Consider the following 43,012-nt stretch of genomic DNA (forward strand, 5'->3'; position numbering starts at 1 on the left):
ATATTATACAACCGAAAATCAGTTAATTAACTTATTTAAAGATAAATTTTATGAAATTATTGGCTTCAAATCATTTTATGAAAATTGGCTAAACCTATATGGTAAAAATTTTTAGAGAAAAACTATATATTCCCATTACCATTATAAATGACAGCAACAGAATAATTACCTGAATCTAAACCACTAATATTGAAATAAGCATGACCGTTAACTACATTAACTGTGTAATTAACACCATTAATAGTAACTATCACATCATCAGTCAAATTATTGCCATTAACATCACACAAAGTAATATTAGCTTCTAAAGTAGTATTATAAAAACCATTTTCAACATTAACACTAACTAAAGAACGTATTTTTGTTTTATAAATCAAAACATCTAATAAATTATCATAGAAATATAAATTATAATAATTTAGATTATTATTAACAGTAGTATTTCTTGAATTTGGTGCAGTGTTATTTTGTACTATAAATTCATCTAAAATAGCATTCACATTATCTCTTAAATTCACATTTATTGGAGATAATTTTCCTAAATCAAACGGGCCACTAGTATTTAATTTTAAATCTACATAATAATGTAATTCATCACCAATCGTTAAAGTGCTGTTCATTACATCACATTTTAATAATACTTGGAAAAAATTATCCATTGTATAATTATTACTAGAATTAATTAAATCTGTAAAATTAGGATTATTACATCCCCAAAAATTATAAGATAAATCTACATTACCAGAATAAATAAATACTGTGCTGTTTGTGTTATTTGCAAAATTTCTGTAAAATATTCCGTAAGAACAATTTAAATTACCATCCACAAATATTGCACCACCATATTCATTAGCTGTATTATTAATAAAATCACCTTGAATAACCATATTCCCAGAATTATACAAAGCACCACCATATTTAAAAGCAGTATTATTAATAAAATCACCTTGAATAACCATATTCCCAGAATTATACAAAGCACCACCATAATCAGCAATATTATTAGTAAAATTACCTACAATACTACAATTCCCAGCATTAAACAAAGCACCACCATAATCAGCAATATTATTAGTAAAATTACCTACAATACTACAATTCCCAGCATTAAACAAAGCACCACCATAATCAGCAATATTATTAGTAAAATTACCTTTAACATTTATATAACCTTTATTAGCAATACCAAACCGTTCCGCTGTATTATTCATAAAATTACCAATAATTGTTGTATTACTTCCAATTTCATTAATAAACAGACTAAACATCATTCCAGCTGTATTATTAATAAAATCACCTATCATAGTAGCATTAGTTTTAGAAATATAGCCAACACCACCATTCCATGTTACATTGTTTCTTATAAAATTACCTTTAATTGACAAATTACATCTTTCAATATAAATTGCCCCATAATGTCCAGCAACATTACCTATAAAATCACCAATAACATTCACATTACAACTATCGGCACATATAGCGCCAACAGAATTAGTAATTGCAGTGTTATTAATAAAATCACCATTGATAGTAATATAACCTCCATTACTATAGATTGCACCATAACTATAAAAAGCAGTGTTATTAATAAAATCACCGTCAATAGTAATATTACCTCCATCATTATAGATTGCACCAGCAAAATTGTCTACATAATTATTGATAAAATCACCATTTACATAAACAATACCAGAGTTATAAATAGCTCCACCATCATGAGCATGTCCATTTTTTAATATAACATTATTTAAAACAAGATTTCCAGTATTGGTTACATTAAATATTCTTGATTTATCATTTCCATCTAAAAAACCATTAGATATATTAATATTTTTTTTAATAATAATCCCATTTTTTAAACTAGAATCCGTAGCATTATTATATTTAACAGTAGCTCCACCTAAATCGACAGAATCGTTCAAATCTATTTGGTTTTTCAACCATGTAAAATCATGTTCATTTCTATTATCCATGATTTTTTCACTAGAATTCAAATCTAAAGCTGAAACAGCACTTATTGATATGAATAAGCAAATGAATACTATGAAAAAGATACTAATATATTTTATTTTCATAACTTACCTCCTTTAAGTTATAATTAATATTAAGATTTATAGAATATATATAATTTGTCTCCCATTTTTAATAGAATTGTATCAATTAAATAAACAAAAAATATTATAATAAGCAAAATACTATAAATTATTTAAATAAATAATTATAAAATTAGAAAAAATAATGAAAAGTATAAATTTTATTATTAATTTAAAACAACATGACATATAAAACAATAAAATTTATAATATTTTATAATTTTTATTATAAAAAATGATGTAAATTGCATCAACAATAATACTTAAAACTATTCCATGAGTAGCACCATTTTCATAGTTATCATTTATTATTCCAATCAAAATCATGATTAAATAGTTAATATCTAGAATAAACAAATGAATAAATTATAATAATATTTATATTAAAATGTTTTCACTAGAATTAGTTTTTTTATAAAAAATTATTTATTCTTTTAGGATTGTCCCAATGTTTTTATATAACTAATATAAACTTTTGACATATCTTGAACATTTAAAAAAAAATCATTTAATTGTATAAAATGATTATTAAAACAGAACAAAGGTATTTAATCGAAATTAATACCTGTTATTCTTAATCCACCATAATGGGATTTATATTTAATATTTAATCCAATTAGCAATGGAGTAATTTTTTCAATAATTCTAGCTTTTTCTAAAATACCACAATCAATTGTTTTAACACCAGGTATTTTATTAATAATATCAGTAGCTACTTTTTTAGAGTCTACATCATCACCTGCAATTAAACAATCACAATCAATTTCCTCTGGAATATTTGATAAGTGAGAGTTTGAAATATTACAAAATGCACAAATTACTTTTGCTCCAGTTCCTTCCAATATCTTTGCAGTTCTCTCAGCAGCAGATCCTTCCATTAAATCAATGAATCTAAAAGGTTTCCCACCAACAGCTGTTTCAAGAGGAACAGTTGCATCCATTACTATTTTATCTTTACAGAACTCTTTAATTCCTTCTAATGTTGGCTTTTGTGCGGTTAATGGTACTGTAATAATCAATACATCACCTTCACGAGCTGCATCCTCATTTGCCATTCCACACATATTAGACAAATCATAGTCAGCTAATTCTTCTTTTGCTTTAGCAACAATATCTAAAGCTTTTTTTTCTTTTCTTGAGCCTATAATAACATCTACACCAGCAATAGCTAAACGTTCACCAATTCCAAGACCTTGTGGTCCGGTCCCACCAATTACACTTACAATCATTTTAAAACACCTACTTTATTTTTTTATATAAAATTCCACCAACAAAAAACATATACTGTGGTAATTTACCATTTTCAGCATATACTACCTTAGAATCAAAGAAATCTTCAATGGTTCTATCTATATTCGCTCCTAATGACTCAGGAGAATATCTCATTTTAACGGGCATTTTACATGGCATGCCAAATTCTCTTGTACACCTCATACATAAATTACAACGTCCTAAATATAATCCAATTGAATCTTCATCTTCTTGGGAATAAATATCATTCATTAATCTTCCTTTAATACGCTCAATTCTAGTTAAAACCAAATCTAATTGAGGCGGAGTGAAAGTTTGTGACAACTCTTCTTCATCAAATTCAACTTTAAAAGCAATAATTTTAAATCTTTCATAAGTTTTCCAATATTCCTCAATATCGAAATCAAATGGGGGACAACTCCAATTTAGCTCATAATTTTCACATTCTTCGCAGAGTTTATGAAATTTACCAATATCCACATATTCATCAAAATATTCATTAACGTCAACATCAGCCATGAGTTTAGTTATCCCTTTCATGTTTATAAATTTATTATGAAACTTTATAAAATTTTCTAAATCAAAGAACAATATTTATTTAATTAAAATAAGCCCTATTTCTTTTGAGATAATAATTAATAAAAAGAAATGCAAATAGTGAGCTTAATGTCATTCCAACAACTAAATCAGAATAAATTCCATATCTAACCATTTAAGAATAAAACCAGATAGTATTGCAAAGAAAATTTCTGCAATAAAAAATCTAATTATTGTAAATGCAAGTAAACTTATACATTTTTCCATTCCTAGAATTATTATTAAACATCATAAACAAACTACTTATGATAACTGGAACTGATAAATACTCAAATTACTTTTAGGATGATTTACAATTAAATCAATGACTTCATTCATTTAAGATCTCATGATTTTTTGATTAGGATTTAAAAATTCATCTAAAAAGATTAAAAATTTCAAATCAAAATTTAATTCTTCTAAGTTCATAATTTCATAAGTTTCAACAATGCTTTTAGTAAGGTTTTTACCTACTTTTATTAATGAAATATGATTTTTTGTAAAGACATAGTCAATAAATCCAATAGCTGTTTTAAACTCCCGTTCAATGTTTAAAACTAAAAAATCATCTTTAGTATAACATTTATCAACACCATACTTCTTTATAAAATTTTCACATGCTTTTTTATAAAATATTTTAGGTCCATAATGGATTTTAACATTATTTAATTGACTAACAAGCATTTCAAAAATTAATATTGCATAAGTCTTTTCATCAGTAAAATAATCAGCCTTAAATACTAAAAATTCCTCTCTATTTAATTTTTCTGCTAAGGAGTCTGTTGTTTTTTTAAGTTGAGGATGTAAAGTATCAAGAGGAATCTCAGGAATTTCAAACTTAATAGCTATTATTTGTGAATTTCTGCTTTTAAATTCATCTAAAACAGATTGTTTTGAAATATTTTTAACATATGGATAAAAATAATCTTTTTTATTATCTGAAGCTAAATAATTACGTGCAGACTGAATAAATTCTGCCATTTTATCTAATCTTAAAGCTGCTCCGACATTACGATTCATATCTGTTGGATCTATTACAATTAATGGATCGTTAAATAAATTAGAAGTATTATAATTTTTCAAATCAATTACATGCCCAAATTTCCACATACTTGCTTTTTTTAAGCATTCCTCAAAAGTTCCATATTTAATGATCAATAATTCACATAAGTAGCCTGCAAATCCTCCTACTTTAAATTCTGACCCATAAGTTCCAGTCATGTCCATGAATCTCTTTAAGAGTAGAACTTCATCTTTTTGACTTTCAGATAAATTATTTTTAACAAATTTAGTATGTAAAATAGTTCTATCTACTGCTGTTTTTAATTGGCTTCCATCATCAATTTCATAACATGGGACAAAATCAACTTCATAACCATCAATAGCACAGGTAACATAAGGATGAGATGCATAGTGTTCAATAGCTACTCCATTAAAGTAATCATTACATTTATGGCCTAAGTAAAGACCTGTTTTTTTAAGATATGCTTCATCAGTACCTAATGGAAAAGATATAAAAATATCAATATCAGATTTTCCCCTAAGGTAAGTTCCTTTAGCTAGAGAACCAACTAATGTTGTTTTAGCGTTAATATTTTCTTTTAAACAACATTCATCAATAAAATTGCTTAGTTTTGAATAGATTGCATTAACTGCATCGTTTTCCTCTTTAGTAGGCCTAATATTATCTAAAATAAAATTATAATCCATAGAATCACAAAATAAATTCTTTTATATCTTCATAAATCGGACCTTTAGGGGTTAATGTGCTTTTTTTGAGGGTGATTTTTTTTACAGACATAGAAGCAATTTCAACATCATTTAACGATTCTATTGTTGATTTGACTATTGATTTTTCTTTAGCTGATTTCATACGCCCAATTGTTAAATGGGATGAGAATTTTTTGTCTCTATCAAAGCCCAATTTTGCAAATTCATCATCTAGTCGGTCATGTAATTCTTTAATAACTTTATCGTCTTCAATTCCTACCCAAATAACATTAATATGATTGATATTTGGAAAAGCACCACATCCTTTAATATTAATATTAAAAGGTGAAAAATCCTCTAAAGCACTAGTTATTTTCTCAGTTAAAGGGCTAATTCCATCTAAATCAATGTCCCCAAAGAATTTTAAGGTTAAATGCATATTAAGTAAATCTACAAACTTGATATTTGCATCTATTTTTTTAAATTCTTTTAATATTTCATTTAATTTAGGTTTTATTTTGTCATCTATATCAATAGCTAAAAAAGCTCTAATTTCAGGCATCAAATCACTCATTGTTCAATAATTGTCTCATCAATAGCTATCCCAAAATGACGTGCATTGCTTTCAATATATACTTTAACTTTATCACCTATTTTCACATTAGCTACTGATAATGGGTTATTATTTGCATCAACTATTCTAATTGTTTCTGCGTTTTGAAGGATAGTTCTAATGATTGTTCCTTCATATTTTGCTTCAATTAAGATTAATGGTCTTCTCTCAATTTTGCTTCTTCCTACATATGCAGTTCTTGTTTCACCTTTTGTATTTACAATTAATACTTCATCTCCAGCAACAAGTTCTGATAAATATCTTGTTTTATTTTGAGGACACATTACATATGCTTGAACCGGACCTGCATTTACTCTAAATGGTCTTGAAGCTACATATTCGCTTTTTAATGATTCTGAATGAATTAAAAACATTGCTTTAGAATAAGAACCAACAAGCATTCCTTCACCTGACCTCATCATATCAGTTGTATCTACACATACCCTATCTCCACTTCCAAGTGATTTTACATTTGTTATGGTTGCTTCTTTTAGTTCATATTTAATTTTTGATGCTTCAATAACTTCTTGAGCTATTTTTTTAGTTTTATTAAAATCATTTGCTTCAAATATTACTCCATCAGTCCCATGTTCTAATGTTTCAAGTGCTACTTTTGCTCCATTTAAATCCAATACTTCTGCTATAATATTTACATCTTCTTTTTGTAAATCTGCAATAATATTTTCAAGAGGAATAATAGTCCAATCAGTTCCAACAAGTATTATATAATCAACAACACGACCTAATTTAACAGCTAATTGTTCATGAGCTTTATCTATAATTTTAACATAAGCACAAACAGTTTTTCCTTCACTTTTTGCTTTTTTAGCTTCAATTAAATCTTTAGATTCACTATCTTGTTTTAATTTTAAAGATCCATCTCCTTCACTATTAATACCTACAAGATATATATCTGCATCATCATTATTAGCAATTATATTAACATTACCTAATTTTCTAATTTTATCATGGTCGTTAAAATCAAGAACATAATTAATACCTGATTCTAATGCAGTGGTAATCATTTCTTTTCTATTATCCCACTCTTCATTAGGAGTTTTAATCCAAGCAAATTTGTTTTGCAAGAAATCACCTTATTTTAAAAATTCTAATGCTTCATCAACATCTAAATCATGATGAACAACTTCTGAAATTGCTCTTGTAATTTTTCCTGGATTTTCAGCTTGGAAAAGATTACGTCCAAATGCAACACCTGCACCACCAACACTTAAAGAATCTTTAACCATTTCTAATAATTCTTCATCAGTTTCTACCTTAGGACCTCCAGCAATTACAACTGGAACAAGAGCTCCTTCAACGACTTCCCTAAATGAATCTGGATCTCCAGTATAATTGGTTTTTACAATGTCGACTCCTAATTCAGAACCTACACGTGCAGCATGTTTTACAAATTCCACATCATTTTCATCATCAACCTTTTGTCCACGAGGGTACATCATAGCTAAAAGTGGAATTCCCCAGAAATCACATGTTTCTGAGATTTCACCTAATTCCTTTAACATTTGACTTTCTGTTTCACTACCTAAATTCACATGAACAGAAACAGCATCTGCACCTAATTGAATGGCTTTTTCAACAGTAGTTACAGTTACTTTATCATTTGGATCTGGTGCAAGGGAAGTACTAGCAGATAAATGCACAATAAGACCTAAATCTTCACCATATCCTCTGTGACCTTGTTGTACTATTCCCTTATGCATTAAAATTGCATCTGCTCCACCTTGAGAAATACTTTCAACAGTTTCATCCATATTTATTATTCCTTTAATAGGACCACTTGAAACACCATGATCCATAGGAGCGATTACAGTTCTACCAGTATTTCTGTTAATGATTCTTTCTAAACGAATCTTTTTTCCTATCATTATAATTATCCTCATTAAAACCTATGAATTATATTTTTCTTATTAAGAGTATATAATATTAATGTATATTGAAAAATGAATAAAAATCAGTCCGAAAATTTAAAAAAAATAAAAAACTAATAAAATTTTTAAAAAAAAATAGATAATTTTCAATTAGCTTTAATCTATTTTATCTAAGACTGCATCGACCAAAACTTCTAAATTGGATAAATACTCCTCATACCATCGACGCCTAATTTTAGATACAAAATAAGCTACTGCTCCAGCACCAATACCTACAACAGTAGTGTCAAAAGCAACAATTATCGCATTAGCTAATGTATTTACATCGCCAGCACCTAAAGCAGCCAAACCTGGACCCATTGGAATTAACGTTCCCATTAAACCTAAAGTAGGTCCAATACGAGTAACAACGTCTGTTCTTTCAATTGATTTGTTGAAAATATTTTCTTCATTTTCAATTAATTTACGAGATAATGAAATTCTTGCATTTTTAGTTAAACTGCCTGCTCTTATGACCTTCATTAAAACCATTTTTTGAGATTTAGGAATTTTAACAGTTTTTATAATATTACTTACTTCATCTAAATCTTTTGCATTTGTAATTTTAAAAACCAATTTTTCAATTAAATCCATTGAAACTTTCATGCGTGAAGTATACTCTGATATAAAGCCTCCTAAGGCCAATATTACAAATACTGCAAATATTAATAAAAATATAATTACTGGGATTTGCAAACCCTGTGAGATTGCATTTAAAGCTGAAGATAAAAATTCACTTCCTGAAATTGTCGTAACCATGATATCACCTAATATAAATGACTGTTTCTTTTTGAATAAATTAAACCTATTATTAATAACACTACAAACACAACAACAAGTACAATTAAAGTATTAATTGATGATATTGTCATTGGATCCATTGTATTTGAAAGCATTTCTGCAATATTTGGAAGAAATAGTGAAGATAATAAGAAATATATCCCTAAAAAGAACATAAAATTACCTAAAACAATTGGATAAGGTTTATTTATTAATTTTACAAAATAATTTGATGCAAAATAAGTTACAATAATCGTTATAACCAATGCTGCTGCAACATAAACACTTAAATTAATTGCTCCAAGACCAACCGTTGGAGCAACAAGTAAAATACTTATAATAATTGAACCAAAACAACATGGACACGGTGCAACAATTGCCATACAAGTTGCTGCTGAGGTATTTCTTTCATGAACTTTATATTCCCTAATTGTAAAAATACCTGCTAAAATCATTATAACCGCCATGATTAAAAAAAATTCAAAATTATGAGCATAAATAAATTCTGTAATTTCATTTGTAAAATATGAGGAAATCCAAGCTAAAACTAAAACTCCCCCTCCATAACCAACAGATACCACTGCTAAATATTTTTTAGAGAAATTAGCTAGCCCTGTTGCAAGACCTAATTTCACACCAAATATCAATACTGCAGCAAGTATTCCTAACTGCCATAATGCACTAATAACATCCATATAATTCCTCCTTTCATATAAGCTTTCAAAACAATATTTTATTTACTCTTTTCAAAGCTTAAATAAATAAAAAAAATGTTGAAACAATATTCAACATTTTTATAACTCATCAAAAATTGAATCGAAGTCAAACTCAAACTCCTCATCAGAATTTTCATTATTAGACCTTCCTCTAATATAACCAACCCCAATGATTAATACTAAGCATAAAACTCCTAATACTGCTAAAATTGATAGACCAGTTTCAGAAGCTGATTTTGAAACAACTGGATTTAGTTCACTAGCTTTTTTACCATCTTGTGACTCACTACCATCATCTCCAACACTTGCACCATTAGATGCTGCTGAATCAGATGCTACATCAACACCAACGCCTAAATTAGAATTAGATATATCACCTGAACCAGAATTTTGTTTATCACTAGAAGATGCATGATTTGATTTGTAAGTAGTTGTTGCATTAGAACCATCTTGTGGATTAGGAGTTGATGGATCCTTTGGATTATTTGTATTAGGATTTGTTGGATTTGTTGAAGCATTTAAAAATACTGGATTTTTAGTAGCTTCATAAAGTTTTGGTAGCAATTTTGCAAGCATATCAGGATTAACATAATTTATAGCCCACTGCATCATTGCAATATTACCACAACTACAATCACAACATGCAACTCCATTTTGAACAGTTGCTTGAGCCCAAGTATTTGCAATATCTCTTATTGTAGCTTCATCTGTTTTCCAATATCCTTCTGATATTGCAGTTAACATTGTTCCACTCATGGAAATAAGAGAATAAGCATTGTTTCCTGATTGCAGCCATTTTTTAACGCCTAAACCATATTTATCCTTATAGTAAGTATCATAAATCTTATTCCACAAATCATTGGGTACTGCTGAAGGTCTTGTAACTTGCCAACCAAACAAATTGGTTACAAATTTATTTGAAATATAACGAGCTCCACTATACCCTTCTTTCATCATACCTTTAATCCATTCTGGATTATCATATCTTGCGGATATTTCTTTATTCAATACATTTTCAAGTGATGCAATATAAGGATTTGAAGTATCAGCATACATCAACACGTTCATTTTAGGAGTTTTACCAGATATATTAGCTACTGTCATTGAAAGACCTCCCCAATAATCAAAGAAGTCATCATTATCTAAGACACCATATTGATTGGTGTTGCGACTAACAACAATTGTATCTGCATTAGATAGTGCTCTTAAAAATACTAAAGGATTTGTATCTCCCCAATAATTTCTAGAATACATATTACCCATTCTTCCTAAATAGAAATTAGCTAATTCATCAGTATTATTCCATGTCCATGACATAGATACTAATTTAGATATTCCAGCACCATAATCTCCATTTGGAGGTGCAAATATACGAGTAATTGCACATTCACCTGCATAGCTTTCATTATAACCTATACTTAAATAAAATAAACAATCTTCAATCCAATGTTTTGCAACATAATTATATTTTAAAGGCTCAGAAGATGCTCCTTGATAGTTGATTCCTTCCATTACATATGTTAAAGCATTTTTAAGTTTAGAACCATATTCACTATTCATTAAAGTTGAATTTTTAATAATAGATAAATATGACCTAGCTAATGTCATTCTATAAGCATTATCTAAAAGAATAGCCTGATAAGAAAACAAATCTCTAAATAAACCACTTGTAACTACAGATACATCAATCCTTCTATGTGCCCATCCAACAGGTCTTACCAAATCATTTAAAGGAACAACTTCAGGAAAAGCTTCTACTTTCATACCAGTTACATATCCCTCATCATCAACACCTGCAGATGATGAATTATGCCATTTTGGTTTCATACCAAGTAAATATAAAACAACAGATACTAAAGTACCATTATCTCTTGCAGTTTCAACACACCAGATACCCATGATTATTTTTTCTGTTTCATCATCAAGATCACTTAATGTTAATAATGCAAGAATCTTTGCATAATTATATGCGGCCATAGTTGGAAGCTCAGCAGATTGATCTTGAAACATATTATCTCCAGTTGGAAGAATACTTGGTGTAGCTATTAAATCTCCACCACCACCAACTTGAATATACTTACCATTTAAACCATTGATAAAAGAATTTAACTCACTTGAAATACTTTCATCAATTAGATTAATATAAAATTTAGCAAGATTAAGGCAAGCAAACAACTCGGCAGAATCTATATCTAACACTCGATATATAACACTGGCATCAGCATAAACTAAAGCTTTACAAATATCATGTGATTTATTTAAAATAAATTCCCTCTCTAATGGAGATAAGTCAATATAATTTTTTGAGTAATAATGATTTGAAAGAGCTTTAAAAAGATTTGTTCTTCCTGCATTATTATCCATGTCAAAATCATGTGAAATCATAGCTGAAACGGTATTTGCAACATCCTCATCATTCCAAGGTTCTCCTATTGCATGAAGACCCAATGGATGAAGAGTATTCTGTATATCCTTAAGGAATGTAATTGTACCTTTAATTACATCATCATTACTTAAATTATTAAATTTATTTAAAGATAAACCAAAAGCAGGATAATATAAGTTTTTAATAATCAAATCTCTTAAATCATTGGCTAAAACTTCTTTTAATGCCTCATTAAATGTGTTTTCATACTCATTCACAATATTTGCTGCAACAGTTAAATTGCCATATAAGTGAGTGTAGGCCATGGGTGAAGTTAAATGAGAAATCAACACTGCAAAACCTCTTCTTTTCGCCTGAAGTGCTTCTCCTAAACCATCAGTAATATAGAAATATAACTGTGGAACATCCCCAACAACAATAGAACCATAATCATTGTAAGAAAGTAAAATTTCTTTACCAGGTAACCATTCATGAGTTCCATGTCTTCCAACAAAAACCATTGCATTTGAATAATATTTTTGCATATAATAAAATGCTGCTAAGTATTGATGAGTAGGTGCAACGGCTGTACAATGATAAAGATTTTCAATATCAGCTTCCCATCCTCTTTGAGGTTCGGGGGCTACAAATATATTACCAAAAGTTAAACCTGGAATAACAAAATAGTTTTCACCATCCTTATTAACCGTCATAACATTACCTGGTGCTTCTCCCCAACCATTTAATCCTGAAATATTAAGTGATTTAAATTCATCATAATGCCCTAAAAAGACATCGTAATCCTTTTTTAGTCCACTGTTTACATATTTTTTTAAACTATCTACAATATTTTTTAAAACATTAACGCCACTTGCAGTTTTATTTTCAGGTAAAAGTGCAACTATTTGATTGTACCAGTCATCAATTGATTTTCCAATAGTTAAAGTATAATTAAGCTCAACAGCTCTTTTTGTAAGCTCTGCAATATATGCAACAGGCCCTTCAGATACTTGTAATTTAACAATGTCATCTAAAGAGTTATACCAATTTACATATTCATTAACTGGTAAAAGAGTTATGCCCGGTTGATTAGCTAGTTTTTCAAGCTCCCCTGGAGCCCAATTAGCTACATTAATACCGCATCTAATCATCATATCCTCTAATGTTGATACATTAGTTGGTAATTCCCCAACATTATAACCAGCACTTTTTAAAGTATAAAGTAAATTGTAAATACTTACTATTGAATCTAAATAACTTGAACCAATATTTTGTTTACCTGGAGGGTAATTATAGTATACAATTGATAAAACTTTCTCATCATTACTTAAATATCTTAAATCAACCCAAGAATCAATCCTGTCAGTTAATAAATCAATATTTTTCATAAATGGAAGAAAATCATTAACACATGCCCCAGTATAATTAGATATTAAATTATAAATTCCTCCAACAAATGTTGCATCAAAAATACCTTGTGTTTCGGCAATTGTTACATGCCACCATTTATCACTCATTGTTGTAGTTAGTCCAGAAGAACCTAACTCCCAATTTTCATTAGAAACATAATCTGAGTGAACTGCTCTAAAAACAGGAACGCCTGCTTTTTCAAAGAAATGTGTAGTGTTTGCAAAGAATTCACCTCCAACACCATAAGCAACCATCGACACAATTGCATCAACATAAATATCATAATTACTTGAATTTTTTAAAAATGCATTAATATTTGGGGCATTTGTAAAAGAGTCTACCATTACAGTTAATTGTTCTTTTTTACCCCCTGCAGCAAAAACTGGAATAATATTATAACCTTTAGATTCAAGTGAATCAATTATAGCATAACAAGTATTTAATTGATGAGATCTAATGTACATAGTACTTTCTAATATTCCAATTGTACGATTCTTTGATGGATCAAAAAATTTAGCAATATATTCCTCTAAAGAATACCAGTCATCACGATAAATACCATATTCACGATCATTTGTGTAATCTGGCTCTTCATAACTAATATCCACACCTAAAATATTCAATATATATAATATTTGATTTTTTAAATTATCTTTATTATGAACATCTTTATAAAGAACTAATTTATTGAATATTGGATTAAATCTTACACCATCACCATTTGTTAAGAAATCATAGATTAAATCATATGAATTTCCACGTTTAGTGATAGTAAAATAGTTAATTAATTCATTATTAGTAAAACCATCGAATATTCTTACATTAGCTATCGTATTATTTCTGATTAAACCAATAGATGTTGAAGTAGATGATATTTTACCTGAAGGAGGTTCAAGAATTAAAAATAATTCTTTTTTAGACAAATTAGGATATTTTACAAGAAGACTAGTTAAAACAGAATCAACATCCGTACTAACCCATTCCCCAATAAAAGCATCTGATTGATTAACTAATCCATATAATTCGCCTTCAGACATGATTTTAACTTGATTACCGCTCCTAACAATTAAATTAACATTATTCAAACCACTATCAATTAACTCACGAGAAGCAGCATCAAGGATATTAGTTCCTGGAGAATCACTAACTAAAAATATTGTTTTAGGTTTAGGATTATGACTACTAACTACACCAGTATTATCATTTAAAGTTAAATCACAATTAGAGTTATCACATCTTTCAATTTCAGAAATTTCAAAATCGTTCTTTGTAATATTTGTTTCATTTAAATCTTCAGCAAATGTTGTAGATATTGAAAATGATACTACAAATATCAAAAAAATCAAAAATATTGATAATTTCCTATTTTTTAATTTTCGCATTTAATTAATCTCCCAATTAATTAAGATAATAAATTCAAAAATTGAATAATATTACCTAATTACCTATTTAATTAAAATAATTAATAAATATATTTAAAGTATTACTAAACAAAAATATATTAAAAAAAAGTATTACTGTATAAAAAAATAATAGAAGTTAAATAACTTCTATTTTCTAATTTTAATTGTATTTTTAATAGTTGATTTACCATAAATGGATTTTATTATGTATTTACCAACTTTTAAGTTTTTAATTTTTAGAGTAGCTATTCCTTTATTATTGGTTTTTACTTTATAGGTTTTACCTTTGATTTTAAAAGTAATTTTTTTACCTTTAACAACTTTACCTTTAGAATTAACTAATTTAGCAGAAAACATAGTTACTTTTGATTTTTTCTTTGATATGTTTTTAGCTGTTAAGACTGGTTTTACCTTAATACTATTTTTAACACTTAATTTTTCATAAGTAGCTTTGATTTTATAGGTTCCTGGCTTTAAATCGACTTTAAACTTAGCATATCCGTTTTTATCTGTTTTAACATTTTTTGATATTTTACCAATAGTAAATTTAACAAATTTATTTGAAAGAACTTTTCCATCATCTCCAAATAGTCTTACTTGATAATATTTACCAGCACCAAAATACATTGAAATATCTTTATTGTTTGTTAATTTAGCTAGTGATTTAACAATAATATTATTTACAATACTTTGAGGATTATAATTAATTGAACCATCATAAGAAACTTCAATAATATATCTACCAACTTTAAAGTCTTTTAGATTTAATATAACTTTTCCATCACTATCAGTAGTAAAGTTTGAAGATATGCCATTAACTAAAATTGAAATAACTTTATTAACCAATGGAGTACCATTAGAATCCTTCAATGTAACAGAATATACTTTGTTTTCACCACAATTCATAGTAATATCATCAGCTATTAATGAAGTGTTTATTTTAGGAGCAATTGTTAAAACAATCATTTGTTGTAATGCTAAGATAGTGCCTCTTGTTGAAATAAAACTAACTTTGTTAGTTGAATCAATAATATCAGTCACATCCCCAATGAAACATTTAGTTGTTTTAGAGCTGCTTCCATTCCAAACATTTTCATAAAATCTGCCATTAAATTTTAAACTTCCTTTATTTTTATTTGCACAACTAGCAAATGCATACCACATTGCTTTTTCAAAATTAACATCTGCAATACTAATTACATTTGTAGAATTTACAGGTCTTTTTGCAACATTACCTATATTGTATGCAAGTAAATCAGCACCATTTCCAATTGAAATTAATTTTAAAGTATTACTATTGGTTAAGTTATAAAGTGTAATTAAAGTGGATGGATAAAATGCAGTCAAACCAGAAGATTTATTTAAAACAAGAGTATTATTACCAACATTAATCAAATCTGTAACATTATAAATAATAATACCATAACGGAATTGACCCCATACACCAAGATTTGATTGATCACGATAACGGCCAACAAAACGATCATTAATATCAACATTATTAAATGTTAAATTAAATGCTGGAAAACCATCATTGGTGTCAATTGGTGTTTTATCCCAATTATATGAAATATATAAGAATACATCAGTAATTGTGGCATTTTCAGGCAAGTGTAAATTAAATATTGTATTTCCACCCTCAGAAATACCATCAAAATAAGAACCATTAATGTTTATATTAACATCACCTGTAATCAGTTTATTAAAACTAAATTCTAAACCTCCCCCAGGATAAGCCAAGTCTTTACCTAAATACCCATTATATAAAACAGGAACTTTAATGGAACCGTAACCAATTAAAATACCATTTTCATAAATATTTACTGTATAATTGACTTTTGTATTATTAGCACCGTTAACAGTTGTCTCATTAATTGGGCGAATTGTAGGATCAACAATGGTCACACTAGACATATTACTATACAAATCAACTTCATTAGTTGCAACAACTTTACCATCAACTAATAATTCAATAGTATAACTACCATTTTTATTAACATCAATATTAGCAGTAATGGTATTATTAACACCAGCATAACAAGCTCCATCACCACCAGTATATTCGGTAGCCACTTCGGAAACAATAACACCATTATTTTTTTCAAGAGTTAACAAAGATAAAACATTTTTTAAAGATGCACCATATCCTCCAACACCTGCTTTATAAAAAACTATTGAATCTTGACCTGGAATATACATATCAGAAGCATCCCATTCATGATATTTATAATACGGCCCACTTACAACATCACCAATTAAAACTTCATTATTGAACTTATATGTTGCATCAGTACTTGAAAGAATAACATTTCTTAAAATAGCTTTATTGAATTTGTTTTCAATATTACTTGTGGCAAAAGATGTGGTTAAATTATTTTTTGTATATGTTTGGCCTGAATTAATCCAATAATGAATAACATCAGAGTCACCATCATCATAAGCAATAATTAATGCCAACCATTTAATTCTACCATCAAAATCATAATCATCAAGTTCAGAGGTGTCTAATTCAAATTTTAATGAAGTGCCATTAAAATTTTTTAACATATCAGTTAAATTATAGTACATTTCATAATCAGAGTACACCTTTGTTGTATGATTATTAATTATATAAACAGTACCATCAGTACTACCGCTATTAGAAATTAAATCTTCACTAAAAAGCAATTCACCATTGAACTTAATATCTGCATGTGCCCCATAATTAGATTGAGCACTACCCGAATAGACATTTGCATATAAATTTGCTGATACAATTTTTGCATTAGATGGAACATCATATGTAATTTCAGAGTGTTCAGTCCAGCTATGTTGGTCAATTAACACAACACCACCAGAAACCGAACCCGAATCTATGGTTTTCATATTGTTATTGTTATTACCACTTAAAATTTCAGATGAATCATCTAAATCAGACGAAAGAGTATCATTAATAGAATCATTAGCAGATACACAGCCTATTGAAAGTACAATAATGAAACTTAAACAAATTATATATATAATCGATTTATTCTTCATTTAATCATCCTTTTAATTAGTATGCCTTATTTAATTAATTTTATTCAAGAAAAATTAAATGTGTTGAATAAAAATAAGAATAATAAAACACCTAATATATAATTTATACTATAATACTAATAAACGTTTTCTTATTACTGAATAGTTAAAAAAATAGAAAAAATTATTACTTTTTATTTATTAGACAAATTTGGTGTCCATAAATCGAATTCTTTAATTTGCGGAGGTATTCCTGAATCAGCATAAGATTCTAAATAACCACTTTTTGAGTTATAATCTTCACTTGAAGTAGCTGAATTAGAAAATTCCACTAATCCTCTGTTTCTAATTAAAGTGTGTTTAGGTTTAAAAGTAGATGACCAAATATAAAATACTTTAAAAACAGTGTCCGGATGATATCCCCCACCTAAATCAATAGCTAATATATCACATTTTTGAATTATTTTAAAAACACTTTCTAAAACATCATGAAGTCGAACATCACCTTTGATGAATGTACAGTCTAAATTGTTCATTGCATTTAGTGATTCGGGAGAATTATCAAGGGCAATAACTTTAACATCCTTGAAGTTGTCTAAGATTAATTTAGTTGTATTTCCAACATGACATCCAAGTTCAACTATAACATCCTCATCTCGTGCTAATGATAATATTTGATTTCTGTACTTTAAAACATCATAACTAAGTTTAATCATAAATAATACCTTTATTGTTAAGTTTACCTACATATGTCCAGTCAATTTTAAGTTTTTCTAAATCTTCTTTGTTTTTTGAAAAAGTAAATAATGTATTTCCAAGCATCGCCATTGAAGAACCTAAAATATCACAGCTAGAATCAATATAATCAATCATGGATTTTACTTCATTTGTAATTAAATTAGTTTTTTTAGAAAATTCATATGAAAATTTTAAAAAGTTATCTAAACTAGAATCTTTTCTAAATAAATCTACATAATCTTTACCATTTTCAGATATAATTTTCTTATAATTTGGATTTGTAATGATGTTATTTGTTGATATATCTCCAAAGCTTTTACATGCTACATAAACATCTTCATTAAAACTTTTAATTTCACCAATACCCGGTGCTCCAGGCAATGTTCTTAAAACAAGTCCTTTTCCAGTTTGGGCAATAACATCTCCTAACCCGCCACCAAGGCTAATTTCTACTTTATGAGCAATCTGACCGCAGGTTTCAATTGAATAACCCAAATTTAAAAATTCGTTAAGTGCTAATGACAAACTTAAAGCAGAAGCAGCAGAAGTTCCAAAACCTGCACCAATAGGAAGCTGAATATCTTGTGTAATTCTTAAAGGAGATTTAACTTCAAATATTTTAAGTATCTCTTTAATAATTAGGTCATTACCTTGACTAATATTAATTTCTAGATGATTACAATATTCGATAGTGGTTTTAACACCCTTATTAATTAAAAAACCTGCTCCAAGAGAACCTTTTTTTAAATCAATGTAGTGATCTTCTATTGTAAAAAAGCCAGTAATGTGTGCTGGAACAAAAACAGAACTTTTCATAGTATCATTCATTAAAAACGATTACATCCATCATCATCTCTATTAACATTCTGTTAATAGGATTTTCAAATGATAATGGATGTTCTTTTTCATGTTTATTATTCAAAAGAAAAACACGTAAATTAGAAGTACATAAATCTGTTGATCTAACAGCAAAATAAGTTTTATATTTTTTATCTATTATTTTAGTAACTATCCCAATATCTTCAGTTCTAGAATGACCTGCAATTCCTTCTTCCTCATAAATTCTGAAAATTTTAGGACAAACTGAGGTTATAAGAGCATAATTTAATAAACAAGAGTAATCTTCAGTCGATTCATAATCATCATATTCATAAATTTCACTACATATTTCTTCTGGAATTTCTAAACTACTATTACAATAGGCAAGCGAGATGTAAATTCCCTCATTATCTAATGCTTTCGATAAAACATCATAATACATATTACCTAATTCAATTGTACCATATCTATTTCCCAATATCTCAGGAACACTGTGAGTAAAACCCCCTTCACCCATTACAGTACAATAAAAATGTTTTTCACCTAAATAACCAGCATCTGATGATTTTTCAATAGTTTTTTTAATGTCAATATTAGAAAATTCTATTTTTTTAGAAATCTCTAAAGCTTCATTAGTACTTATCAAACTAACACCTACTTAATATAATATAAAGCAGTAAAATATTAAAAGATTTCTATTTAAAAAAAATAAAAGCTATAATGACATATAATTTCATCACTAACTTTTTCTAGCCATTAATTATCAGTATTTATCAGGAACTTCAATAGCTATATGTGTAAATTCAAAGGATTTAGTAGCTCCATGCCAATGCTTAACATTAGCAGGAATTATAACAACACCTCCGGAGTTAATTTTCTTGCATCCTTACCAAATTCGGATACCATCCTTCACAAATGTTAAAAGTAAAATTTGACCACACTCATCAGCGTGGTGAATATGCCAGTTATTCTACAACCTGCTTCAAAAGTTACATTAGCTACTAATACTTCTCCTTGTTGTGCTAATATATTTAAATAGCTTTGACCTATAAAGAATTGTCCAAAGGGATTTTTCACCTTTTTCCAAATAACATTACTCATCAACCCACATTTCAACCCTTTGCTTAAACTCATTAACTTCAGCACCGGGGATTGAAAGTCCTTTTTTAATATTTGCTCCTTTACATAATTTTTTAAGATCTTTTTCACTTTTCCCAAAGCCAGATCCTTCGTGAGTTACAAATGCTTTTACATATTTTCCATTAAAATCTAATTGTTCTAGCTGTGTCCACATAGCCATAGGTAAGGTTCCCCACCAATTAGGAAAACCAATATAAATTGTATCATACTGAGCAATATCTTTTAATGTTTCTTTAATTTGGGGACGTACTGCAGCTTCTTGTTCTTTTTTAGCAACATCAATACACTCCATATAGCTATCTGGATATGGAATAACTGTTTCTACTTTAAATAAATCTGCATCAGTGAGTTCTTGAATATATTCTGCTATTACTTCAGTATTTCCTTTTTCAATGTTTTTTAGTACCCCACCAAAATAGTTTTCACCACTACGAGAAAAATAAATTATTAATGTATTTGACATTTTATTAACTCCTTATTTAATTTAATTAATATAAAAGAAATATATAAATGTTGTTATTTACAACAATTAAATTAAAAAAAAGAATGAATTAAATCATTCTTTAATAGAACGAGCTAATTGGGCACCTTTTTCAAATGCTTCAGTTAAAACATCCTCATCAGGAACAAAAAATATGTCTAATGAATCAGTGACATTAAATCCAGCTTCTTCTAAGTTTTTTTGGAGTTTTGCAACAGCTCCCCCACCCCAACCTTTAGATGAAAATATTAAAGCATTTTTAACACTATTGGTTACTGCAAAATTAACACAATCTAACCAATACATCATACTACCAATACGAGGGAAAGGTTTATTCATCATTGTAGGAGCACCAATAGCAATAGCTTTACTTTCTAAAATATCTGTAATAACATCATCAGGTCCATCAGTTTCCATAGAATACATAACTACTTCAACACCTTCACTCATAATACCTTCAGCTATTTGGAACGCTAACTTTTCAGTTGAATGGTGCATTGTATCAAAAATAACAGTAATTTTATCCTTACATACACCTGAAGCCCATTTAGTATATAAATCTAAAATATAACCTGGATTTTTCCAAATTTGACCGTGGCAAGGAGCAATCATTTTAATTTGCTCCACAATACCATTATCTGTTAATTCTTGCAATTTCATCCTAGCCATTGGAGAACCTAAGGTAACTAAGTTTGCATAATATTTTTGAGCCTCCCATCCTAAAATATCTAATGAATAATCTTCATCATATCTCTCAGAGTAACATACATGTTGACCAAATGCATCATTAGAGAATAAAATTCCATCTTCAACTAAAAATGTAAACATGCTGTCTGGCCAATGCAACATTGGAGCTGAAATAAAAGATAATGTTCTACCACCAATATCAATTTCATCACCAGTAGCAACAGTATTAATCTTTAAATCTGAAAAATTATGATATTGTTGTTCTAAGAACTTTGCACAATTTGCAGACGCATAGATTTCTGCTTTAGGATTATATTTTTCAATAGTTTCATGCAAATAAGTAGAATGATCCATTTCAGAATGGTTTTGAACAAATACATCGATTTGAATTTCTTTTCCTTCTTGTGCAAATGCATCTTCAATTCTTGCATATAATTGATCAGATAAATTTCTATATACATTATCAATTAATACAGTTTTTTCTTCACCAAATACTAAATAAGCATTGTAGGTAGTTCCGGGAATACTATATCCATGAAAAGTTCTTCCATTCCAATGGAGAACACCCACCCAATATACTCCTTCAGCTATTTTAAACGCCTTAGCTTTCATTTTATAACCTCAAAATTTAAACTTAATTATATAAGCTAATTAGATATTTAATTCATATGATATTTAAAATTTGTTTAAAAATTATAAAACAATGGAATAACCAATCATGACTAAAAATTAAAACATTTCAAATTTAGACTGATTAAAAATAATAAAAGAAGAAATACCTAATTAAATATTAATCTATTCTTAAATATTCTAATAAAAAATCAAAATAAAATTTTTAATATTCTAAATTATAATATTTATTATATAGAATAACTAAAAATACTTATTATTATTTAAAATGAGGTAATAAAGTGAAAAGAATTGACCTACATATGCATAGTTTATTTAGTGATGGTGAATTATTACCCTCCGAACTAGCTAGAAGAGCTTTAAAATTAGATCATGAAGTAATAGCTATTACCGATCATGTTGATTACTCAAATATTGAACAAATTCCAACTATTCAGGATGCAATAGATGATATTAACTCAAAATGGGACATTACAGTTGTTTTAGGAGTAGAAGTAACTCATGCACCTATAGAATCAATTGATGGAATCGCAAAAAGAGCTAAAGAGCTTGGAGCAAAAATTGTTGTAGTACATGGTGAAACATTAAACGAACCTGTAACTCCAGGGACTAACCTTGCAGCAGTTAAATCAAGATATGTTGATATTTTAGGACATCCTGGATTAATTACAATTGAAGAAGCTGAAATTGCAAAAGAGAATAATGTTTATTTAGAAATAAGTGCACGAAAAGGACATTGTCTTGGAAATGGACATGTAGCTAATATAGCTCGTAAAGTTGGAAATGACTTACTTGTAAATACAGATACACATTCCCCAGATAATCTAATAACCTTTGAAAAATCATTTGAAATAGCTTTAGGTGCTGGCTTAACTGAAAAAGAAGCAGAAAAAGCTATAATTGAAAATCCTCGTAAATTGCTTAAAAGTAAAGGAATATTATGAAAGCATCAAAATTACTTAAAATCATCCAAGAGGATTTAAAAAAATATCCTATTAACTATTTAAAAAATAAAGTTACAGATGAAAGGTATATTGATCCTTTAATTAAAAAATTAGCAGAATATAACTCAAATATTTATTATGAAATATATGAATGTGAGATAGAAGATGATTATGAAATAAGTAATGATGTAGTTAAAAATATTAGAAACGACATTGGCTATTATTTTGACAAATATGCACCAACAGAATTTGATGAAAAAAAATTAACAACAAATCTAACACTTTATTTAGCATTAATTGCTAAAAAACCTCTACATCCTTTTAGTGAAGATAAAAATGATGATGTTTTCTTTTTTAATGGAACTTATTATTGTAAAGGAAAAATAAAATACATAAAAGATTACAGATCACTTTGTAGATATTGCTCTTGTAAAACATTAGGTTATCAAGGGATGTTTTAAAAAACTACTTTAAAACATAATATGTTAAAATTAAGTCTTTACCTAAGTGATTAACCTCTTTTAAATCTAATTTAATAGCTTCATCCATTGTACTAAATCCTTCACCATCAAAGAATGTTTTTGCATTCACTCCTCCAACAACCATTGGGGCAATACAAATTCTTATCTCATCGATTAATCCTTCTTTAACCATAGAAAAGTTTAAAGTAGAACCTCCCTCAAGCATTAATTTTTTAACACCAATACTTTTTAAATGATTCATTAACTCTTTTAGATCAACTTTTTTAGAACCACTAAAGAAAAAATCAATTCCCCTTTTTGAAAAACTTTCATACCTATTTGAAACTATAAAGTCATATTTATAATCATTAGCGACTGCAATTAATGTGTTTGCATCTTTATTTGTAACACGAGCAGCTATTGGAGTTCTAGCTTTACTATCAACAACGATTCTTAAAGGATTATCTTTAGGATTAGCATCAATTTTATGAACTGTTAATCTTGGATCATCAGCAAGGACAGTTCCAATCCCAACCATTATTGCATCAACTTCTTTTCTAAGTTCATGAACCCTTTTTAAATCTTGTTTGCCTGATATATTTGAACTTCCTTTATGAGTAGCTATTTTACCATCAAGTGTCATGGCCGCATTTAATATTACATAAGGTTTATCCATATAATCACCTTAAATATGATAAAACATTTCTTTTATTTGTAAAAAATTCACTAAAGTTTTATTTTCAAGCATTCCCGGCATTGTTATAGCAACAATAATTCCTATTAAACCAAATAATATTCCTATTGCCCATATTATTTTAACAGCATCTTTTTCTGCGATTGGTTTTCTTAATACAAATCTGATTAATGATTTAAAACCTTGTTCTGGCCTTACCAGTTTGCCCTCATCGTTAACTTTTGTTGGACTAAATTGTTGACGTTCCATTACTCCTACGCTATAAAACTTTAAAATAGCATCAATAATATTTGGCATTAAAACAATGAATGCAATTAATTTTACACGACCAATAAATGCAATAGAAACAATTGTAGCACCAATAATTAATGTACCAGTATCTCCTGGGAAAATTTTCGCAGGATACTTATTATAATATAAAAATACAATCAAAGCTCCCAACATACTCATACTAATGATAGTAACATCATATTTTCCAAGAATTATACAAGATATTGTAAGTGAACCTAAAGCTATTATACCCAAACCTGATTCTATTCCATTAAGACCAGCTAACATATTTGTTAAGTTAGATCCGATTGAAATAGCTATTGGCATGGAAATTAAGTATAAAATTCCAACATTAGGTGGAGCTGCCCATATTAAAGGAATACCCGCTAAAAATAATAAGAATAACTTTTCTTTAGATGAAAGTACAAGTAAATCATCGACAATACCAATAATACCAACAAGTAAAATCACGACTAAAACAATGCATAATGGAAAAGTTAATAAATCATGCAGGCATATTCCAGAAAATATTCCAACAATAAAACCAAACAGAATTCCAAAACCACCCATTTCTGCAACAATTGGTTTCCATGATTTATGCAAGTCAGTACCTACAATTTCAGCATTTTCAAGCTTTTTAATAATTATGGGCATTGATATACGAGTAGTTACAAATGAAAGTAGACCGCAAATAATAGCTATAACATATAACGGAAGTTGTGGTAAAAAAATCATAATTATCTCCTTAATATAAATTATATGAGTTTTAATAATAAAATTATTTTTTGTTTAAAATATAATAAACACTACGAATAGGAATATCTAAGTTTTTTGCTATTTGTGAAGCATTTAAACCCTCTTCTTTTAAAGATTTAACTTTTTCATGATCATGCTTTTTTTTAATATTTTCAAATTTAAAATCGTTATTTACTTTTTTAACTAAATAATAAACTCTATTAAGTGAAATATCTAATTTTTCTGCAATTTCATGAGCAGACATGCCACTATTAGCTAATTTATATACATCATGCTCTAGCCCATTACTTTGACTTTTAGCTCCCCAATTATATTTTTTTGTAACTTTAATATCAAGTTGCTCTAAAGCTTGAATATAATTATTAGATGTTCTCTCATAAACACTAGGTGCACAGGTGATTTCTTCTAAATTAGGGTATTTATCTATTAATTCAACAATTTTAACAGATGTTAATGCTTCTGTAATATGAACTTTAGTAATATTTTCATCCATATTATCCCTACTTTTTAATAAGATTTAAGAATTTTTTAGATTTATCTGATTTAGGATTTTTAATATTATCAACATTTTTAATTTCTTTTTTAATCTTAGACTCATTGATATTAAACGCATTACTAATCATTTCAATATCAACATCAGAATTTAAATGTATTAAAGCTGCACCTAAAGCTACATTATTAAATTTAATATTAGAATTCTTAATTTGTTTTTCAAATTTAAATTTTTCATATAAGAGCAAGTCTTTTTCCTCAATAGGTATTATTTTAATATCACTAAATTGATTTAAAACACCAATAACCTTAGAATAATCAGTTTGAAAAATTTTACGTTGTTGGCGATCAAGTTCTACGCGAATATATGGAAAAGGTCCATTTCTAATTTTACGTGAGTTTTTAGATGTAGTTAAATAATATCTAAAAATATCCCAAAGAATTAAAGATGGAGCGAAATTTTTAAAAATACTTTGTTGAATATTTTCCTTAATTCTCAAATCCCTTTTTAGCAATCTATTTAGATTCCCAAATTTATCCATTAAATGTAAATTTCTTAAATTTTTTTCAATTTGAAGTCTTCTCCACTCCTCAATAGCATCTACATCATATTTATCAATATAATCAGGAGCTTGATTATTATATTTTAAAATAACCTCTTCATATTTAGTAATCTGCTTAAAATTAGATAATTTTCTTTTATATATTTCATCTTGAATTTCACTAATTATTGATTCTGCATATTTTACATAAGAAATAGCTAGTGCATTTCTTGCATGTTTATCATCAATGATGGCTGGTTTAGTTCTATGGAATCTTAAAGCTTCTATTCTTACATTTCGACCGTATCTTTTTCTAACTTCTTCCTCATAGTTATTAATATATTCTGAATCTAGACTTATGGATTTACGAATTAAACGTTTATTTTCATCTTTAAATTTAATAACTAATGAAATTGTTTTAACAACACCTTTACGTTCTTGTTTTAATATATTTAATACCATTTTCAATGATTCGCGACCATAATTTGATAATTGACTCATTAAAACCATGTAATTACCAGAAAGAGGTAAAAATGGAAGTATTTCTAAACGATGAACAGCTTCTTTATTTATTTTAAATGAAAATGATTCACTAGTACAACTACATTTACCAAAATTATGTTTATATTCTTCCATTGAATATTTTTTATAACAGGAATTACATTTCACATAACCATATTGATTTAAATGACCAATAGCTATTTTATGTGAATCAATAGCTGATTTCACCCTATCTAGAATATTTTTTTTAGCATTAGCTCGCATTCGAAATATTTGATTATGGCGACTATTTTCACTTACCTCTTCAACAGTAACCTCAGATAGTGATTTTGTTCCATATTTAGTTAAAGATGTAAAAGGAGTTGTATATCCTTGTGCATCCATAGCTTCTTTTAAATTTTGTAAATAGTTTAATCTGTCATCTAATTTAAAATAAAGACTTTTAAAGACTTCAAAATCATCAATATTATCCAATGTGACTTCATCTTTTGAAATCTTTTTGAGATATTTCTCAGCTTTAACTACTAGAGCAGATTCTTCCATGTTTATCTTATTTATTGAATTCTTTCGCCAATTTTAGCATTTTCATCTGGTGATAATAATGCACCACTTTCACCAGTAGCTAAAACCATACCTTCAGATAAAGTTCCAAATAGTTTAGCTGGTCGTAGGTTAGCTAAAACACATACTTTTCTATCGATCAATTCATCAGGTGAGTAAAATTTAGCAATGCCTGCTACAATTTGTCTTGTTTCATCACCAATATCAACTTGTAATTTTAATAATTTATCAGATTTTTCTATTTTTTCTGCTTCTTTTATTTGACCAACTTTTATTACAACTTCATCAAAATCATCAATACTAATTAAATCACTCATATTATCATCCTCACTTTCTTTTAATTTTTCTTTTTGATTAATAATAACCTCATCTTCTATCTTTTTAAAAAGTGGTTTAGCCTTATTAATTGAATACCCTACAGGTAAAGATACTTTTGCATCTTTCCATTCATTAAGATTTTGTATATTCATTATTTTAGCTATTTCATCGGCTTTTATTGGAAGATAAGGTTTTAAGGTGTAAGCTAAAGTTTTAGCTAATTGATTTGAAAGATATAAACAATTAGCTGCTTTTTGATAATCTTCTTTTACAGCATTCCATGGTTCTGCATCATTGAAATATTTATTTCCTTTTTTAGCTACTTTAAATATTTCAAGTAAAGCTTCTCTAAATTCAAATTGAGAGATGTATTCTCCAACTTTATCAGGTAATTCTTTAATAGCATTTTCAAATGATTCATCCTCTGCAGAAGGATTTAAATACTCAGGAACTTTTCCATCAAAATATTTTTTAGTAAAAACAAAAGTTCTGTGTAAAAAGTTTCCAATAACATCTGCTAATTCATCATTATTTCTTCTTTGAAAATCATCCCATGAAAAGTCAGAATCCTTATTTAAAGGAGCATTAATTGTTAAATAATATCTTAAAAGATCTGCGTCAAAATCACGAACAAAATCTTCAATCCATATAACCCAATTTTTACTAGTGGACATTTTTTCTCCTTCAAGAGATAAAAATTCCCCTGCATAAATCATATCTGGCATTTTACAACCATATGCTTTAAGAAGACCCGGCCAGAATATTGAATGGTGATAAATAATATCCTTTCCAATAAAGTGAACTACATAATCATTCCAATAATCTTCCCATTTAATCCCAGTTTCACTTGACCATTGGGATGCAGATGAAATATAACCTAAAAATGCTTCAATCCATACATACAATACTTTACCCTTAGCTTCCTCCAGTGGTACTGGAATACCCCAATTCATATCTCTTGTTAAAATCCAATCATTTAAACCTTCACGAAGCCAGTTTTTAGCATAATTCTTAACATTAGACGGAAGATTTTCATTATTTTCAATGTAATCTTTTAAATCATCCTCAAATTCGTTTAATTTAAAAGCATATTGATAGGTATCTTTAATAATAGGTGTGCCACCACAAGTTAAACATTTGGGTTCTTCAAGTTCAGTTGGTTCTAGTGCTCTTCCACATTTTTCACAGTGATCTCCACGAGCTTCAGATCCACAAGCAGGACATAATCCTTCGACATAACGATCAGGCAAGAATTTTTCACAATGATTACAATATAACTGCTCAATATCTTCCCTATAAATAAATCCTTTATTATATAATTCTTTAAAGAAGTTTTGAGCTATTTCATAATGAATTTCATCAGTAGTTCTTGTAAAATTATCTAAAGAAATATTCATTGACTCTACATCACGTACAATCATGTCATGATAACGTTTAGAAATTTCAATAGGTTTTTTATTTTCCTTATCTGCCTTAACTGCTATTGGAGTTCCATGTTCATCAGTAGCACAAACCATCAATACATCATTACCTACCATCCTATTATACCTTGCATAAATATCGGCAGGTAAATATGTAGAACGAATATGACCTAAATGACAAGGCCCATTTGCATAAGGAAGTGCACATGAAATAAAAATCTTAGTCATTTATTGTTCTCCTCATTTATTTTAAACATATAGTAATTATGTAATTCATCTATAATAAAGTAGTATTCTTAATAGCATTATCCTTCTAAAAAAATTTAATATTTTAAAATAAATATTACAAGAAAAAATAAGTTAATTTTTTAATATATGAAATGAAAAGTTAAAATCATGGCTGAAGTTTCTTATATAAATCCATTATCAAGTGAAGGAAGAGAAATTATTCAAAAATATGGTGACTTAAATCAAATCTTTCAGGAAGATGACATTTTAATCGACAAAGTAATCCATACTACCAATCAAAAGATTTCAGATGATGACGTGATTCCTAAATCCTATAAAGATTTGGCTATTAAACGTATCCAATGGGCTATTGAGAAAAAAAACAATAAAAACTATATACAAGGCGAATTTGAATATTTATTAAATGAAAAATTATTTGTTGAAGACGTTGTTACCTTTCATATTCTATGTCAAGCAATAGCCATTCAATTTAATATAGGTTCCCGTGAAACACGCCTTTTTATTGAATCACTTGGAAAATTAATAGAAGAAAGATTAACTAGAATACCACCTATTATAAAAACAGAAATAATAGATGAAGTTTTAAATGAAGTAAAAATTGATGGATCTATTAAATGGACTTCTCTTAAAGGTATAATATCTAGTAAAAAATTATCTCTAACTGATTTATTTATTCAGAATGGAGATATTATTCTACAAGAAGAAGACTTTCTAACCAATTATAGTTCTAAATTCAATGATCGTAATCCCCAACGTATGTATAATATTTTAATTGGAGATAGCATTAAAGAATTGATTTTATCAAGATTAATAATGCAAAAAACAGAAGAATACATTGAAAGAATTAAAGAAATGTCTGCTAAAATTGAAATCCATCCAGCTATAATCGAAATAGGAGAAGAACTAAAAGAATTTATTCCAAATGAGATTAGCAAATACAACCAATTCTATGCCGGGAGCGGAGGAGTGTATGGAACAGTTAAAGCTGGAAAATTAATAAAAGAAGCTTTCCCACCATGTATTGCAAATACTGTTGAAGGTGTATCTTCTGGAGGACGTAATGATGCTATTGTACTTTTATTAACCTCATTTGTATCCTATGCAAGACTATATCCTAGAATATTTGCAAGTGATGAAAGTGTAAAAGTATCTGATATGGATCCTAATTTAACAATTACTGAAAATGAGATATTACCACTAATTTTTGAAGCAGCAGACAATTGTACACCACCCCTATTCGAAGATCAACCCCAAGAAAAAGTTAATATCATATCAAAATTAGGTTTTGGAATGCATGATAAAGTAGATATTAATCATGAAGGAGAAACAAAATGGTATACTCCAATGAGTTGTGAGAAAATTAAAATACATTTACCTCACTTATGCAAGCCAGATAAATCTTGTAAAGGCATTAATAACCCTTTATCTTGTTATGGTCGTAAAAAATACCAACTTGACAATCAAAATAAAAATTAAATAGTTGATGGTGAAAATTTAAAAGGATTATGATTTTCATTAGTAGCTTCATAATATTTATTTAAAATCTTTGTTTCCCAAATATTATAATTAGCTCGTTCATTTTTCTCAAAATTATATGCAATCATGCCAATTTGACGTTCTGCTTCATTAATACCTTTCATTTCACAAAAATCAGAAACAATATCTGGAGCATAATCACATGGTTCATCATCTTTAAATTCTAAAAATTCTATGTATTCATTTTCAGAAAATAATTCTTCTTCATCAATAGGATATTCATTTTCTTTAATTGTAAACAATTCAATATAAATCATGTCAACTAAGGGCAATTGATTTAACTCAATTCCTAATCCATGAATTTTACCAGTTTCTAAATTCAATATAGTATGGCCTGTTTTTTGACAAGGATACCAATTATCATAAGCTGGTTTTACAATATCTTCAGGAGTTAAGCTAGAAAGAATAGTTTTTAGATGTTCAACTCCAATTAATTCAATTACTTCATCCATATTGTTATATTTAATTACATCTTTTATAAATTTATAATATTTCACAAATGCACACTTACTTAATTATTATATATTTTAAAAATTAATTATTAATTGTAAACATTAAAAATTGATATCATGTTTTCTAAAGCAACTATTAAAGAACGAAGACAATATTATCGTGAAGAATGGTCTGTAAATGATCTTCCTGAATTTATTACAAAAGATATTAAAAAAAGAGAATTTGGTTTTGACCATAATGGACGAGGACCCAACGATAGATATAAAGCTTTTAGAGGAAAAGAATCCTTAAAGAAATTTTTAAGATTCAAATCACCTTTTGCAGCTTATATTTCTATTGCATTTTATAATAATCCTAGAAGAAGAGAGGATTGGCTTAAGGCAGAATATGTTTTTGATGTTGATGCAAAAGATATTCCAATTAGAACCTGTCAATGCGATAGTGTTTGTGAAATTTGTCTTGGTGAAGCTTTAGAAATTGTTAATTCATTAATAGATACATTAAAAAGTGATTTGGGATTAAAAAATATTCATTTAATTTATTCAGGAAGAGGATATCACATTAGAATCCTTGATGAAGAAATGATGAGTGCAAATAGTGAACTTAGATCTGAAGTTTTAAAATATGTAGCAGGTGCTGAAATTCCTAAATCCCAATTTTCAAACGCTGAAATTACAAATCAAGGTTTTAACTTTGAACATTTCTCAATTCCCATTGGATATTCAAAGGTTTTTACAGATAAAGTAAAATACAATGTTCAACATCTAGTTGGAAATGAAAATATTGATGGAATAAACAAAAAACTAATGAAAGATATTATCAACTCAAGATATCATTTAGAAAATGGTGAATGGGGATTTTTTAAAAGAGATATTGGACCTAGAAGATATAAAAATTTAGTTGAAGCTATGGCACGTGTTAATCTATCAACTATTGATGCTAAGGTTTCCATTGATTTAAAGAGAATATTAAGGCTTCCTTCATCACTTCACTCCAAAGTAAGCATGAAATGTATGGAAGTTAAAAATAGAGAAAACTTTGATCCTTTTAGTAAAGCTGTCCCTAAATTTGTATATGAAAGAAAGGAATGAGTAGTATGGATGAAATTTTAAGAGAAATTTTAAGAAATAACCAATATTTTGATGAAATAAACGAAAATAGATTTGTTCCAATGTATTTAGGTTTAATTGTTAACGGAGTAGTATTATATCATGTAAACTGGATTGATATTATTGAAAAAGAAATAGTTTTTATGCATAAGAATATTCAAACTCATCCAATTGCTTCTCTTGTATTAGAAAATCTTAATTCACTAATGATTATTACAAATGATGGAATAAAAGAAGTTTTATGATTCTAAACACTTTTCTTTTATTTTTTTACTAATCACTTCTATTGAATCATCAGCTGAAATAACATTCCAATTATATGTAACTTTTTTTGACTTTTCACGAGCTTTTATTAAAGATTCTAAGTTTTCAAACATTTCAATATCTTCATTTCTAGAATTTATACGTTTTAGAGATTCTTCTGGTGAAACATCTAAGAAAAACATACAATTTGACGTTGGAAGTACGAAAGCAACGATTTTATAAACTACAACATTAATTACATTTGGAAGATAAATAACAGCAAGAATATATCTTGAAAATATTAAAACATCAATATCTTCATTACGAGAATATTTATGAACCGACCTTATTGCATCAAGTCCAAAATATATTGTAGCTTTTATATGGTTAAATTTACCTGTTTTAACTAAAGCTTCTTTAGATTTTCGGCCATATCTATTGTCATTACATGGATGAGACCTAATCACCACATTTTTTCCTTGTTTCTTATACATATCTGCAAGTAAATTAATTTGAGTATCTTTACCTGAGCCATCTAATCCATCAATAACAATAAATTTCATAATATCTAAAAAATAATTCTATTTAGAAAGAACTTCCAATGTTGAGTCAATTGGGTAAAATTCTGTGTATTTAGAATTTCTTTCAATTGGATTTCTTCCTAAATTCCTAACCATATCACTTAAAGTACTAATAGATGTTTCAATACCATCAGGAGCACCTGAAGCTTCTGATAATTCATCACCACCTAATGTACCTCCTAAATCATTTGCTCCAGCAGTTAGTGATACTTGAGCAAATCTATATCCCATTTTTACCCAAGATACCTGAATATTAGGTATTAAATCCCTAAGCATTAATCTAGAAACAGCATATAATTTTAAATCTTCAGTTCCACTAGCTCCAAGATTCTTTTGACCTTCTAAGAAAATTGGAGAGTATTCGTGCATAAAAGTCATAGGAATAAATTCAGTGAAACCATGAGTTTCTTCCTGAATTCGACGAATAATATCAATGTGTTCAACACGCTCTCCTAATGTTTCTACATGACCATACATGATTGTAGCTGAACCACCAACACCTACTTCATGAGCAGTTTTGACAATATTAATCCATTCTTGAGTAGACACTTTTTCAGGACAAATTAACTCCCTTGAGCGATCGGTTAAAATTTCAGCAGCAGTTCCAGGTAAGGTATCTAATCCTGCACTTTTAAGTCTTTCAAATGCCTCTTCAATACTAATACCAGATAAAATACTTGCATCATTAACCATAGTTGGTGAAAAACCATGAATCAATACATCAGGATAAGTATCTTTTAATAAAGAAAGTAAATGCTCATAATATTCAATATCAGCATCTGGAAGAACACCACCCATTAGACAAAACTCATGAACACCCTTCTCAACAGCTCCTTGAGCTTTAGATAAAATAGCCTTATCATCTAAAATATAAGCATCAGGATCATCCCTATCTTTTCCAAAGGCGCAAAAACCACATCTAACCGTGCAAATATTAGTGAAATTAATATTACAATTATTAATAAATGTAACATCATCTCCCACTATATCACTTCTTAAAAAATCCGCAGTTGCTAATAAAGGATATAAATCAGAACCTTTAACATTCATTAAATAATTAGCTTCCTCAACAGTGATAACTTCATCAAGAGATTTAGCTAAAATTCTTTCAGTCTCAGAAGAAATGGGTAGTTTATCAAACATGTAAATATATAATGTTAAAATAAAATATATAACTTTCTATAATAGATAATTTAATATATTATTTATACTAAGCTTTTATTTAAAGAATAAAATGAGGATTAAAATGGATAGTAGTGAAGCTATTTACAATGGACTTAAAGATGCTGGTATAAACTTTATTGTTAGTGTTCCTTGTGTAAATTTATCTAAATTACTAAATTTAATTGATGAAGATAAAGAAATAACACATATCCCTGTTACTCGTGAAGAAGAAGGAATTGGAATATGTGCAGGAGCATATCTTGGTGGTATGAAACCAGCAATTCTAATGCAAAATTCAGGGCTTGGAAACTCAATTAATGCACTTAAATCACTAATTGAATTGTATAAAATGCCACTTATTATGATTATTAGTCACAGAGGAACTGAAGGTGAAAATATTTCTGGACAAGTCCCTATGGGAATTTCAACCCCACGAATATTAGAATCAATGGATTTTCCATTTTTTACTCCGGGAAAACCTGAAGGTGCATACGAAGCTATTAGACCATCATGGGAATTATCTTGTGATAAATCTAAACCTGTTTCAATACTTTTAGAAATAAAATACTGGTGATAATATGATGAGAAGAGACGCAATTAAAAAAATAATGGAAAATATAGAAGATGAGGTAATTGTTTGTAATATTGGATTTCCATCAAGAGAATTATATGATATTCAAGATAGAGTGCGTAATTTTTATATGATCGGTTCAATGGGTCTTGCATCATCAATTGGATTAGGATTAGCTATTTCAAAGGCAGATGAAAAAATAGTTGTAATTGATGGAGATGGTTCACTTTTAATGAATATGGGATCTCTTGTAACAATAGCTGCAAACAATCCGAAAAATTTAACATTAATCGTAATAAACAATGGGGTTTATGGTTCAACTGGAAATCAAGATACATATGCAAAAGATTTAAATTTAGTTAATATTGCAAAAAGTTCTGGATTTAAAAATAGCTATTATTTTGAAGATATTGATTTAAAAGAGGTTATAAATAGTGATGGAACTAATTTTATAGAAATTAAGTGTGAATCCGGAAATTCACAAGCTCCTATAATAAATTTAACTCCAGAATTTATTAAAAATAGATTAATGAACAATATTTAAGATTCCGCTTCATTTAACTCTTCAATCCTCCTATCAAAATCATTTAATTTTTTAGCAAGTCCTGCAAAATATGGAATATATACTTTTGAAAAAGCTAGTCTATCTGGATTTTGTCCAACACCATCTATTTGCTTTTTAACTCTATCGATTTTTCTTTCAACTTCATCATACATTAAATCTCCTGGGAATTCACCAATGAAAACTCCATCAGCACCATTTTCTAGTGCATAGTGTATATGTCTTGGTCTTACTCTATTTACAGAAAGTACTTTGATTATGTGAATAGATTCAGGATATTGAAGCCTATTAACCCCAATATTGTCAGCTGCAGTATAACCTATAGAATCTAAAAATACTAAAATTAAACGTTCCCCATCTTGTTTTTTAGCTAAAACTCCATCAATTGTTGCAGATATTTTCTCATCAATGTTACCATTCATTTTAATAGCACCATTAGAACAAACTGTTAAACATTTTCCACAACCATCACAACTCATTGGATCTAAAAATAGTTTATCATCAACAATGCTCAAAGCTTTAAATCTACAGAAATTTAAACATTTTTCGCATAAATCACATTTTTCTTCATCAATTTCAGCTATAAACGGTTCTATTTCAATTCCACCAGTATTATATTCAGATACCTTAGATGCAGCAGCTGTTGCTTGCATAATTGAGTCTGTAATATCTTTTGGGTCTTGTGCAGTTCCACAAACAAATACACCCTGAACATCTGTTGTAACTGGTTTTATTTTTGGATGTGTTTCTTTTATAAAATGGTCTTCTGTTGTTCCTACATTTAAAATTTCAGCAATTTCTTTAGTACCTTCAGAAGGTTCCATAGCTGTTGATAAAACAACCATGTCTGCTTCAATTTCTGAAAATTCCCCTTTAATTGTATCTTCTACACGAACTAATAAAACATCATTTTTAGATACAACTTCTCCAGGCCTTCCTCTTATAAACCTTACTTCATTTTCTTGAGTGTGCTTATAGTATTTTTCAAACATTCCTGGTGTTCTAATATCTGTATAACATATTACTACATCAGTTTCAGGATATTTGTGCTTTATAATATTCGCATTTTTTAAAGCTACTGAACAACATATTTTAGAACAATACTTATGACCATCTGGTTTTTCATCTCTTGAACCTACACATTGGATCATAACTACTCTTTTTGGAACCTCCCCATTAGCTTTAAGTAATTTTCCTTTTGTTGGCCCATTTACTCCAGTAATACGACCCAATTCAGACTGAGTTATAATGTCTGGATGTTTTGAATACGAATATTCTGGACGTTTTTCCATTTCAAATAATTTATGACCAGTAGCTATGATTATTGAACCTACTTGAAGCGGAATTTTTTCTGCTTTTCTTTTAAGTTTAATTGCCTTCATCATGCACTCTCTAAAACAATCACCACATTTATTACAGTATTCTGGGTCAATAACATAAGCTTCAGGATAAGATTGTGAAAATGGCCTATAAATTGCTTTTCTTAAAGATAAATCATCATTCCAATCATCGGGAACTTCAATTTCACAAACTTCTGCACATTTCCCACATGCAATACATTTATCAGGATCTACAAATCTCGGAGATTGTTCTACAATTAAATTATATGTTCCAGCATGTCTTGTTGATTCAATAACTCGTGAATTAGTTAGAACTTGAATATTATCATTCCACACTAAATCATTTAAAATTGGGTTTAAAAGACACATTCCGCATTCTTCTGCAATTTTTACAGGTGAAAATACCTTTCCCACTTTAGCCATGTGCCCCCCAAGAGATGGAGATTGTTCAATAATAGTTACTTTTGTTCCTTGTCGAGCTAATGATAATGCTGCACTCATTCCTGCAATACCACCTCCAATAACAGCTACTTCTTCTGATGTTTCACAATAAATTGGTGTTACTTCTTCTGATTGTTTTATTTTTTCAATAGAAGCGTTGATTAAAGCAATGGCTTTTTGAGTAGCTTTTTTTGAATCAGAATGAACCCATGAACATTGTTCACGAATATTAGCCATATCCATTAAATATGGATTTAATGGTTTTATATAATCTTGAAATGTTTTTTCATGTGTTATTGGTGAACAAGCAGCAATTACAACCCTATCTAAATGATGTTCTAAAATTGCATCTCGAATAATTTTTCTACCATTTAAAGAACATAAGTTTTCGAATTGTGCCATTACTTCAACATCAAGTGATGATTTTATTTTTTCTATATCAATTGTATCTGAAATATTTCCACCACATTCACATATAAATAATCCAACTTTTAAATTTTCAGGCATTATTCAACCTCCTTTAACTCACATATAACTGAATCAATTGGACAAGTATGTGCTTTTACTCCAATTACTTTATCAAAGTCTCCACCCATTGCAATAGCTATAAATTGAGCTATATTAAAATGGATTGCTTTGTAATTTTTACCCTCTCTTTTTGAGATTAAATCTTGATATCTGTCAAATTGAATATGACAATTTGGACATAAATGAACAAGAATTTCAACATCTTCATCATCTAATGAGTTCATTTTATCTGCAGTTGCTGTAAAAGATAATTCTGGATTTGAATATCTTTGTCTAAATCCAGTACCACATGTCGCTCTTTTGTGATCATACCAACCAATTGTTTTACAACCACACGCCTCTATTAATTCATCTAAAATATTAGGATCTCTTACGCCAGCAATAGTATCTTCATAATGCACTTTACAGTAATGACAACCATGATGAGTAGCGATTTTATAATTACTTAAATCATATTTAATATGTTTTTTAATTTCGTCTTTTTTACCATATAAAATATCAACAACATGAAATATATTTTCTGTTGGTTTTAAATCATATTTATCGTATTTTAAGTGTTTTAAACCATTATCTTCAAATAATGTGTTAATTTTATTTCTTAAATCATCTTTGTTGTTTAGTAATTTAACTGATTTTTTATTAATTGCATAACAAGTTGCACAAATCATTACTAAATTTGGTCTATTTAATTGTTTTGCTATTTTAAAATTACGTGCTCCAATAGCTGTAGTGTCAATTTGGTCAAAAACATCAGAATAATGACCTAATCCTGTACAACAAGTTTGTTTTTCTGAAATTGCATAATCTAATCCTAATTTATCAAAGACAAATTTTGTTGAAGATTCAATTCCAGGATATTCAACACTTACTAAACAGCTTCTAAATAAAAGGAGATTTTTATCAGGTATATTTTTCATGTTAAACCTCCTTTTCTTGAGATTTTCTAATTTTTTCAATTTTATTTTTAAAACCAGTAATTGTTAAAATTAAACTTACTTCGTCAATAACTTCTTTAGGTGGCATTAAAGGCGGACTTAAATTTAATTCTTCTCTGATTTCTCCCAAATTTTGTCTAAATTCCCACCATCCTTCAACATCATGAGAAATATCCTCAAAAAATATTTCAGGAATAGCTCCAATAGCTGCATTAAAATAGCTATCTGCAAAACCTAGATATTCATAAAGTTTATCTTGACCAATTCCATGTTTTATTGCTTTTTGTTTTAGAATTTGATTTACTTCACAAACACTATTTCCAACTGGACACACACTATGACAAGTATAACAATAAAAACAATTCCAAATATAATCTTCTTTTAAAATGGACTCATCACCATCTAAAACTCTTTCCATGATTTCACGTGGACTATATTTACTATGGCGAGCTGCAGGACATGTTGAAGTACATAACCCACATTGTACACATTTTAAAACAGCTCCATCTTTGGTGTTTTTTACATCAGCAATTATCTCTTCTGCAAAATTAATAGGAGCATCCTCGATTCTTTGTTTAGACATCTAACACCCCCATTTATAATTTAAATTCTTTATTTTCTATTGATTTTTTAAGTTGTCTAGACAGTTTATTTGCCCTTAGCCTATCAGATTGTCTACAAATAATTGGAATATCTTTGGTTTTTCCATTAATTTCTAGCTCAACTGAACCTGTATTCATTTTAAATGCATCATTTAAACAAAAATGAGAACACATTCCACAACCAAAGCAATAATTTTGAAGTAGTCGTTTATTTCTAAATGCATTTGTTGGACAAACTTCTTCTACCCTACACTTTTCACAATTTTCACATTTTGTCCTATTAAATAATGGTCTTAAATCATGACCTTCCCACATTGCATTATAATTAGTTTGAGCTAATGGTAAATGGCGACCTTTTATATCAGCTACTGGTAAATCAATATCTTTATCCAAAATAAACAAGTTATTATAAATTTCTTCATTTAATACAGGAATTGGTATAGCTACAGTATCATAAATTTCACCACCTTGACCTGTTTTAAATCCACCAATATAATATGGATCCATTTCCATGAAGTTTGCAGACAACATCAAATTAGGTTTTTCAACCGATGATCTTGTACCATCACCTAAAACATAACCTTCCGCACCATTAACTAAAACTTTACAACCTGATTTAATTGCATTATGAGGAATATCATTTTGAAGTGGGTTTAAATCACCACAACCTGAAAATGTTAAAGCAGAAAGATTACCACCTAAAGGAATTGCAGCAAAAATTGAGGAAACCTCTTCACGACCCGGATTAGTAAAAGCAGTATAATTTTTAAATGCCATACGGGAACCAATAATTTGACCTCTTCCAACATTATCCATGGTTATAGTTGTTTCTATTCTCTTTTTATCAATACTTTCAACAACAACATCAATTTCACCACCTTCAAGTAGGTCTTTTAATAAAAAACCACCACCATAATGAGGATCATGAATTGAATGGGAAGTTCCATGTAAAATTACATCAACTTCACCTAACCACTCATTAGGACAAGGCCCTGCATAAGCTGGAATACCATTTAAAAATACTTCACTAGCTCTTATAAACTCACCAGGCTTAGAAACTGTAAAATTTAAAATAGCTGCTGTTCCACTCATAACTCCACAAGTACCACAAGTTACAACATCAACTTCATCAAAACTTGGTGCATCATCATTTTTAATAAGTTTTTTAAACTCATCAACTGTATAAATATTAGCTTCACCGTCATCAATTCTTTTATTAATTTGACTAATACTTCTCTCAATCAAAAATACCTTCCCCATTTTTCTAAATTTTTCCTACTGTATCTCCTCTAAGACCCCTTCTTATAGTTTCAAGAGAAGTAATATCATCACTAGAGATATTACCTAAATTAACAGTATTTCCTAATTTTAAGATAAAAAAGACTTGCTGATCCTTATTAGGAGCTTCCCATAATAACTTATCTCCATTAAAGTTATTTAAAATGTAGTCTATTTCGCCTTCTTTAGCATTTCCTGCTTTATCAAATATCCCAATATTTTTTCCACCCTCTCTAGCTTCAACAATAATCAAAGAAGAACCGGCGGATAATTCATCTTTCATGCAAGTAATTCTTTCATCTAAGCTAAGTTCTTTATCTAAGAGTGGATCTTTTTTTCCAACTTCCGATAATACTTCAAATCCATTTTCACAAGCCTTATTAATAGCCTCTAATTTATTTTCATGAGCTATATTTACAGATCCATCAGAAACTTCAATGGCTGGAAAACCTAAATCATGAGCTTCTTTGAAAAAATCTTCTAATTTATTATTCATATACGCCAATTCGAATAGTGTTCCTCCAGTATATGGAGTTATATCATATGATTTATACATTTCCACTTTAGCCTTTATAATTTCTCTTTCATGTACAATTGAGGTCCCCCAACCAAATTTTAAATAATCTACATACTCTCCAGAGACATCCATCAAGCTATTCGCAGTTTCAAGTCCTAGACCCTTATCAAGAACCATTGTAATGCCACAAGTTCTAGGTTTTTCTTCTCTTTTTTTAGATAAAAATTCAAATGATTTCACAATTATCACGTATTTTTTTAATATTAATTAATAGTATAAATGGGTTTTTAACATTTTGCATAAAACAATAATAATTTAATAATAACTCCCCCAATATAAAATTATGCATAAAGAACAAATTGATTTAGATGAAAGTCATATACGACTAATCACCGATTTAGAAAAGAATAATCTTAAAAACTATATTAAAAAAATAAGATATGACCTTAAACAATACATCACTAAAAACCAAGACTTTTTAATCTCATTAGAACCTTTAAAAATGCCTGATGAAAATTTGCCATTAATTGTCAAAAAAATGTATGAATCATCTAATATTGCAGATGTTGGTCCAATGGCTGCTGTTGCAGGAAGCATATCTGAAATGTCACTTAATTACCTGATTAAAAATAATTCCACTTATTCAATAGTTGAAAATGGTGGAGATATAGCTATTATTAATGATAAACCTGTGATTTGTGGAATATATTCAAATAATGAACTTTTAGGAAATAAAATCGCATTTAAATTAAAATCACGTAAAAAAGCATTGGGTCTTTGTACATCATCAGGTAAAATAGGTCATTCAATAAGTTTTGGACAATCAGATAGTTTAACTGTTATTTCCAACTCATCATCAATAAGTGATGCTCTTGCAACAAGAATAGCTAATGATGTTAATGGAAATAATGGTGAAAATAAAATTTCAAAAGCCTTAGAAACCTGTGAAAATTATAAAGAATACTTTGATGGTGTTTTAATAATTTCAGGAAAATATATTGGAACAATAGGTAAATTACCAAAAATTATTGAAAGCAAAGAATTTAAAGTAGATATTTAAAAAAAACTACTTTATAGAAACAAAAATTAGAATTTGTTTAATTCTTTTTCAGAACGAACAACCAAATCAGATAAAGAATTGTAAACATTTGCTGGAATTGAACTTTCATCTTTTTCTGCAATTAACTGGGAAATAATCTTACAAAGAATAAATATCGCATGTTTATGTTCAGCTTTGGTTTTATGAATATGATGTGGACTAATCCTAAGTCCTATGTATTCACTACAATCGTTTTTAATTTGATCATTTTCTGCTAAATATTTAAGAACATAAACTAAAAATTGATGTAATTGTATCATTTCATCTTTATACATATATATCTAACCTATTATTAAACTCTAAAATGAGATAAAACTGATAATAATTTTAATAATACTATTATATCATTTAATTATATTTAAAACATTGCATTAAAAATAGGGACTGTCAATTTGTTAGCTCTTGTTTTCGTTTTTCGATCCAGCCATCTTTTTGGTGCATTATTTGATTGAATATTCCTTCTAATGTTCTGAATTTCTTTTTGTGTGCTTTGGGCATTGTATTTCC

General features: G+C 28.3%; 40 protein-coding genes. 8 read left to right on the forward strand and 32 right to left on the reverse strand.

The window, feature by feature from the left end; all coding sequences use genetic code 11:
* Nucleotides 1–122: 122 nt before the first annotated feature.
* The 18 genes from MBORA_RS01540 to MBORA_RS01620 form a co-directional block, all read right to left on the reverse strand.
* Entirely contained in the window at nucleotides 123–2,075 is a 1,953-nt protein-coding gene (locus MBORA_RS01540) for an Ig-like domain-containing protein (protein ID WP_063720137.1), read from the reverse strand.
* A 222-nt stretch (nucleotides 2,076–2,297) separates the two neighbouring features.
* Nucleotides 2,298–2,420: a hypothetical protein gene (locus MBORA_RS11280; RefSeq protein WP_261795650.1), complete on the reverse strand. Its 123-nt coding sequence runs from the start codon at nucleotides 2,418–2,420 to the stop codon at nucleotides 2,298–2,300.
* 221 nt (nucleotides 2,421–2,641) lie between these two features.
* On the reverse strand, nucleotides 2,642–3,322 hold the full coding sequence (npdG, locus tag MBORA_RS01545; RefSeq protein WP_063720138.1) for an NADPH-dependent F420 reductase: 681 nt from the start codon (nucleotides 3,320–3,322) through the stop codon (nucleotides 2,642–2,644).
* Nucleotides 3,323–3,332: 10 nt separating this feature from the next.
* Nucleotides 3,333–3,884, reverse strand: a complete 552-nt coding sequence (locus MBORA_RS01550; RefSeq protein ID WP_063720139.1) for a DUF2284 domain-containing protein — start codon at nucleotides 3,882–3,884, stop codon at nucleotides 3,333–3,335.
* 375 nt (nucleotides 3,885–4,259) lie between these two features.
* Complete coding sequence (gene cca, locus MBORA_RS01555; protein WP_042694394.1) at nucleotides 4,260–5,630, reverse strand: CCA tRNA nucleotidyltransferase; 1,371 nt, start codon at nucleotides 5,628–5,630, stop codon at nucleotides 4,260–4,262.
* Nucleotides 5,631–5,634: 4 nt separating this feature from the next.
* A complete protein-coding gene (thpR, locus tag MBORA_RS01560; RefSeq protein WP_052331854.1) occupies nucleotides 5,635–6,192 on the reverse strand; it encodes an RNA 2',3'-cyclic phosphodiesterase in 558 nt (185 codons plus the stop codon).
* Nucleotides 6,193–6,200: 8 nt separating this feature from the next.
* Entirely contained in the window at nucleotides 6,201–7,328 is a 1,128-nt protein-coding gene (locus tag MBORA_RS01565; RefSeq protein WP_081738409.1) for a 3-dehydroquinate synthase II, read from the reverse strand.
* A gap of 9 nt (nucleotides 7,329–7,337) precedes the next feature.
* Nucleotides 7,338–8,132, reverse strand: coding sequence for a 2-amino-3,7-dideoxy-D-threo-hept-6-ulosonate synthase (locus MBORA_RS01570; protein WP_081738412.1), 795 nt, complete (start codon nucleotides 8,130–8,132; stop codon nucleotides 7,338–7,340).
* 156 nt (nucleotides 8,133–8,288) lie between these two features.
* Nucleotides 8,289–8,930: a MotA/TolQ/ExbB proton channel family protein gene (locus tag MBORA_RS01575; RefSeq protein WP_042694390.1), complete on the reverse strand. Its 642-nt coding sequence runs from the start codon at nucleotides 8,928–8,930 to the stop codon at nucleotides 8,289–8,291.
* A gap of 8 nt (nucleotides 8,931–8,938) precedes the next feature.
* A complete protein-coding gene (locus tag MBORA_RS01580; protein WP_042694388.1) occupies nucleotides 8,939–9,646 on the reverse strand; it encodes a DUF2162 domain-containing protein in 708 nt (235 codons plus the stop codon).
* Between the two features lie 99 nt (nucleotides 9,647–9,745).
* Nucleotides 9,746–14,824, reverse strand: coding sequence for a cobaltochelatase subunit CobN (locus tag MBORA_RS01585; RefSeq protein WP_063720140.1), 5,079 nt, complete (start codon nucleotides 14,822–14,824; stop codon nucleotides 9,746–9,748).
* Between the two features lie 168 nt (nucleotides 14,825–14,992).
* Nucleotides 14,993–17,863, reverse strand: coding sequence for a DUF3344 domain-containing protein (locus MBORA_RS01590; RefSeq protein ID WP_063720141.1), 2,871 nt, complete (start codon nucleotides 17,861–17,863; stop codon nucleotides 14,993–14,995).
* A 173-nt stretch (nucleotides 17,864–18,036) separates the two neighbouring features.
* On the reverse strand, nucleotides 18,037–18,558 hold the full coding sequence (locus MBORA_RS01595; RefSeq protein ID WP_042694386.1) for a class I SAM-dependent methyltransferase: 522 nt from the start codon (nucleotides 18,556–18,558) through the stop codon (nucleotides 18,037–18,039).
* A complete protein-coding gene (locus tag MBORA_RS01600) occupies nucleotides 18,551–19,396 on the reverse strand; it encodes a pantoate kinase (protein WP_042694460.1) in 846 nt (281 codons plus the stop codon). The genes MBORA_RS01595 and MBORA_RS01600 overlap by 8 nt, the downstream gene beginning before the upstream one ends.
* A gap of 4 nt (nucleotides 19,397–19,400) precedes the next feature.
* On the reverse strand, nucleotides 19,401–20,045 hold the full coding sequence (locus tag MBORA_RS01605; protein ID WP_042694385.1) for a hypothetical protein: 645 nt from the start codon (nucleotides 20,043–20,045) through the stop codon (nucleotides 19,401–19,403).
* Between the two features lie 272 nt (nucleotides 20,046–20,317).
* Nucleotides 20,318–20,500, reverse strand: coding sequence for a cupin domain-containing protein (locus MBORA_RS10940; protein ID WP_197017443.1), 183 nt, complete (start codon nucleotides 20,498–20,500; stop codon nucleotides 20,318–20,320).
* The gene (locus tag MBORA_RS01615) at nucleotides 20,493–21,002 is read right to left on the reverse strand and encodes a flavodoxin (RefSeq protein ID WP_042694384.1); all 510 of its coding nucleotides are present in this window, start codon (nucleotides 21,000–21,002) and stop codon (nucleotides 20,493–20,495) included. Before MBORA_RS01615 ends, MBORA_RS10940 begins: the two co-directional genes overlap by 8 nt.
* Before the next feature lie 93 nt (nucleotides 21,003–21,095).
* The gene (locus MBORA_RS01620; protein ID WP_042694381.1) at nucleotides 21,096–22,319 is read right to left on the reverse strand and encodes an FprA family A-type flavoprotein; all 1,224 of its coding nucleotides are present in this window, start codon (nucleotides 22,317–22,319) and stop codon (nucleotides 21,096–21,098) included.
* Nucleotides 22,320–22,618: 299 nt separating this feature from the next.
* Here MBORA_RS01620 and MBORA_RS01625 point away from each other — a divergent pair, with 299 nt between their 5' ends.
* Both MBORA_RS01625 and MBORA_RS01630 read left to right on the forward strand, forming a co-directional pair.
* Nucleotides 22,619–23,281 carry a histidinol phosphate phosphatase domain-containing protein gene (locus MBORA_RS01625; RefSeq protein WP_261795649.1) on the forward strand — a complete coding sequence of 221 codons (663 nt, stop codon included), beginning with the start codon at nucleotides 22,619–22,621 and terminating at the stop codon, nucleotides 23,279–23,281.
* Nucleotides 23,278–23,742 carry a DUF2115 family protein gene (locus MBORA_RS01630; RefSeq protein ID WP_042694377.1) on the forward strand — a complete coding sequence of 155 codons (465 nt, stop codon included), beginning with the start codon at nucleotides 23,278–23,280 and terminating at the stop codon, nucleotides 23,740–23,742. The genes MBORA_RS01625 and MBORA_RS01630 overlap by 4 nt, the downstream gene beginning before the upstream one ends.
* Nucleotides 23,743–23,746: 4 nt before the next feature.
* Here MBORA_RS01630 and MBORA_RS01635 read toward each other — a convergent pair whose 3' ends face one another.
* Genes MBORA_RS01635 through metG form a run of 5 tightly spaced genes read right to left on the reverse strand, consistent with a single transcriptional unit; the run spans nucleotide 23,747 to nucleotide 29,525 of the window.
* The gene (locus tag MBORA_RS01635) at nucleotides 23,747–24,418 is read right to left on the reverse strand and encodes a 2,5-diamino-6-(ribosylamino)-4(3H)-pyrimidinone 5'-phosphate reductase (RefSeq protein WP_063720142.1); all 672 of its coding nucleotides are present in this window, start codon (nucleotides 24,416–24,418) and stop codon (nucleotides 23,747–23,749) included.
* A 9-nt stretch (nucleotides 24,419–24,427) separates the two neighbouring features.
* Nucleotides 24,428–25,441 (reverse strand): MraY family glycosyltransferase, encoded by a 1,014-nt coding sequence (locus MBORA_RS01640; protein ID WP_042694375.1) that lies wholly within the window; start codon nucleotides 25,439–25,441, stop codon nucleotides 24,428–24,430.
* A gap of 43 nt (nucleotides 25,442–25,484) precedes the next feature.
* Complete coding sequence (locus MBORA_RS01645; RefSeq protein ID WP_063720143.1) at nucleotides 25,485–25,955, reverse strand: hypothetical protein; 471 nt, start codon at nucleotides 25,953–25,955, stop codon at nucleotides 25,485–25,487.
* A 7-nt stretch (nucleotides 25,956–25,962) separates the two neighbouring features.
* A complete protein-coding gene (locus tag MBORA_RS01650) occupies nucleotides 25,963–27,540 on the reverse strand; it encodes a DUF530 domain-containing protein (protein WP_042694372.1) in 1,578 nt (525 codons plus the stop codon).
* An 11-nt stretch (nucleotides 27,541–27,551) separates the two neighbouring features.
* A complete protein-coding gene (metG, locus tag MBORA_RS01655; RefSeq protein WP_063720144.1) occupies nucleotides 27,552–29,525 on the reverse strand; it encodes a methionine--tRNA ligase in 1,974 nt (657 codons plus the stop codon).
* A gap of 168 nt (nucleotides 29,526–29,693) precedes the next feature.
* Here metG and priL point away from each other — a divergent pair, with 168 nt between their 5' ends.
* Nucleotides 29,694–31,022, forward strand: a complete 1,329-nt coding sequence (gene priL / locus MBORA_RS01660) for a DNA primase large subunit PriL (RefSeq protein ID WP_063720145.1) — start codon at nucleotides 29,694–29,696, stop codon at nucleotides 31,020–31,022.
* On the opposite strand, the gene MBORA_RS01665 is transcribed toward priL, so the two are convergent.
* Nucleotides 31,019–31,534: a hypothetical protein gene (locus MBORA_RS01665; protein ID WP_042694457.1), complete on the reverse strand. Its 516-nt coding sequence runs from the start codon at nucleotides 31,532–31,534 to the stop codon at nucleotides 31,019–31,021. The genes priL and MBORA_RS01665 overlap by 4 nt on opposite strands.
* Before the next feature lie 117 nt (nucleotides 31,535–31,651).
* On the opposite strand from MBORA_RS01665, the gene priS reads away from it, so the two are divergent.
* Both priS and MBORA_RS01675 read left to right on the forward strand, forming a co-directional pair.
* The gene (priS, locus tag MBORA_RS01670) at nucleotides 31,652–32,626 is read left to right on the forward strand and encodes a DNA primase catalytic subunit PriS (protein ID WP_042694366.1); all 975 of its coding nucleotides are present in this window, start codon (nucleotides 31,652–31,654) and stop codon (nucleotides 32,624–32,626) included.
* Nucleotides 32,623–32,889: a hypothetical protein gene (locus MBORA_RS01675; protein ID WP_231476019.1), complete on the forward strand. Its 267-nt coding sequence runs from the start codon at nucleotides 32,623–32,625 to the stop codon at nucleotides 32,887–32,889. Before priS ends, MBORA_RS01675 begins: the two co-directional genes overlap by 4 nt.
* On the opposite strand, the gene MBORA_RS01680 is transcribed toward MBORA_RS01675, so the two are convergent.
* On the reverse strand, nucleotides 32,884–33,450 hold the full coding sequence (locus tag MBORA_RS01680) for a nucleoside/nucleotide kinase family protein (protein WP_231476018.1): 567 nt from the start codon (nucleotides 33,448–33,450) through the stop codon (nucleotides 32,884–32,886). The two genes, MBORA_RS01675 and MBORA_RS01680, sit on opposite strands and share 6 nt — an antisense overlap.
* An 18-nt stretch (nucleotides 33,451–33,468) precedes the next feature.
* Nucleotides 33,469–34,611, reverse strand: coding sequence for a 5-amino-6-(D-ribitylamino)uracil--L-tyrosine 4-hydroxyphenyl transferase CofH (gene cofH, locus MBORA_RS01685; RefSeq protein ID WP_042694363.1), 1,143 nt, complete (start codon nucleotides 34,609–34,611; stop codon nucleotides 33,469–33,471).
* Nucleotides 34,612–34,708: 97 nt separating this feature from the next.
* Between cofH and comD the strand changes: the two genes are divergently transcribed.
* Nucleotides 34,709–35,206 carry a sulfopyruvate decarboxylase subunit alpha gene (comD, locus tag MBORA_RS01690; protein WP_081738411.1) on the forward strand — a complete coding sequence of 166 codons (498 nt, stop codon included), beginning with the start codon at nucleotides 34,709–34,711 and terminating at the stop codon, nucleotides 35,204–35,206.
* 4 nt (nucleotides 35,207–35,210) lie between these two features.
* Nucleotides 35,211–35,747 (forward strand): sulfopyruvate decarboxylase subunit beta, encoded by a 537-nt coding sequence (comE, locus tag MBORA_RS01695; RefSeq protein WP_042694359.1) that lies wholly within the window; start codon nucleotides 35,211–35,213, stop codon nucleotides 35,745–35,747.
* On the opposite strand, the gene hdrA is transcribed toward comE, so the two are convergent.
* Genes hdrA through comA form a run of 5 tightly spaced genes read right to left on the reverse strand, consistent with a single transcriptional unit; the run spans nucleotide 35,744 to nucleotide 41,646 of the window.
* Nucleotides 35,744–38,053, reverse strand: coding sequence for a ferredoxin:CoB-CoM heterodisulfide reductase subunit HdrA (gene hdrA, locus MBORA_RS01700; RefSeq protein WP_063720146.1), 2,310 nt, complete (start codon nucleotides 38,051–38,053; stop codon nucleotides 35,744–35,746). The two genes, comE and hdrA, sit on opposite strands and share 4 nt — an antisense overlap.
* Complete coding sequence (hdrB, locus tag MBORA_RS01705; protein ID WP_042694358.1) at nucleotides 38,053–38,991, reverse strand: ferredoxin:CoB-CoM heterodisulfide reductase subunit HdrB; 939 nt, start codon at nucleotides 38,989–38,991, stop codon at nucleotides 38,053–38,055. The genes hdrA and hdrB overlap by 1 nt, the downstream gene beginning before the upstream one ends.
* Before the next feature lies 1 nt (nucleotide 38,992).
* Nucleotides 38,993–39,592, reverse strand: coding sequence for a ferredoxin:CoB-CoM heterodisulfide reductase subunit HdrC (gene hdrC / locus MBORA_RS01710; protein ID WP_042694355.1), 600 nt, complete (start codon nucleotides 39,590–39,592; stop codon nucleotides 38,993–38,995).
* 13 nt (nucleotides 39,593–39,605) lie between these two features.
* Nucleotides 39,606–40,856, reverse strand: coding sequence for a methanogenesis marker 16 metalloprotein (locus tag MBORA_RS01715; RefSeq protein ID WP_042694353.1), 1,251 nt, complete (start codon nucleotides 40,854–40,856; stop codon nucleotides 39,606–39,608).
* A 19-nt stretch (nucleotides 40,857–40,875) separates the two neighbouring features.
* Complete coding sequence (gene comA, locus MBORA_RS01720) at nucleotides 40,876–41,646, reverse strand: phosphosulfolactate synthase (protein WP_042694351.1); 771 nt, start codon at nucleotides 41,644–41,646, stop codon at nucleotides 40,876–40,878.
* Between the two features lie 103 nt (nucleotides 41,647–41,749).
* Between comA and MBORA_RS01725 the strand changes: the two genes are divergently transcribed.
* Nucleotides 41,750–42,466, forward strand: coding sequence for a UPF0280 family protein (locus tag MBORA_RS01725; protein ID WP_042694349.1), 717 nt, complete (start codon nucleotides 41,750–41,752; stop codon nucleotides 42,464–42,466).
* 26 nt (nucleotides 42,467–42,492) lie between these two features.
* On the opposite strand, the gene MBORA_RS01730 is transcribed toward MBORA_RS01725, so the two are convergent.
* A complete protein-coding gene (locus MBORA_RS01730) occupies nucleotides 42,493–42,780 on the reverse strand; it encodes a UPF0058 family protein (protein ID WP_042694347.1) in 288 nt (95 codons plus the stop codon).
* Nucleotides 42,781–43,012 lie beyond the last annotated feature (232 nt).

The sequence above is a fragment of the Methanobrevibacter oralis genome (assembly GCF_001639275.1).
Lineage (GTDB): Archaea > Methanobacteriota > Methanobacteria > Methanobacteriales > Methanobacteriaceae > Methanocatella > Methanocatella oralis.

Coding starts and splice junctions, on each gene's coding strand:
- MBORA_RS01540 (WP_063720137.1), bottom strand. CDS start 2,075: ATGAAAATAAAATATATTAGTATCTTTTTCATAGTATTCATTTGCTTA.
- MBORA_RS11280 (WP_261795650.1), bottom strand. CDS start 2,420: ATGATTTTGATTGGAATAATAAATGATAACTATGAAAATGGTGCTACT.
- npdG (WP_063720138.1), bottom strand. CDS start 3,322: ATGATTGTAAGTGTAATTGGTGGGACCGGACCACAAGGTCTTGGAATT.
- MBORA_RS01550 (WP_063720139.1), bottom strand. CDS start 3,884: ATGAAAGGGATAACTAAACTCATGGCTGATGTTGACGTTAATGAATAT.
- cca (WP_042694394.1), bottom strand. CDS start 5,630: ATGGATTATAATTTTATTTTAGATAATATTAGGCCTACTAAAGAGGAA.
- thpR (WP_052331854.1), bottom strand. CDS start 6,192: ATGCCTGAAATTAGAGCTTTTTTAGCTATTGATATAGATGACAAAATA.
- MBORA_RS01575 (WP_042694390.1), bottom strand. CDS start 8,930: ATGGTTACGACAATTTCAGGAAGTGAATTTTTATCTTCAGCTTTAAAT.
- MBORA_RS01580 (WP_042694388.1), bottom strand. CDS start 9,646: ATGGATGTTATTAGTGCATTATGGCAGTTAGGAATACTTGCTGCAGTA.
- MBORA_RS01585 (WP_063720140.1), bottom strand. CDS start 14,824: ATGCGAAAATTAAAAAATAGGAAATTATCAATATTTTTGATTTTTTTG.
- MBORA_RS01590 (WP_063720141.1), bottom strand. CDS start 17,863: ATGAAGAATAAATCGATTATATATATAATTTGTTTAAGTTTCATTATT.
- MBORA_RS01595 (WP_042694386.1), bottom strand. CDS start 18,558: ATGATTAAACTTAGTTATGATGTTTTAAAGTACAGAAATCAAATATTA.
- MBORA_RS01600 (WP_042694460.1), bottom strand. CDS start 19,396: ATGAAAAGTTCTGTTTTTGTTCCAGCACACATTACTGGCTTTTTTACA.
- MBORA_RS10940 (WP_197017443.1), bottom strand. CDS start 20,500: ATGAGTAATGTTATTTGGAAAAAGGTGAAAAATCCCTTTGGACAATTC.
- MBORA_RS01615 (WP_042694384.1), bottom strand. CDS start 21,002: ATGTCAAATACATTAATAATTTATTTTTCTCGTAGTGGTGAAAACTAT.
- MBORA_RS01620 (WP_042694381.1), bottom strand. CDS start 22,319: ATGAAAGCTAAGGCGTTTAAAATAGCTGAAGGAGTATATTGGGTGGGT.
- MBORA_RS01630 (WP_042694377.1), top strand. CDS start 23,278: ATGAAAGCATCAAAATTACTTAAAATCATCCAAGAGGATTTAAAAAAA.
- MBORA_RS01635 (WP_063720142.1), bottom strand. CDS start 24,418: ATGGATAAACCTTATGTAATATTAAATGCGGCCATGACACTTGATGGT.
- MBORA_RS01640 (WP_042694375.1), bottom strand. CDS start 25,441: ATGATTTTTTTACCACAACTTCCGTTATATGTTATAGCTATTATTTGC.
- MBORA_RS01645 (WP_063720143.1), bottom strand. CDS start 25,955: ATGGATGAAAATATTACTAAAGTTCATATTACAGAAGCATTAACATCT.
- MBORA_RS01650 (WP_042694372.1), bottom strand. CDS start 27,540: ATGGAAGAATCTGCTCTAGTAGTTAAAGCTGAGAAATATCTCAAAAAG.
- metG (WP_063720144.1), bottom strand. CDS start 29,525: ATGACTAAGATTTTTATTTCATGTGCACTTCCTTATGCAAATGGGCCT.
- priL (WP_063720145.1), top strand. CDS start 29,694: ATGGCTGAAGTTTCTTATATAAATCCATTATCAAGTGAAGGAAGAGAA.
- MBORA_RS01665 (WP_042694457.1), bottom strand. CDS start 31,534: ATGGATGAAGTAATTGAATTAATTGGAGTTGAACATCTAAAAACTATT.
- priS (WP_042694366.1), top strand. CDS start 31,652: ATGTTTTCTAAAGCAACTATTAAAGAACGAAGACAATATTATCGTGAA.
- MBORA_RS01675 (WP_231476019.1), top strand. CDS start 32,623: ATGAGTAGTATGGATGAAATTTTAAGAGAAATTTTAAGAAATAACCAA.
- MBORA_RS01680 (WP_231476018.1), bottom strand. CDS start 33,450: ATGAAATTTATTGTTATTGATGGATTAGATGGCTCAGGTAAAGATACT.
- cofH (WP_042694363.1), bottom strand. CDS start 34,611: ATGTTTGATAAACTACCCATTTCTTCTGAGACTGAAAGAATTTTAGCT.
- comE (WP_042694359.1), top strand. CDS start 35,211: ATGATGAGAAGAGACGCAATTAAAAAAATAATGGAAAATATAGAAGAT.
- hdrA (WP_063720146.1), bottom strand. CDS start 38,053: ATGCCTGAAAATTTAAAAGTTGGATTATTTATATGTGAATGTGGTGGA.
- hdrB (WP_042694358.1), bottom strand. CDS start 38,991: ATGAAAAATATACCTGATAAAAATCTCCTTTTATTTAGAAGCTGTTTA.
- hdrC (WP_042694355.1), bottom strand. CDS start 39,592: ATGTCTAAACAAAGAATCGAGGATGCTCCTATTAATTTTGCAGAAGAG.
- MBORA_RS01725 (WP_042694349.1), top strand. CDS start 41,750: ATGCATAAAGAACAAATTGATTTAGATGAAAGTCATATACGACTAATC.
- MBORA_RS01730 (WP_042694347.1), bottom strand. CDS start 42,780: ATGTATAAAGATGAAATGATACAATTACATCAATTTTTAGTTTATGTT.